This is a genomic window from Flavobacterium glycogeni, assembly GCF_048286775.1.
Taxonomy (GTDB): domain Bacteria; phylum Bacteroidota; class Bacteroidia; order Flavobacteriales; family Flavobacteriaceae; genus Flavobacterium.
Genome location: NZ_JBLVPV010000027.1, coordinates 1 through 41,500, shown reverse-complemented (window position 1 = coordinate 41,500; position 41,500 = coordinate 1). Strand labels below are relative to the sequence as shown.

The following is a 41,500-nucleotide window of genomic DNA, read 5'->3' as shown; positions in this document are numbered from 1 at the left end:
GATTTCATTACTAACCTCGTAAAAGCTACAAGCAAAAAAGAGGTAATGAGTATCTGTGGATATAGCTATGTGTTTTTAGATGAAATTTGGACTATATAATACATGTGTTTGGTATAAAACTTTTAATTGGAACAACCCCGTATTTACCATTGAAACCGTAGGCATATTTATACTCCAGAATACATTGCCTTGACTAAGGAGTTCTATTTGAAACTTTAGTTTGCTTTAAGAATGCTTTTAAACTGGTATAATATTCTTTCTAACAAACGTAAATCTTCAGTTACAATCTCAGCAGAGCCTGTCATTTCCTGTTGAAAAGGAATATTTTTTTTATAATTTGTTTCCAAATTTTCAGGAAGTGAAACATCTAACAATAAATTCCCTTCTTTATCCGGCACCAATGAAATATTTTTCACTTTACCTTTCAACACGCCAAACTCTCTATCAGGAAAATTTGCCAAACGAATATTAACGCGTTGACCCATCTTAATTTTTCCGGAATTTTGAGCCGGAGCTTTTACTTTGCCCACATATCCTTTTTCTAACGTGGGAATTATGGAGAATACATTATCCCCTGCAGTTATGGTCTGGTTCTCTGTCCAAATTTGTAAAAAAGAAACTCGTCCTTCAATAGATGATTTTAACACATACGCCAATTCCCAATCTTTTATGATTTTCTTCAATTGATAAAAAGATTGAATCTTGTTACTTTCCAAATTAACTTCTTCTTTGGTTCCGTTAATTCTTGTGCCCTCGCTATTTCTATTATTACTAATTAAGGATGATTTTAATTGCGAAATACTGCTCAACAGACTTTTATAATTTTTCTCGGCTTGAAGATATCCCAATTTCTTATTTTCAAAATCTTGCGCAGATACCACCCCTTTATTAAATAAAATTTCAAATCGATTCACATCATTCTTCTGAAGCAGCAATTCAGATTCATTTATGCTTTTTTGTTGTTGCAAAAGATCTAAACGCTCTCTAATCTGAATACTTTCTGAATTATTAGCCTTATTTTCGATTTGAAAAGGATGCAGATCTGAATTAAGCTCATCCGCTATATAAGCTGTATAAAAGGCAGAAAAGGCACTTTCAATATCACCCAATTGCACATTTTTCAATAACCCAAAAGGAAAATTATTTTTCTTTGAATTAATATTTATTGTATCAATGACGCTTTTCAATACATACACATCTTTATAATTAGCAGGATTCTCAATTATTGCTAAAGGTGTATTTGCTGCAACTTTATTCTTATCGGTTATTAAAATTGCTTCAATTCTCCCAGAAGTTTTTGCCACCAACTTTTCAGGCGGAATATTTGTCGTGATAGTAACTTGTGTTGTTATAACATCCGGATATTTAACAAACCAAGAAACAAAAAAAAGCATCAGGATAATTCCAAAAATCAAAACGGTACCCCAACGGATCATCCAATGTGGAACTCTTGTGAGAATATCTTGAACCTCTTCGCTTCTAAGCTGGAAGTCGGGAGTTGGGCGCTGGGAGTTAGGAGTTCTTCTTTCAGACATTTTACTGTTTTATTTTAGATTTGAAGGCAATTAACATATTCATTAAATTAAAAGCTTCATTATAATGTTTTTCAAATATTTCTTTGGTCATATAATTCCTTCTCTCTGCTTTATACAAACAGGTTACCGTTTCTGCCAATGAACGAACAGAGTATCCTAAAAACCGATTAAATTCGGCATTTGATTGTAAAATTGAACCCTCCGAGATATTTAAAGCTACAGAATCTGAAGCCCTAAGAATTTGCGAACAAAGATTATACATTTCATTTTTAGGGAATTCCAGCGAGAGCTTATAAATATCTTCTCCAAAATCCATGGCTCTTTGCCAAATTATTAATTTTTCAAATTTAAAACTCATGATTGTTGTTATTTAATTTGTTTGGAGCTGGAAGCTGGGAGTCAGAAAACCCTATTTTACTCTTCCCTCTTCCTACTTCCATCTTCCTACTCCTGCTTAATTTCCTAATTGCAATTGATTTCTAACCAATTCAAAATAATTTCCTTTTTGTTCCACTAAAGCAGAATGGCTTCCCATTTCAATAATTTTTCCTTTATCCAAAACAACAATTTGGTCTGCATTCATTACTGTGCTTAATCGGTGCGCAATCACTACCACGGTTTTATTTTTAAAGAAAACATCTAATTTTCCCATAATTTCTTTTTCATTATTGGCATCCAATGCGGAAGTAGCTTCATCAAAAAACAACATTTCAGGATTTTTATACACCGCCCTGGCAATCAACAATCTTTGTTTCTGCCCCGTACTCATCCCTACACCTTCGGAACCAATTTTGGTGTTATAGCCTAATGGCAAACCAGAAATATATTCTTTTATGTTAGCGACATCGGCAGCATAAACCAATCGTTCTTTATTGATACTATCAACTCCAACCGCAATATTATTAGCAATGGTGTCATTAAAAATAAAACCTTCTTGCATAACCGCGCCAATGTTAGCGCGCCAAGCTTTTTGGGCGATATTTTTAAGCTTGGTATTGCCAATATTAACTTCCCCTTTATCCGGTTCATAGAACTTAAGCAACAGTTTCATTAAGGTAGTTTTTCCGCTGCCGCTCACCCCAACAATTGCTGTTACTTTATGGGCAGGAATGGTCAAGTTCAAATGTTCCAGAACTGGGACATCTGACCCCAAATAACGATAGGAAAGATTCTTAATCTCAATAGCACTATCTTTTGGAATATCATGGGTTTGATACACTTCTTGTTGCGCTTCATCTTCTTTTTCGTGAATTTCCGATAGTCTAGCTAATGATATTTTAGCATCTTGCACCTCACGTACAAACTCGATAAGCTGTGTAATAGGACCGTTCAAGCTGCCAACTATGGAACTTATCGCCATCATCATCCCTAAGGTAATTGAACCATCGATAACCAATTTTGCCGAAAGGAAAATAATAAAAATGTTTTTCAACTCGTTAATTACGGACGAGCCAATAGTTTGTGTTTGTTCCAGAACCAGACCTTTTATAGAAACCCGAAACAATCTCGCTTGGACATATTCCCACCCCCATCGTTTTTGCTTCTCGGCATTATGCAGTTTTATTTCCTGCATCCCGTTGATAAGTTCCATGACTTTGCTTTGTTCTTGGGAAACTTCGGAAAATCGTTTATAATCCAACACTTCTCTTCGTTTTAAAAACAAGGTGATCCAACCGAAATACAACAAACTTCCGGCAAAAAAAACGAAGAATATCTGAAGGTTATAATAGGCTAAAACCCCTCCCATAATAAACATATTGATCACCGAGAATAACACGTTTAATGATGAAGTAGTAAGTATGCGTTCTATACGATGATGATCGTTGATTCGTTGCATAATATCACCCGTCATCCGAACATCAAAAAAAGAAATAGGCAGATTCATTAACTTAATAAAGAAATCTGAAATCAAGGATATATTTATTCGAGTGGAAAGATGTAATAATATCCAACTTCTTATAAGTTCCAATCCTGTTCTTCCCGCAAAAAGGAACAATTGTGCAAACAGAATCAGATAGATAAAATGAATATTCTGGTTTTGAATCCCAACATCAACAATACTTTGCGTAAGAAAAGGAAAAACAAGCTGTAACAAACTACTGGCAAGCAAGCCAACACTTAACTGCATTAGAAATGATTTGTATCGCAATACATATTGGGATAACAAACCAAAACCCAACCCTTTTTTGTCTGCTGCATCAAATTCAGATTGAAAGAATTTTGGTGTAGCTTCGAGTAATAAGGCAATGCCTTCTTCGGTGGTCTCATCTGCATTGTTGCCAATCCAAAATTTTATGAAATCTTTTTGGTTGTATTCTATTAAACCGAATCCAGGATCCGAAATAAAATAACTCCCTTTTTTTATTTTATACAGCACCACATAGTGCTCTTTGTTCCAGTGCAACACACAAGGTAATGGAGCTTCTTCCAATCTTTTTAGATTGAGTTTTATGCCTAATGTTCGAAAACCTATCTTTTCAGCAGCATCACTTAGAAATAAAAGATTACTTCCTTCACGAGTGGTCTCGCTATAATCACGTAACTCTTGAATGTTTATGGTTTTTCCGTAATGTTTGGCAATTATTTTTAAGCAAGTTGGGCCGCAATCTTTACTATCGGCTTGTATGTAGTTGGGGAATTTCTTCAATTTTAATTAATTATTTTAAAAGTAATATAATACAAATTATTTCAAATACTATATTTGAAATAATAGAGAGGAAAAACTTCCTCTCTATTTATAATTCAAATTATTTCAATAATATTGAATTGAATAAAAGACAAACTATAGTTGATCTGAATTCTTATGACATACTGGAAGATTATCTGGATTCGGACAATAGTAATATCCTGAAAAACAACCTTGAGAAAGGTCGCCACTTGGGTACGTTGGATCACCTCCTTTAATTGATTTTTGCTCATTTTTAGTTAATTCCTGACCACCTTCTAAATTCAAAATATTTTTTAACATGATTATAGTTTATAAATTTGGTTAATATTCCAATCGCTTTACTAACGCTTAGGCCATGTAATTACAAATCCTTAATTAATTCTTCTATAAAAAAAGTCTTCCCTACCTGGGTCTTCTCTCATTTTTTGGTCAACACACATTCCATTAACACAAATCATATCCATTTCATAGCAAATAGAATATTCACTACAACCTGTACCACCATTAATTTCCTTTTGCTCATTTTTAGTTAATTTCTGAGCACCCTCTAGATTTAAAATGTTTTTTAACATAATATAAAGTTTAAAATTTGGCTAATCCCTCGAATTATTTTAAGAAAATTAGTGGTTTATAACTATCTCTTTCAATGAAATATCTAATAACAAATACATCCTTTGTAACACTGTGAATCATTTGGATTGTTACACGGAACACCTCCCGCACTACCACATATATCAGGACTTGAACAAATAAGTTTTGGCACACCACCATTAATTGATTTTTGCTCATTTTTAGTTAATTTTTGAGCACCTTCTAAATTCAAAATGTTTTTTAACATAATTATAGTTTTATAAATTTGGTTAATATCCCAATCATTTTAAGACGCTTGGAATTTGTGTCTATCTTTCCTGTGTTTAAAAAATGAGGACGCTAATAACCTCATAATATTCAATTTCAGAAAAGGGGGTTTTTAATTCTAACTAATCAACACAAATCCAACAAGTTCCTTTGGTACAACATTGACCAGTTGGACATAAATGAGTTGCATCACAAGCGATTCTCCCACCATTAATTGACTTTTGCTCATTCTTGGTTAATTTCTGAGCACCCTCTAATTTTAAAATGTTTTTTAACATGATTATAGTTTTTATTAATTTAGTTAATACCCCAATCGTTTTAAGACACTTGAGGTCTGTGTCTTTGAAAGTTTATATTAAATAGCGTCGCAATAAGCTTTGCACTTCCTTAAAAAACTATCATTCAAATAATTGGGATCAGCACAAACAGTAGGATTACAATATGCTGGATACCACACTCCTCCTTTTATTACTTTCTGTTCATTTTTGGTCAATTTTTGAGCCCCTTCTAATTTTAAAATGTTTTTTAACATGATTATAGTTTTTATTAATTTAGTTAATACCCCAATCATTTTGAGACACTTGGGGTTTGTGTCCATAACTTATAAAAGAAAGAAATGGCAAATACCACTTCCTCCTTTTAAAAGCAAAAATATTTGTGATATCGAGAAAACAGATTACAGATACTCGCTATCTAAATATTAGTTTTTTATTGCCCCAAACAATTTTGATCCCATTGAGAACAATATCTAGCAATAGGATCCCAAGATAAACAACAGGCTGGTGCTTTACCACCTTTAATAGCTTTCTGCTCATTTTTGGTTAATTTCAGAGCTCCCTCTAACTTCAAAATATTTTTCAACATAATATATAGTTTTATAAATTTGGTTAATATCCCAATCGTTTTAAGACACTTGGGATTTGTGTCTATAAGCTCTTAATCTAGAGAATAAGCGACTTAATTTTCAAGAAATAATAGTGGCTTTTGAGTACCTTCTAGATTTTAAATCTGATTTTAGCAGAATAGCTTTAAATTTATTGCTGCTGTTTTAAACACAGCAATAATATCTATCATATAGTAAAACTATCTTACCAGATATACCTGTCCTATTAAAACAGTCATCTCCACCTTCCGAAGCTATATAAAGCGCGTCACATCCAGCTGGAACAGATGTATATACACCACCTTTAATTGACTTTTGCTCATTTTTAGTTAATTTTTGAGCACCTTCTAAGTTTAAAATATTTTTTAACATATCATTTAAATTTTAAAGAGAGTTACACCAAATTCTGCTTGAACCACCACAACCTGTAACCCAACCAGCACCAGGTGAAACTGTTTGCATTACGCACCCATCAGCTAAACATTGAGCCATAGCTTCAGTGATACCACCAGTAATAATTTTTTGCTCATTCTTAGTTAATTTCTGAGCTCCTTCTAAATTCAAAATGTTTTTTAACATAATATAAAGTTTAAAATTTGGTTAATATCCCAATCGTTTTAAGACACTTGGAATTTGTGTCTATCCTTGCAAGAATGTTTTTTATATTTCTTATACTTCCACTAAACTATTCATTTCTAAAAGCTCTTTTTCTTCTGTAAAATCATTTAGGAAATATTTCAATTCGTTTACATCATATTCAACAGGAAACAACTTGTCATTCACCATTTTTACTGGAGTATAATTGAATTCATTTTCTAAACACCAATTGTATTGTTGTTCTATCTGATGATTCACTCTCATAGGAATGTTATCAATCTTCCATTTATTATTCCATTTTTCTAATCCTATTTTTTGAATGTGCCAATCTGATATTGCTTCTTCCATCTTGCCTAGATTAGAATTATTAATTGCTAATAAACTCTCCACAACTACTTTATATGGATTATCATTATTCTCTGGATTAATATTAAACAAGACATTTAAAGAAATTTTTTGTGGAAACGTCGAAACCAACTCAAATGCCTCTTGAAATGCTTTATGACAATGACCACAACTTGGACTAAGTATTAAAGTAAGATTTACTTCGGAATTTCTATTCCCAAATCTCAACCCTTCCAATTGATCTAATCCTTTGACAACAGGAATTTTCTTTAACAAGAAATTAAAAACATCATAATTCCTTTTGAACTTTTTTAATTCATTTATCGATTTCTCCATTTTTATTTTATTCTCCAAGATTGGCTTTATAACTAGCCAAAATGAAGTAGTCACTATCAGAGAAATCAGATAAGAAAAAAGATTAGGAAGCGCAATCCCTAAAAATGGTTGTCCCATAAAAATCCAAATTACACTTTGAAGAACAATAATAAAGGAGATTACTAAGCATAGCAGACACCATTTTTTTAATTGTCGCTTTTGCACCCAAATAGAATAGAGAATTACCGGAAGAGACAGTAAACTAAGAAATCCTACCACATTGCTTGAACTGGCTGGTTGAAGTGCTATTGATAACACATTAACACTAAAAAAAAGTATTGGCAAATCTGAAAAACTAACCCATTTATTAATTTCTCCTTTGTCTGATTTAATAACTGAATCGCAGGATGCATTTGGGCTGATGTTACAGAATTTTGAGACTATTTGATTTTTTAAACCAAGCTTCTCTTGAACAATAAAAACACTGAAAAGTAAGCCGATTATTGACGTCAATAAAAGAACAAAATCATTTAATCCATAACTATTATAAATCGTCGATACTATTATTAGCGCTAAAACTGGCAAACTATATATTAACCATTTTGAATTACTTTTTAAACTCTCATTTTCAATAGTTTCATTTGGCTCGATGGCTATGACTATTCCATCCCAACCCGTAATAAATTCATTAAAAGACAAATCCTGTTTTTCTCCTTTTTCAGTAACAATATTGATTAAAGCACTTGTCTTAGAGACCAGAACTAAACCTTCATTATAAATGGCCAAGAAAGAATTGGGCAATTCAAGTAATTGTTCTTTTGGAACTTTTATAGCAATATTTTCTATGGATAACATATTTAATGTATCTGTTACTGCAAACACACTTGGATAATTTGGATGCGACTGAAACAAATCTTCAAAACCTTCTTTTTGGTTTGAAAAATGATTAATCTCTAAATACTTTTGAACTAAACTTATCATAAAATTTCTCTCTAAATCAATTAATAATTGATATTAATGTCCTTACAAATATTAAGTTTTTATTCAAACATAAATGCTTTGCTTTTACAATTTTCAAATTACAGTACAGATAATTTATAAATTGTAAAAGCAAAAAAATACAAACAACTAACTAAATATCAGAGCATTATGTCTTTATTTATAAAGCTTACATGATAAAAACAACAAAGGAAATTGCTGCTTCATAAATAGCATATTTTTGATTTGAGTAGAATAATCTATTTCATAACCGAACAATAATTATTATGAAAAGTAAAATAACAAGTTTTGAAAATTTTAAAAAAAACACGATTTTAAAGAGTCAGTTACTGACTATTTTTGGAGGGGATGCAGGTCCTGAAAAACCAGGAACAGGCACTTCCTCAAGTTCTGGTGCAGGTGCCACAATAGTAAAATTAATCTCAAATCCATTACCTGTTTTAGGTCAAAAAATATAATTGAGCTTACTTAACTATTTTTTTCTAACCCTTTAATAAATTGAACTGGGGTAACTCCAGTTCTTTTATTAAAGGATTTAGTAAATGAAACTGCGTTTTTAAAACCAGCACTTTCAGCAATGGCCTGAGTAGAATATTTCCTGTAGATTGAGTTGGAAATCATTTCTTTTATTACATAATTAATCCTAAGCTCGTTTAAGTACCCACTAAACGTTTTATTATAATGCTTGTTTACGATAATGGAAAGGTACGAAGTATTTGTTTTGATTTTTCTTGCTGCGTATTGTTGAGTAAAATCAGGTTTTAAATAATAAGATTTCTTTTCTAAAATTTTTAATTTCTCCAAAATTTCTTTTTCTTTTTCTAAACTTATTGTAACAATACTATTTTTTAAAGCTATCTCTTTTGAGTTATAATTTTCTGAAATAACGGATAAGTCATTAAACTCATTTAATTTATATTTCTCAGTTAACTCTGCTATTTTTCGTTCTGCAATCCTTTTCTTTTTAGTATTATTAATAACCAATAACAACAACAAACCCACTAAAATCAGAAAAAAGGAAATGGTTAATCTATTGAACATACTTTTATATCTATAGCCTTTTTGAATTTTATACATTTCACTTTTTAAACCTTCTTCACTCAGTTTAAAATTCACCTCTGTAATTTCTTTGTTTAGTTTAAATTCGCTTTTCTCATAATTACTTAAATATATTTCTGAATGTTTTGCGGCCTCTTCTAAATTATTGACAGAACTATAAATTTTAGCCTGATAATAATTAGACTTCAAAAACTCCATTTGGTTATTTTTTTTAGAATAATAAGCCGAGTCAACCTTTTTAAGAAAAATTAATGCTTTTTTATAATCTTTATTGAAATAATATAGATTCCCTAAATTGTAAATTGTTTTGAAGTATTCATTCTCAAAATCATTATCCTTTGCAATAATCAAAACACTTTGATAGTTTTTTTCTGCTTCAATAAAATTATTTTTCAAATAATATATATTAGCTAAATTCATAATGGCTCTAACTTTATTGTAAGACATCTCTTCAGAATAAATCACAGCCTTATTGTAAAAAAATTGAGCCGAATCTAATAACTCTGTTCTGCCGTTATTTTTCTTATAATAATCTTCGTAAAATTTACCTAAATTTAAATTTACATTGCTTTTATTGATACTAAATTGTTCTTTTGAAAACAAATATCCTATTTCATCTAAGATTTTATTTGTTTGCTTAGAGGTAGAAATTGCTGACTTATAATTCCCCACCTCGCCTTTTATCAAAGCAATATTATTTTTGAATTTAACAACTTGAATTTGATCTCCAATGCTTTCAGAGAGTTTTTCCCCTTCTTGATATTTATCTAAAGCCTTGCTAAAACTTCCTCTTTTCCAATCTGAAAGTCCACCATAATTAAGTAAATAAGCATTTAATTTTCTTTTTTCTTTAGAAGGGGAAATTTTATTTAGATGAATAAACGCTTCTTTATAAATCTGTCGAGACTTAATACTATCGCCTTTAATCTGAAATAAGTAAGATTCAGCTCCCGCAGCGAAACCCTTGTGAAAATTATTACTGGAGTTCCCTATTCTGTTGGTATAAATAAACGCACTATCAATATTGGAATTTGTTAGCATTCTTACTTTATCCTGTAAAATTAAATACTCTTTGTTAGACAAAATTTTGTTATTTTGTGATACACAAACACATGAGATAAAAAAAAGGATACTGCAAAGTATAAACTTCATTGATTTTTCATTTTGAATAGTAGTGGAAAGCAAACAAATGTATTCTATAAGAAATTATTATCAAAACTATAAATTTAATAAGAGTCCATCAATATTGTAATATTCTAGATTGGCATAAAAAAAAATATTTTTTAAAAATATAACATTTCATAATGGTTTTGTTATATTTCTTTGTGTAAATTTGTTCCATTAAAATTACCAAACCATGAAACCAGACTTATTTCAAGCTCCAGATTATTATAACTTAGACGATTTACTAACAGAAGAGCACAAACTAGTACGTGATTCTGCCCGTGCATGGGTAAAACGTGAAGTGTCTCCTATTATAGAAGAATATGCTCAAAAAGCTGAATTTCCAAAACAAATCATAAAAGGTTTGGGTGAAATTGGTGGTTTTGGCCCTTATATTCCAGAAGAATACGGTGGTGCCGGTTTAGACCAGATTTCATACGGTTTAATTATGCAAGAAATTGAACGTGGTGATTCTGGCGTTCGTTCTACCTCATCTGTACAATCATCTTTGGTGATGTATCCGATTTGGAAATATGGAAATGAAGAGCAACGCGTAAAATACTTACCAAAGTTAGCTACAGGAGAATTTATGGGATGTTTCGGATTAACTGAACCTAATTACGGTTCAGATCCTGGAAGCATGATTACCAACTTTAAAGACATGGGTGATCATTATTTATTGAATGGCGCCAAAATGTGGATTTCAAATGCACCGTTTGCAGATATTGCTATTGTTTGGGCAAAAAATGAAGAAGGAAGAATTCACGGTTTAATCGTAGAGCGTGGAATGGAAGGTTTTTCTACTCCTGAAACGCACAACAAATGGTCGCTTCGTGCGTCATCAACTGGGGAGTTAATTTTTGACAATGTAAAAGTGCCAAAAGAAAACTTATTGCCAAATAAATCTGGATTAGGAGCACCACTTGGCTGTCTTGATTCAGCACGTTACGGAATTGCCTGGGGCGCTATTGGTGCTGCCATGGACTGTTACGATACCGCTTTGCGTTATGCTAAAGAAAGAATCCAGTTTGACAAACCTATTGCAGGAACTCAATTGCAACAAAAGAAATTGGCCGAAATGATTACTGAAATCACTAAAGCACAATTATTAACTTGGAGATTAGGCGTTTTGAGAAATGAAGGCAAAGCAACAACAGCTCAAATCTCAATGGCTAAAAGAAATAATGTAGATATGGCAATCCATATTGCTCGTGAAGCCAGACAAATGCTAGGTGGAATGGGAATTACCGGAGAGTATTCTATCATGCGTCACATGATGAATCTTGAATCAGTAATTACTTATGAAGGAACCCATGACATTCACTTATTGATTACTGGAATGGATATTACTGGAATTCCAGCTTTTAAATAACATATTAAAAATGACATTCAAAAGAGCTTCTAAATTTTAGGAGCTCTTTTTTTTATTCTATAAATTGTAAAAGAATAAAACTATTTACTACTTTTAATTAAACATTAAATCAAAAAAATATGAATTTAAGTCAATTCCTAATGCCCGAATTTCAACATGAAATGGCAAATACCCGAAAAATGCTTGAAGCCATTCCCGAAGCAGATCTCGATTATCAATCGAATGAAAAAGCGATGAGTTTGGCACAATTGGCCAATCATATTGCTGAAATTCCAACTTGGGTTGGCTTCACGTTTTTATACCCTCAATTAGATTTCTCAACTTTCGAATACATTCCAAAAAAATTTAGAACCGTTAAAGAATTGGTTGCTTTCTTTGACAAAAACGTAGCCGATGCACAAAAGCTGTTAAGCGAAGTAAGCAACGAAACGCTAAATGAAAATTGGACGATGAAAAATGGAGAAGTTGTTTATTTCACGATGCCAAAACTTTCCGTATTCAGAATGTTTGTGATGAACCACACCATTCATCATAGAGGACAAATGTCTGCCTACATACGCGCGGTTGGAGCCGTTGTCCCTGCTATGTATGGCCCTACAGCCGATGAAGGAAATAATTAACAATACTATTTGCAAAATCAATGTTAAAAGCTTTTTAGAAACAAGAAGCTTTTTTATATTTACATAAAAATCCCACTTATGAATATTGAAACAATCAACAATAGCATTCAGCCCCAAAAAGAACTATTGTTACAACATTCTTTATATAAAAAAGTAAAAACTATTGAGGACTTACAGTGTTTTCAAGAAAACCATGTATATGCAGTTTGGGACTTCATGTCCTTATTAAAAGCATTACAATCCAAATTAACCTGCACAACAACTCCTTGGTTTGCAACAGAAAACCCTGAAACCAGGTATTTGATAAACGAAATAGTCCTTGCTGAAGAATCCGATTTGACAATTGATGGCCGTCGCCAAAGTCATTATGAAATGTACATTGAAGCGATGCAAGCCTGTGGAGCAAACACCGCTGGAATTGAGCATTTTTTATCCGAAGTAAATTCGCTTAAAAACATATTTGTTGCTATTACAAAAAGTAATTTACACCCAAATACCAAAGCTTTCTTAGACTTTACTTTCAGAGTTATTGACGAAGGAAAATCGCATGAAATTGCAGCTGCTTTCACTTTTGGAAGAGAAGATCTAATTCCAGGCATGTTTACCGCTATTTTGAAAAACTTTCAAGAAAATTTCCCAAAAACTGATTTGAGCAAGCTCATTTATTATTTCGAAAGACATATCGAATTGGATGCTGACGACCATGGTCCAATGGCAATGAAAATGATAACAGAACTTTGTGGAACTGATGCTCAAAAATGGTCTGATGTAGAAAAAATTTCAATTTTAGCCTTAGAGAAACGCATTGGCCTTTGGGATGCTATTGAAGAGAAAATACTTCATAAAGAAGTATATATTTAAAAACAGCTATGCAAACTGTTTTTATTTATCTTTATTTTTTTTAAAATAAATAAATGTCTTCCCAAGAACGATTAACAAGGGCCTACAAAGAAGCCAAAAGGATTCCTTTTGACGATCACTCAAAATTTATCCTTTTTAGTGACTGTCACAGAAGCGACAACAGTTTTGCTGATGATTTTGCAAGCAATCGAAACGTCTATTTTCATGCAATGACTCAATATTATAACGATGGCTTTGCGTATTGTGAGTTGGGTGACGGGGATGAATTATGGGAAAATATTTTTTTCAAAACTATTTTTGAAGCACACAAAAACGTGTATCTTTTACTAAAGAAATTCCACGATTCCAATAGATACCATAAAATTTGGGGCAATCATGAAATGACTTTTCGAGATAAAGATCATGTAGAAAAAACGCTTACTACGTATACAAACACCCAAAATGACAGAATTGAACCTTTATTTACTGGTATAAAATGTCATGAAGCCATCGTTTTAGTTCATCAGGAAACCAAGCAGGAACTGTTTTTAACCCACGGTCATCAAGCTGATTTCATGAATTACATTGGTTGGAAAATCAACAGGTTTATGGTGCGCGTCTTATGGAAACCGTTGCAAATTTGGGGAATATCAGATCCTACAAGTCCCGCCAAAAATTATTTGGAACGTATAAAAATAGAACTGCGCATAAAAAAATGGATTGAGAATAACAATCGTAAAATTACCATTGTAGGCCATACACATCGTCCTAGTTTTTCGTATCCAAATGAAAAATCAACACCTTATTTCAATGACGGAAGTTGCGTACATCCCAGAAGCATCACTGGAATTGAAATTGTAAACGGAACGATAACACTTACAAAATGGTTTATCGATACTAAAGAGAATGGCATTCTTCAGGTTGTGAGAGAAGTACTTGAAGGCCCGACGAATCTAAAAGATTACAAATAAAAAAAGCGTTAGCCGAGGCAAACGCTTTTTCATTAATTTTCCGGAGCCAACTCCAGTTCTAATCCTTCGAGGCTTTCCGTGATTGGGATTTGACAGCCCAAACGACTGTTTGATTTTACGTAAAATGCTTCTGACAACATCGCTTCTTCATCATCACCCATTTCCGGCAAAGGCACGTCATTAAGAACATAACATTGACAAGAAGCACACATGGCCATTCCGCCACAAGTTCCTTCTACAGGAAGTTCATAGGCTTTACATAATTCCATGATATTCATGGCCATATCTGTTGGAGCCTGTAATTCATGCACTACTCCTTCTCTATCTTTAATTTTTATTAATACATCCATGCTAATGGGTTATTCGTTTATGAGTTATTCGTTATGGGTTGAAAGTTATAGGTTGAGAGTTTAGGTGTTCAAAATTTAAATGTTTTTCAACTTCTAACTTTTTACTCTTAACATCTAACCTTTTAACTTTTTTTGTAAGGGATAGCAACCAGCTACCGAAGTAGCGCGGATAGCCCGACACTTTTAAGAAAAAAGGCCCATACCCGTTAAAACAAGTAGCCTTTTTTCTTAAAAGGGTCACGTCCTCCTTCTTCCGATAGCCATCGGAATGCGCTCAGGATGACAAATTTATAGAATATTTACAACAGTCTCTATTTGTGGTGCAAACTTTTTGATGGTGGTTTCCACGCCGGCTCTGAGTGTCATTTGGTTTACACTGCAACTGGTGCATGCTCCCTCGAGACGCACTTTTACGTGTTTGTCGTCCTCGATGGAAATCAGTGTGATGTCACCGCCGTCAGAATTCAAAAAAGGTCTGATTTCTTCGAGTGCTTTTTGAACTTCTACTAATAATTCTTCTGTTGTCATAATTAGATTATTGGATTTTTAGCCCTTTTAGATTTTTAGATTTCTTAGTTTGTCTAAGTAGTCTAAAAATCTAAGTAGTCTATTTTTTATTTACTGCTGAACAACCGGCCATAGTTGTGATTTTAACAGCCTCAGTCGCAGGTAAACTTTCGTTTCTACTTACTACTTCCCGTACTACATTTCTGGTGATTTCTTCAAAAACAGTTTCGATAACTGAACCGGTTTGCATCGCTGCCGGACGACCGTAATCTCCTGCTTCACGAATAGATTGTACGATTGGCACTTCGCCAAGGAATGGTACGCCTAAGTCTTCCGAAAGGTTTCTTGCTCCTTCTTTTCCAAAGATATAGTATTTATTTTCAGGTAATTCTTCTGGTGTGAAGTACGCCATGTTTTCAATAATTCCTAAAACAGGAACATTTATCGCATCTGACATGAACATCGAAACTCCTTTTTTAGCATCGGCCAAAGCTACTGCTTGTGGAGTACTTACTATTACAACACCCGTAATTGGTAATGATTGTACGATAGAAAGGTGAATATCGCCTGTTCCTGGTGGCAAATCGACTAACATAAAATCCAATTCTCCCCAGTCAGCATCAAAAATCATTTGGTTCAAGGCTTTAGAAGCCATTGGTCCTCTCCAAATTACCGCTTGACTTGGTGCTGTAAAAAATCCAATAGAAAGAATTTTTACTTCGTAACTTTCAACAGGTTTCATTTTTGATTTCCCATCGACTGTTACAGAAACTGGTTTTTCATTTTCTACGTCAAACATGATTGGCATAGAGGGCCCGTAAATATCGGCATCAAGGATTCCTACTGAAAAACCCATTTTAGCTAATGATACCGCTAAATTTGCAGTCACAGTAGATTTTCCCACTCCTCCTTTACCAGAGGCAACACCTATAATATTTTTGATTCCTGGTATTGATTTCCCTTTGATTTCCGGCCTGTCCGGAACCTCAACTTTACTATTGATTTTGATTTTAGCATCCGGAGATACTAATTCAAGAATTGTTTTTTTGATATCGTCTTCAGCACGTTTTTTAATGTGCATCGCCGGTGTGTGCAATACTAAATCTACTACAACCTCATCGCCAAAAGTAATCACATTTGCTATTGCTCCACTTTCAACCATATTTTTTCCTTCTCCAGCTATAGTAATCGTTTCTAAAGCTTTAAGAATGTCTTTTCTATCTAATTTCATTTTTAGTTTACTGTTTTCTATTGGCATTTCAGCGCCAGAATATTATCTTTATTTAAACTGATTTCAGATTACAAAGATAACAGATTAAGTTCTTATTATAAAGGATTTGTATTGCATTTATTGATGAAGAAATTGAGGGTGATTATTAGAGAATTTCAGCCTTATAATTCCCCAACACTAACCTATAGAGAGGAAGGTATTTATCTTTCTGATTTAATTAAAAAACAACATCATTAAGCCTAATAAAACAAAATTTATAATTTAAATTTATAAGAAAAAAACATGGGATTAAGTTTTCATTATAAGGGAGTACTGAAAAAACCTCAATCTTTAAAAAAAATGATTGAAGAAGTGGCTGACATTTCACAGGCAAGCCAATGGAAATTTCATGTTTTTGAAGAAGCGTTTCCAAACCATGCTTTTACTCTTGATTCCTATAATGATTCCATTTATGGCATTTGTTTCAGTCCACCCAATTGTGAAGTCGTTTGCTTGACTTTTCTATCCAATGGAAAAATGTGCGCTTTCTATAATTTAGAACCTTCGAAGGTTTCCATAAATGAGTTAGACGATAATTACTTGTCAGTAAAAACACAATTTGCCGGCCCAAAAATCCACAAACAACTGATTAACATCTTCGATTATATAAACAAAAAATATTTAGAAAATTTTGATCTTACCGATGAAGGGAATTATTGGGAAACAAAAAACGACCAACTACTCGAGGATACATTTGAGAAATACACCAATTTAATTAATGGATTTGATAGTTTATTGGAGAACATCCCAATTGGAGAGCGTGAAACTATCGAAGCATATTTAATCCGAATAGCCGAAATGGTTCATAAAAAGAACAATAGCAATGGCAATGACAATGGCAATAAAAAATAAAGACAATAACGAAGAGGAGCTTCCAAAATTGAAATACGGCTATTAATATGTAAAAAATGTGAAATTATCCGGAATTTCTCCTTTATGGAAATGACTAGCTTAGGGTGACTTCTTCGTTCCTTGCAATGATACTAAAAACTGCGACTGATCATTGCTGCCTAACTTCCGGTTGCCAGAAATGTTTTTCGAAATCCTTAATTTGGCTGTCAATAACCGTTATGCCTTCGTTTTCCAATAATTGCTGCATCAGATTGGTTCCGTCAAAATGAAGTTTTCCTGTGAGCAATCCTTTTCGATTCACCACACGATGCGCCGGAACATCTTCGAGATTATGCGAAGCATTCATTGCCCAACCCACCATTCGAGCAGAACGAGCTGTTCCCAAAGCCTTTGCAATAGCGCCATAAGAAGTGACTTTCCCGTAAGGGATTTGTCTGGCGATGGCGTACACGCGTTCAAAAAAGTTATCGTTTGACATATCTGTAAATCGGATAAAAACGGTATTTTTATTCTATCTTTTGTTTAAAAAAACTATCCCAAGTAATATCTAATAATGTTGATTAAAGTGATTACAGCTATTAATCCTGTTATACTTCCTATGATGGTATTCATGTTTTTCATCATATAATCCGTTTTATTTTCAATTTTCTGGAAGAAAGTGATGTATAAATAAAAAACTAAAAAAGAGCCCAATACCACACCGGTCACAAAAATAAAAACATAAGAAATATCAAAAACAAACAATTTATAAGAAGCCAAAGTGATACTTACAAAAACATAATATGGAATGGGGAAAAAATTAAGTGCAGAAAGCAGCATCCCAAGAAAAAAACGAGTGGATATACTCTTTTTTTTAATTTTCTCTTTCTTAGCTTTTGGTTTTTTGGCAATCAACAGGAAATAAATGGTTAATACCGAAAATATAACAAATCCCGCTTCTCGCAGTAAAACAATCACATCTGGCCGACCTTCAATGTACCGTGCAAATAGTATTGCCAGTGTCGCTTGGAAAAAAATTACAACTACCGCTCCTAAAACAAACCAATACGCACTTATCTTTCCTTCTTTCAGATTCACTTTGGCGGCTGTCATATTGATTAATCCCGGAGGCGTAATCCCTACAAAGGCAGTAATGAAACCCAAAAACAAGGAAGTAATTAAATTCATAGGCAAGGTACAAGAATCAAAAAAGTAAAACTATTCTTTAATTTTAAATCGAATATACGTAATTGCTTTGTTAACTTCCAAATATTGTTTTTCATAAAAAGTTTGAAATGCAGTCACTTCTTCCGGACTTCCCTCGTTTACGTATACATTATGATTTGCATATAAAACTTCATGTCCTTCGCCGTGTAACAATCCAAGGGTGTATCCATGCATGAATTCACTATCGGTTTTTAAGTTTACGACACCGTCTTTTTTAAGGATTTTTTTATACAATTGCAAAAACTCCGAATTCGTCATTCTGTGTTTCGTGCGTTTGTATTTAATTTGTGGATCCGGAAAAGTAATCCAAATTTCATCCACTTCATTTTCAGCAAAAATATGGTTGATTAATTCAATTTGGGTTCTGATAAAAGCCACGTTATGCAATCCGGTTTCAACAGCAGTTTTGGCACCACGCCAGAAACGCGCCCCTTTGATATCGATTCCCACAAAATTTTTGTTTGGATATCTTTCGGCAAGACCTACTGAATATTCCCCTTTTCCACAGCCTAATTCCAGCACTAATGGATTTTCGTTTTTGAAGAATTCCGAATTCCATTTGCCTCTAAGCGGAAATAAATCTCCTACTACTTCTTCTCTCGTTGGTTGAAAAACGTTATCGAATGTTTCGTTTTCCTTGAACCTTTTTAATTTATTTTTGCTTCCCACTTTTTCAGAATATTTCGGCAAAATTAAGGAAATATATAAGACCGAATGGTTTACCGGAGAAAAAATGAAGAAAATCATTTCGAAAACCTTTGCAATTGCAAAATTATTTTTTCGGTTGCATCGTATTTATTCGAAAGCCTTCCATAAGCGCAGCTGTTTTTCCGTCATTTCCTCAATTTATCTGAAACAAATAAAGTCAGAAAATTAACATAATGCACACCAAATAAGCATTTTAACAGCAAACGCATTGTTAATTCACTTTATACCACGAATATATTTCTTTACCTTTATATAAATAATTATGCCATGAGAAAATATGTTTTATCCATAGCAGTTATATTATTTGGCTTTTCGCTTGTCACTGTTTACCATAACAGAAATGAAAATCTGACGGCTAAGATGATTGCTTTTGCCCTGTATGTCTTTCAGGAATCTACCGCCGACAAATCCCTTGACAGCGTTGATGTTGTCCGTTTTTTCAAAAAATATCCCTATTTAAAAAAATACCAGTCGGACGTTACTGCTTTGTACAAAAAACGAAACTACAACGCTATCTGGCATGATGACAAAGGACTTATTGAGTCTGCCAATTTATTGTATGCTAAAATAAATCTATTGGAGGAAGAAGGACTAAAATCCACCTTAGCCTATAAAGATAAAATTGACGGAATTTTTAACGAGAAATCCGCAGATGATTTATCCAATACCGATACCGAACTCATGCTGTCCTCGATGTATGTTTTTTATGCTAAAAAAGTCTTTCAGGGAATCGACACAGAGAAAACCAAGGAAATGGGATGGCTTTTACCAAGAAAAAACCTCTCTTACCAAGACTTATTGGACTCTTTATTAGTTGATCCTGAATTATTAAGCAATAATAAAAACCTGTTATTTGAACAATATTACAAACTGCGTGATGTTTTAAAAAAATACCGTCAGATAGAGAAAAATGGCGATTGGAATCCCATAGCAATAGATTCTTTGGAAAAAATATACAAACCAAACGACAGCTCTACAACCATTCGCCAAATCAGACAACGTCTGGCCGTCACCGGAGATTTACAACAGGATTCCAAAAGTAATGTATACGATGAGGAATTAATGGCCGGCGTATTGAATTATAAAAAAAGACATGGTTATAAAGCGGATTATCTCATTGCATCAAAGCACATTGAACGCATGAACATCCCAATTGAAAAATACATCCAAAGCATCATAGTGAATATGGAACGTTGCCGGTGGATTGCCCCAGAGTTCGCAAAATCCGATGAACATATCATAATCAACATTCCATCCTATAAACTTTTTTATAAAAAAGATGGTATAAATATATTAGAATCGAAAGTGCTTGTGGGTAAAAACATGACCAAAACGGTTGTTCTCAGCAGCAATATAACCAAAATAGTGTTCAGCCCTTATTGGAACATTCCTAAAAGCATCATTGAAAATGAATTAAAGGACTTAATGACTTTGAACGAAGACTATATGACAACCCATAATATAGAATGGAACAATGGGAATCCCAGACAAAAACCCGGCCCCAGAAACTCCTTGGGACTCGTTAAGTTTGTCTTCCCAAACTCTGATGATATTTATTTACATGATACCCCGTCTAAAGATTTATTTCAATACGAGTACCGAGCCTATAGCCACGGTTGCATCAATATGGACAAGGCCAAAGAACTGGCGTTTTTGATTTTAAAAGACGATCCGGACTGGCCAGTAGAACGTATCAATGAGGCCATGAAAGGCGAGGTCGAAACGACTTGCATATTGAAAAAGAAAATTCCGATTCACATTGGGTATTTCACCACTTGGGTAAACGATTCCGGGGAAATCAGTTTTTATAACGATATTTACATCAGGGACGACCACCTAGCCGAACTTATTATTCTCTGATGATTCCAAATAAATTTATTGTTTGGACTGTAGCTTTTTTATCATCGCATCTTCCAGGGAAGCCTTCACTTTTATAACTTCATTCGAATTGTCATTTGGAATCGTCATGGACAAAACGTAGTGTTTTATTTTCCACTCCTTACCTATTTTGACCAAAACGCCTGAACCACGGCAAATCTTCATTTGAGTGTTCAACAACTCATCAAACCAAGCTGTTTTACCCGTTTTATCAAAATAAATATGGCGTTCCAAAGCGGTAAAACTCCATGCTCTTCCTTTATCGAAATGCGGTTTTGCATACGCTTGAAAAGCCGTTTTATTCCAATTTTCGGTCGCATCGGTACCAATGAAAACAGCGTCATCCGTCATCAAATTAAAATAAGAATTATAGTTTGCCTCCGAAGCGGCTTTATGCCAAGCATCAAGTACCGAATTGATTTTTATTTTTTCTTTAGTATTGTCTTGATCTGCTGAGATAAAGGATGAAAACAGTAAAATACTTAAAGAGAACAGCATTATTTTTTTCATAATTTTTGGATTTTCAGGAATTTATTGGATAAAAATATTCGATTTAAAAACAAAATAAAAAATTCAAACAGTTGATTTACAGAAGATTAATACTTGTTTAAATTTGAATTTTACACTAAAAGTAAAGATACGGTTTTAACTTTAAAAAACACAGCCAGACCAACTCTAGTATAATAGTACTCGATTTGGCGTATTTTTGTAATGCCTTAAATGAATTCTTTTACGCATTAAAATTTGACCTATGAAAAAGTTATGCTCCCCAATACTAATTATAGTTTTTACACTATTGCTCACCACCGTTTCCTGTAAAAAGAAAAATAATATCAATTCCACCAAGAACCAAACGAGTTTAAATACCGTTGAAGTTGCTTTTGACAGCACACAAATCAAAACTTTTTTTGAAAAATATCCAAAACTGAAAAGTTACCAAGGCGATGTAGAACAATTATACCGCAAACATCAATTTCATTACATCTGGTTTGACAAGGATGGACTCAATGAATTTGCAGGTGTATTGTACAACAAAGTGAATAATTTGAGTCAGGAAGGAATTGAAACCGTGATTCCGTACAAAGAAAAATTAGATGACATTTATGATAATCCGGAAGACAATCAAAAAGCAACTATTGACACGGAATTACTAAGCTCCGCATTATACTTCTTTTATGCGGATAAAGTATACGATGGCATCAGCACTCAAAAATCAAAAGATTTAGGGTGGTTTTTACCTCGAAAAAGACAATCGTATGTCAATTATTTAGATTCGTTGTTAATCAACCCATCGTTAATCAACAAAGAAGAAAAAGGCGTATTAAAGCAGTATTACCTGCTTAAAGATGTCTTGCAGGAATACCGTAAAATAGAAAAAAAAGGCGGTTGGAAAACCATTGCTATTGACACAACGGTCAAATGGTATAAACCCGGAGACAGTGCCGCTACAATTGCACAAATCAGAACCCGTCTGTTTATCACTGATGATCTTTCCCGGGATTCCAAAAGTGCCGTGTATGATGCCGAATTAGCGACCGGAATTTTGAAATTCAAAAAGAGAAGTGGCAATACCCTCAACAAAACGATTCTGCCGGAACACATCAACTACATGAATGTATCCGTTGCGGAACGCATCAAAACCATCATGCTCAATATGGAACGCTGCCGATGGATTTCGAATGACATTACTAAATCCAAAGAATTAATCGTGGTGAACATTCCAGCGTATGAGTTAACTTTTTTTAGAAATGGGAAACCTGAATTACGCTCTAAAGTAGTGGTAGGTAAGGCCATGAATAAAACAGTTATTTTTAGTGCGCCAATGAAATATATCGTTTTTAGACCCTATTGGAATGTGCCTGGAAATATCCTAAAGAAAGAGATTCTTCCTGCCATTGAAAAGAATCCAAATTACTTGGCCGAGCATGACATGGAATGGAAAGATGATTATGTAAGACAAAGACCCGGCCCTGAAAATTCATTGGGATTAGTGAAGTTTTTATTCCCCAATTCGAATGCGATTTATTTGCACGATACGCCATCCAAAAGTTTATTTGGTAAAGAAGACCGCGCTTTCAGCCACGGATGCATTCGTGTGGCCAAACCAAAAGAACTTGCTGCCATGATTATGAAGAACGATAAAAAATGGAATCCTGAAAAGATAGCAACCGCGATGAATAGCGGAGAGGAATATTGGTACACCCTTAAAAACAAAATCCCGGTGTATATTGGTTATTTCACCGCTTGGGTAGATGCTGAAGGCGTGATTCATTTCTATGAAGATGTGTATAAAAGGGATGAGGCATTAGCAACATTACTGTTTGACAAATAAGTTTTGTTCCGTTTTAAAGATCATAAAAAATCGCAAATTCGCAAATTAAGGAGTAACGAAGCAGATGTTTCCGCTAAACGATCGGGATGATTTTGTCATTCCGACGAAGGAGGAATCTCATTTTCCTTTACAAAATAATGGTTCAAAAACTCAAAATTTTGATTGAAGGACCGTATTAAATCTAATTTCTTATCTCTTCGCCAACCCTTAATTTCTTTTTCTCTAGTAATAGCGAGTTGAACCCAAGTAAACTTTTCATAATAAACTAAAAACTCAACATTGTATTTTGATGCAAAAGTTTTGTTCCCATCTATACTATTCTGCTGGTGTTGTTGTAATCTCACTTTAAGATTATTTGTCATGCCAGTATAAAACGTTGTCCGATACTTATTGGTAATAATATAAACATAATACGTGTGATAGCCTTCTGTAAATTCAATCATAAAGTTCTCTGTTGATGTGATTCCTCCTACGTCGGACCCGAGGTCTATGCCCGAACTGGCGAAGCAATGACAAGATTACGCTTAGACTATTTTTATAATTATTACTATCCATTTTCGAGACCAATAAGTGTCCTTATATTATGTGATTCCTCCTGCGTCGGAATGACAAATCGCACGTGTTAAGTATCTTTCATCAAGCAAGTTTGTCATCTCGACGAAGGAGAGATCACACGAGTAGCTCAACAATCGTAGTCAAATTAATGTATTCTTACTTAACTCTGGATTTCTTGATTTTTTCACGAAATAATTTCAGATTGGATTGTAGCCACGCAATCCTCGAGATTTTTCTCTATTTCCACATCAGTTCTTATTTTGTCATCAATGACAAGATTACGCTTAGAATATTTATCTTAACAAACAACCAAATAATTTTCCATAGCACGGTCAATCGCCTTTTCAGGATCTTGACTTTCTTCTATTCTTTCATGGCCTATTTTGGCTAACCATTGTTTGAAAGGCTCTGCTTTTGGCGACGGAATGGATTGAATCAAACGGAATAGTTGCTCCGTATCTGCAACATCGGTTTGTCTCATTTTGCCATCATCAGCCATCATTTTCAACTGTCCCAAATTATGGGACAGTTCACTTCCTTCATTTTTAAGTTTTGTTTTCAGCGCACTCCAATATTTCCTTGGTCTAGGACTATCCGTCAAAACTTGTATAATATCTACAATCGAAAAAAACCACTTCTCTTGTTCGTTATCCCAAGAGGAACGTATTTTTTGGCTTTCAAATAATTTTATGTTTTCCATTATTTTGTTCTATAAATTTCATTCTCTCGAATTGCTATTCTTCAATGCTTTTCGGTATTAAATTGAAAGTCCTAATTTACTGCTAAAATAATAAAAACCACTATCGCAATTCTAAAGAATCTTAACCAAAAAAAATGACACTATCCTACTTTAAAGACAGTGTCATTTTTTTTTCAATTGATGTTTGCCAAAAGGCAACTATTTAATACGCTTTCTGTTTTTCGAAAGCGGTGTCCAACACTTTTTTAATTTTGTCCAAGGCACCGTGAAATGCTTTCTCTGTAGTATCGGCATGGTTGGTAACCGCAACGGGTTGCATATTTACCGGTCGGGCTTCGATAAGGCATCGTTTGTCATTGACTCCTGATTTATCACTGTTTTCGTCTCCAAGATGCACTTCTAAACGGGTTACTTTATCTTCAAAACGCGCCAAAGCCGTTCCTATTTCCTCCGCTATATACGCTTTCAAACGTGCGTGTCCTTCTACATTGTTGTCTGTGTTGATCTGTACTGTCATGTTTTTATTTATTTAATGTTGTCTTTCAAATTTACCGATTGCAATATGAAAAAACGAGCCAATTAATAAAACATTGTGAGAAAAAAAGAGAGAAAAAATGGATTTAAAGGAAGGGATTGGATTATCCATTTTCTAAATAATCATAAATAAAATCAGTTTCAGTTTCAAATCCAGAATCAAATTTTATTACAAACCGAGAAGTTAGTTTTTCTATCCAATTTTCAATTTCTTGTTTTGAACTTAAATTATCTAAAAACTGTAGTTGCGAATTTTCTTCAGAAAAATCATCATCAAAGAACATAGTAATATCTGCTTTGAAAGTGTCAGCATAATTCTCTTCTGTTTGATTGAGAAGTTGCTCTAAGTATTCGATTTTTTCAAGTAATGTCATTATTTAAAAAGAAATGGATTTTAAGGATACTTAATTTCAAAATAATTTTTTAGTGCTTTTGAAAATATATTTTTATCGAGTTCTAACAATTGTTTTTTAACATCCCAATCTTGAATCATTTCCTCATCCTCGTTACAAATTTCTTGACTCTCTAGTTTTCTAAGAAGAATATTACTTAACAAAATATCATCACAGGAATAATAATTAGGGTAATATTTTTCAATAAATGTCCAATAACAAAAATCATCTCTTTCTGGAGCTTCCATAATAATTGGTTTATTTCAAAGGTAGAAAAAACCGGACTATACTCCGTTGCAATATAGACCACATTTTGCAATATTTGTTAACATGAATATTAAGCAAAAACTCGGTTTAAAAATAAAAGAGCTAAGAAAAGCAAAAGGTCTTTCACAAGAAAAACTTGCAAATCTTGCTGAAATTGACAGAACCTATTTACCAACTATTGAAAAAGGAGAAAGAAATGTTTCAATTGAAGTAGTTGAAAAATTAGCAAAAGCTCTTGATGTAAAAATTAAAGACTTGTTTGATGAATAGAGCTTACTATTCCAATTTCATTAATGATTTTATTAATGAAGACTCCCAAACTATTTACGGCAAGATTTCAGGTCAATACGATTTGAATAAATTAAATATTCAACAGTCTAATGCGTGGAAAAGTCAAATAGAAATTCTAAAAGAAACTATCTCTGTTTTTAGCGGTAAATTATATTTTGAATTTACTATTCCTAGAATGGGGAAACGAGTTGATAATATATTAATTATTGACAACTGCATTTTTGTTTTAGAATTTAAAATTGGTTCTAAAGTTTATGATAAATATGCAAGAGAGCAAGCTTTTGATTATGGTTTGGATTTGAATAATTTTCACGAAGGAAGTCACAATAAAATAATTATCCCAATTTTAATTGCAGATAAAGCTCCAAATTTTAAAAACGTCTATAGTAATGGTTTTGATAATCTCTATGAAACGATTTATGCAAATTCAACTAATTTAACTGATTTAATAAAAGAAACATTATTCCATTTTAAAGAAACACAAAATATCAATATTGAATATTGGGAAAGTTCTATTTATAAACCAACGCCAACCATTATTGAAGCAGCAACTGCTTTATATAAAAAACACAATGTAAAAGAAATTTCACGGAGTGATTCAGGAGCTAAAAACCTATCAGTAACGTCTGATTGTATTTCTCATATCATTGACTTTTCAAAAGAAAACAATAAGAAATCAATTTGTTTTATAACGGGTGTTCCTGGAGCAGGAAAGACTTTAGCGGGCTTAAATATCGCAAATTTACGTTCGAATTACGAAGAAGATGAACACGCGGTATTTCTTTCTGGGAATGGCCCATTGGTTTATGTTTTACGTGAAGCATTGGCTAGAGATAAAGTAAAAACAGCTAAAGAGCAAGGTAAAACGATAACGAAAAAATTTGCTTCAACTCATGTAGAATCATTTATTCAAAACATTCACCATTTCAGAGATGATTCCATTAAAAATGACAAACCTCCTATTGAAAAAGTGACCATTTTTGATGAAGCACAAAGAGCTTGGACGAAAGAAAAAGCTTCAAGTTTTATGAAAAAAAACAAAGGAATTCCTGATTTTGATAAATCAGAACCTGAATTTCTTATTGAAGTAATGAATAGACATCGAGATTGGTGTACAATAGTTTGCTTAATTTGAGGTGGACAAGAAATAAATACTGGCGAAGCTGGATTGGAGGAATGGATTAGACCATTTTCAGGTAAATTCAACGATTGGGACATTTATTATTCTTCAAAAATTATTGAAGATAGAAACTATATTAAAGATGAAAATGCTCTAGCTATTCTAAAAGACAGAAAAGCAATAAAAAAAGATGAATTGCATTTATCCGTTTCTTTAAGATCTTTTAGAAGTGCACAATTATCAAGTTTTATTCAAGAGATTATAAATAATGATCTAAAAAAAGCAAAGAACATTTATCTTGATTACATTCAAAAAAATTATCCAATTAAAATTACTCGTGATTTAGATACAGCCAGAGAATGGTTAAAAAAATCCGCCAAGGGCTCAGAAAGAATGGGAGTTGTAGCTTCATCTGGCGGAATTCGCTTGAGACCTTTTGGATTAAATGTAAAAGCTAAAATTGATGCGCCAATTTGGTTTTTGAATGATAAAGATGATATTCGTTCATCCTATTTTTTAGAAGAAGTTGCTACAGAATTTGATATTCAAGGCTTAGAATTAGATTGGACTTGTGTCGCTTGGGATGGCGATTTATTCTACGATAATAATCAATGGAACTATAGAAAATTCAAAGGCACAAAGTGGCAAAATATAAATAGTAATGACATTACTAACTATTTAATTAACTCCTACAGAGTTTTACTTACAAGAGCAAGACAAGGAATGGTAATCTATATTCCATTCGGTAATAATGAAGATACTACAAGACCAACTTTCATGTATGACGGTACTTTTGATTTTTTCAAATCATTAGGAATCGAAGAAATTTAGCTCGAAATACATTGTAAAAAAAACGCCGTTAGGTGTTTAATATTGGTAGCAACCCAAAACCCACCACCAAGAACAAGTCCCGTAGGGACGAAACCTATAATCCCTACGGGATATTATTGTGTGTATGAAACAAAATTCTACCACTATTAAATCCCATACGGGATAAAAATGTTCCCGAATTGAATTGGGTTTTCAATTTATTCCACAAAAAAACGCTACTCTTTCGAATAGCGTTCCTTGAATTTGTTATTGGTATCTGTTATGATGTGATTGCTTCGTTCCTCGCAATGACAATCGTCTGGAGAATCGAATGCCCTAGCCCTGATTACTTCACTATACTTTTATTTTCATAGGAGTTCAGTGAATTTCATTTGCAACGGAAATCCTTTATTTCCGCCTTTTCGGCGGATATAAAGATTGTAGTGAAAAGCAGGTCCCGATAGCTATCGGGATAGCTTCTGAAATATCCCGAAGCGTCGGGACAGAATAAATCCTAAAATAAATCCTGTTAGTCCAACTATGGCAATAACACGACTCCCATATTGAATAAGGTAAAGGCCTGAATATCGACATTTTCCTGAATGGTTGCCGCCACTGATTTTCCGGCGCCGTGTCCTGCATTGATGTCAATACGGATCAGCGTTGGGTTTGTGCCGGTTTGTTTTTCCTGTAATTCGGCAGCAAATTTAAAACTGTGCGCCGGCACTACTCTGTCATCATGATCGCCCGTAGTGACCATGGTTGCCGGATATTGAATCCCTTTTTTTATGTTGTGCACCGGAGAATACCCTTTGATGTAGTTGAACATTTCCTTGCTGTCCTGCGCCGTTCCGTAATCATACGCCCAACCTGCTCCTGAGGTAAAAGTATGGTAGCGCAACATGTCCATCACGCCCACCGCCGGCAAAGCGACTTTCATCAACTCCGGACGTTGCGTCATGGTAGCGCCCACAAGCAATCCTCCGTTTGACCCACCACGAATGGCTAGGTATTGTGAAGACGTATATTTCTGAGCAATCAGGTATTCTGCGGCAGCGATGAAATCATCAAATACATTTTGTTTTTGCATTTTGGTTCCCGCATCGTGCCATTTTTTCCCGTATTCGCCACCGCCACGCAAATTTGGTACGGCATAAACGCCTCCGTTTTCCATCCAAACGGCATTGGCAATACTGAAACTTGGTGTCAAACTCACGTTAAATCCTCCGTAACCGTATAGCATGGTTGGATTTGTCCCGTCGAGTTTCAATCCTTTTTTGTGGGTGATAATCATTGGGATTTTGGTTCCGTCTTTGGAAGTATAAAATACTTGTTTGGATTCGTATTGCTCGCTGTTGAAATCTACTTTTGGTTTTTGATACACAGTAGATTTACCGGTTTGTGGTTCGAATGAAAAAGTAGAACCCGGAGTAATGTAATTCGTGAAGGAATAATACAAGGTTTTCTCTTTTTTCTTTCGGCCAAAACCACCAGCAGTTCCTACGCCTGGCAACAGAATGCCACGAACCAGTTTTCCGGAATAATCATACTGTTTCACCACCGAAACGGCATCTTTCATATAATTCGCAAAGATATAACCGCCACCTGTTGATGGAGACAACACATTCTCAGTTTCTGGAATAAAGTCTTTCCAGTTTTCCGGTTTCGGATTGTTGACATCCACTGTAACGATGCGTTTGTTGGGCGCATTCAAGTCGGTTTCTATGAATAATTTCCCGCCTTCGTTTTCAATGATGCTGTTGTCGCTCTTGAAATTATCCACAATAGTCACAATAGGACTGTTCGGTTTTGTCAAATCTTTGATGTACAATTCGTTTCCGTACGTAGAATTAGACGCTGTGATAACCAAATAACGGTCATCCTCCGTCACGCCACCGCCTACATAACGGCGTTTTTGGTCGGCACCAAAAATCACTTGGTCTTGTTTTTGTGCGGTTCCTAACGTGTGGAAATACAATTTATGTTGGTCGGTTTTCGCCGATAATTCGCTTCCTTTCGGTTTGTCATAACTGGAATAGTAGAATCCTTCGTTTCCTCTCCAAGACACACCGCTGAATTTGACATCGACAATGGTATCTTCAATTATTTTTTGGGTAATGGCATCCATGATAATGACTTTTCTCCAGTCGCTTCCGCCTTCTGAAATGGCATAGGCTACTTTAGAACCGTCTTTGGAGAAATCCAATCCGCCAAGCGAAGTAGTTCCGTCTTTAGAAAACGTATTGGGATCCAAGAACACCGTTTCGGTTCCTTTGGCGTCTTTTCTGTACAACACTGACTGGTTTTGTAAACCGTTATTTTTATAGTAATACGTGAAATTTCCTTCTTTGAAAGGCGCTCCTATTTTCTCATAATTCCACAGTTTTTCCATTCTTGCTTTTAACGCATCACGAAACGGAATTTGAGCCAGATAACCATACGTCACTTCGTTTTCGGCTTTTACCCAAGCACCGGTTTCAGCCGATTTGTCGTCTTCGAGCCAGCGGTACGGATCCGGAAGTTTAGTATCGAAATATACATCAACGGTTTCCCCTTTACTTGTTGTGGGATAGGTTACAGGTTTTGGTTTTTGGTTTTTGGTTTTGTCCAAAAGTCGCCATTGCAGAAGATACAGCCATTATTAAAAAAGTTTTTTTCATTAGATTCTGTTTTAGGTTGTTACAAAAATAGGGAAATAGTTAGTGTTGTAAAGGTGGGAAAGTCTTAAATAAAACCAAAAAAGCGCTACTCTTTCGAATAGGATTTGGTTTAAATAAGATTGCAACTATTTTTTTTCGCCTCGAATTGCTCGAATTTGTCACGAATTATCGTTTAGGTTAAAAATTTAATGAATTTCAGAATCTACTCAATTGTGTCCGCACTGCGGACGCAATTCAAACAAAAACACAGATGACACCGATAATACGGATTTACACTGATTTTATAGATTAATTTGTCTAAATATTCTGTTCAATATTTGTGTCCAGACGGTAGGTTATTCACTTTCTTTTCCTTGCTCAAAATTCTGTAATTCAATATTTACAGCTTCCAACAACTGTTGTTCCGTGGGCAGGTATAATTTATATTGACTGGCTACAATATTTTTCTCGTTTTCCGGCAGCGTGAATTTTACGACACCGTCATTCTTATTGGCACAAAGCAAAATACCAATAGTTGGATTTTCACGAGGCAGTTTTTCTACTCGATCGTAATAATTGACATACATCTGTAGTTGACCAATATCCTGATGCGTGAGTTTATCTGTCTTGATTTCGATAATAACGAAACATTGTAATATTCGATTATAAAACACCAAGTCTGTAAAAAATTCATCGCCGTCAATGTGTATTCTTTTTTGTCTCGCGACAAATGAAAAACCATTCCCCAGTTCCAATAAAAAATCTTGCAAATGGGTATATAGCGCTTTCTAAATCTCTTTCGTAATAAGCCGCTTCCCGTTTTAGTCCCAAAAATTCCAGATACATCGGGTCTTTTATAATCTCTTTGGCATCCGAAGGCAGTTTTTCATTTTTGGCAACGGCGAGTACGCTTTCTTTATCATTACTCATTAGAAGACGTTCCCAAAGATTGCTATAAATTTGACGCTCTAATTGTCTGGTATTCCAATTGTTTTTTACTGTTTCGGCTATATAAAAATCAGTCTTATCTTGACTATCAAGACGAATAATTAGTTTGTAATGCGTCCAACTCAATTGCGAACGCAGTGCGTTCGCAATTGGAAAAGAGCGATAAAATTGCCTAAATAATTCTATTTGGCGTTTTGAAAAACCACTTCCAAACTCGGGTTCTAACTGTTGTGAAATGTATTTTGTTAAATACTCTCCATAATCCGCACGATCCTTTCCTTCTTGTTCTTCCTCGAAGATACGTTGCCCAATATACCAATACATCAAAGTTCTTTCATTGTCTACCGCTCTAATGGCTTTGTCTTTGGAAGCTGCTATAATGGCTTTAATATCAGGAATTACAGATTGGTTTTGTAGCATCATTCTTTTGGGTTATAAAAATTCATTCGATTCTATATACAATAATACGAAAAAAGCACTGAAACAGTAATCAATACTTTTGTCCTTAAAACCAAAAAAACGCTACTCTTTCGAATAGCGTTTTTTGTTTTTTTGCTCAAGCAAATGAATTACAAATTAAAATTCACGCCCAAAACGATGTTTCTTCCAATGTTTGAAATGCCATCCGTTTTCAGACGGGAAAGGTGTGCGATATATCTTTTATCAAATAAATTATTCCCGTTGATGTTGACATCAAAAGCGGTTTTACCCAGTTTTACAGTTCCGCCAAAACCTAAATTAACCAAGTTATACCCATTCGATTCTGTCTCAAATCCGCTTACATTTTTTTGGTTGAACGTACTGGAAACATTCAAAGTTGCAAAACCATCTTCCAACCAGTTTTTGATTTTAAATTCGGTTCTAATGGTGTTATTCCAATTGTTAGCCGGGATTAACGGTAAATAATCTCTCCCGACACTTCGGGATTGTTTTTCGCCGGTTACGGTTTCAAAACTGGTTTCAAAGTGCAACCAATCCAACGGATGCGGGTGAAAATGCAGTCCGATTTCGCCTCCATATAATTTAGCGTTATTCTGAATATAATCAAAAACGGCATTTTCGTCAATCACTTCTCCTGTTGGCGAAGTGTAGATATAATTGTTGATGTGATTGTAAAATCCGTTTACAAAAAACTCAAAATGATCCGTTTTGTACTCTAAGTTTAAATCCGTTTGTACGTTTTGCTCAGTTTCTAAATCGCTGTTTCCTACTTCATAGCGATTCGTTCCTTCATGCACTCCATTGGAAGTTAATTCGGCAAGGTTTGGCGCTCTAAATCCCGAAGCCACGTTCAAACGTAACGTCAAATCATCGGCCAGATTGGTTTTGTAACCCAAAGATGCATTAAAACTGTCGTATGATTTATCGATGGCTTCAAAGGAACCTTCTTCCCCTGTAATTCCTTGCGCATCCGTGGTAACATTTCTATTGTCGAAACGCAATCCGGCTTGCAACACATTCGAATTCCACTCATAATTAGCCGTTCCAAAAACACCAAAATCATTCGTAACAGCATCCGGAATTAAATATTCTTCTCCTGAATTTGTATTGGTTTGGTGCATTCCCTGAACCCCAACAATGGTTTCTATTTTCCCCATTTTTGGTAAATGGTATTTTGCATTGTAATTGAATGTCTTTAGTTTCATATGTAAAACGGCCACATTGCTGTCTTCAAACTCACTTCGATCATTGGCAACATACCCTAAATCAAGATCCAGTTTTGATTTTTCGAAAAAGAAAACAGAATTCAAACTCAATAAATGATTGAAAACGCCTTGTTTTGGGAATCCGGTTTTCTTGCTCGTCGTTTGGTCTGCTATGCCATCTTCCGGAATTCCTAAATCCAATTCATTGTAATTGTATCGCAATACACTTGAGAATTTGGCATTGCTGTAGCCAATTCCTGTTTTGAAATCGGTTTCATTGTAACGGGTATTCGTCACTCGGTCGCCATCGGCACCCGAGGTCGAAGACCGAACTGGCGAAGCAATTTTATAATCAGAATGGGTGTTGTAACTTCCACGAGCCATAAATTTCCAGTTGTCTGTAGATGTTTTCAAACCCAAAGAAGAACTGCTTCCGGCGGTATTCGAGAAGTATTTTTGACTGAAGTTCGCTTTAAAGGTATTTGCATCGGCAAATTTTTCCGGGTTAAAATACAAAACACCACCCAACGCATCGGAACCGTACAACAAAGAAGCTGGTCCTTTAATTACCTCAACGCTTTCTATTCCTGAATCGTTCAATCCCAAACCGTGTTCGTCACCAAACTGTTGATTTTCTATTCGAACGCCTTGAGAATACACCAAAACACGATTGCCGCTCAAACCACGAATCACCGGTTTCCCGATAGATGTTCCGGTAGAAACCTGAGAAACTCCGGGAATAGTCGCCAATCCTTCGATTAAAGTGGCCGTTCCTTTTCGTTGCAAATTTTTGATGCTTTCGTGCTCCACTTTCATCACATTTTGCGATTGAATTTTATTGAAGGCTGTTGAAACAATGACTTCATCCATTTCGAAAATTGCTTCTTCTAGTATAATATCAAGTGTGTTTTCTATTTGAAGACTGCTTATGGTTTTATTTTGGGTAGCAAATCCTACGAACGTAAAGCTGATTTTTAGGTTTCTATTTGGCAGATTGGAAAGTATGTATTTTCCGTTTTCATCTGTAGTGGTTCCTTTATGCGATTCTGACGCATATACTGAAACGCCTTTTATGGGTTGGTTTCTTAAATTGGTTACGGTTCCCGAAAGGGTATTTTGTGCCTGAAGCATCGCCGAAAACCCCAAGAATAGGGCTATGATAAATTTTTTCATTGAAAATGATTGTAGTATTCCTACTGTCGGCTTTCTCCAAAAGAGTTGTTGACGAGAATGGAATTATTTAGTAAATAAAAAAGCATCCAACAAAATCAAATTAATGAAGTTGCATGGAAAATGAATTCAGCTTAAACTATTTACTGGAGGACCTCGAAGGGAATACAAACTGCCGGAAAACGAAATAACCGTTTCCGCTGCAGTAAAGAAATAAGGGATTTCTTCACTACTGGAGTACAATTGATAGGAGAAATCTTTTGGAGTAATGTAACTGCCAAAAGCAAATTCACAAACATAACAATGGTCTAATTTGTGGTGCTGGTGCGTTATCTCGGTACCGGTAACATTATATTTATGGTGGCACTGCTTTTGGGAAAGCTGTTTTTCCAAATGCTCATAGGTATGAAATGACTGAAACAGCATTGAGAACAATACTATAACAACCAGAGAAAGACTTACTATGAGTTTATTCTTTTTCATTCGAGCCAAAGGTAACAAAAACAAGAAAAAAGAAAACCATTTGTCTCACAAAATATATTTTTGCGAAACAAATGGTTTCATTTTAAAATAAAAATTGATTTACACCAATTTGGCTGCAATCAAATATTCTGCAATTTGTATCGTGTTTGTCGCCGCTCCTTTTCTCAAGTTGTCCGCAACAATCCACATATTCAAGGTGTTCTCCTGGCTTTCGTCACGACGAATTCTACCTACAAAAACGTCATCTTTTCCTTGTGCATACATTGGCATTGGGTACGTATAGGTGTCATTATTATCCTGAACCACTACGCCATCGGTATGATGCAAAATGCTTCTCACTTCATTTACGTCAAAATCATTCGAGAATTCTACATTTACCGCTTCACTGTGTCCGCCTACTATTGGCACACGAACGGCAGTAGCCGTAACGGCAATTGTATTATCGCTTAAGATTTTTTTGGTTTCACGAACCAGTTTCATTTCTTCTTTAGTGTATCCATTTTCTTCAAAAGAATCACATTGTGGAATCGCATTTCTGTGAATTGGATATTTATAAGCCATCTCACCTTGAACACCTGCATATTCATTTTCCAATTGTTCCACTGCTTTTACGCCTGTTCCAGTGATGGATTGGTACGTAGAAACAATCACACGTTTGATGTTGTATTTTTTGTGCAAAGGAGCCAAAACCAATACCATTTGAATGGTAGAACAGTTAGGATTCGCAATGATTTTATCTGCTGCAGTCAATTCAGCTGCATTGATTTCAGGAACGATTAATTTTTTGGTTGGATCCATTCTCCAAGCCGATGAATTATCGATAACGGTTGTTCCTGCTGCCGCAAATTTTGGAGCCCACTCCAATGACGTATCGCCACCTGCAGAGAACAAAGCAATATCCGCTTTCATATCAACTGCCGTTTGCATACCCACTACTTTATATTTTTTACCCTTGTATTCAATTTCTTTACCCACTGATCGCTCAGAAGCAACCGGAATTAATTCTGTTACAGGGAAATTTCTTTCTGCCAAAACTTTCAACATTACTTCGCCAACCATTCCGGTAGCGCCTACAACTGCTATTCTCATCTTATATTTTTATTATTGAATATTAAATTTGAAGTACAAAAGTAAGTAATATTGAAATCAAAACAAGGGTGTTGACAAAAAATAACAAAATGTTATATTTACAACAAATAGTTATTGGATAAAATTAGTTGCTTTTAAATTCTTTTGTTAATTCCCGAATCTGCGGTATAATTTCCTTTACTAAAAGCGCAAAGAAAAACCGCTTCGATTACGAAGCGGTTTAGTCCTGAAATAAATTCAGGATAAATTAGAATATATAATGCAGCGGAAATTATTTTTTCAATAAATCTCTAATCTGAGTCAATAATTCTTCTTGAGTTGGTCCAGCTGGAGGAGCAGGAGCAACTTCTTCTTTCTTTCTGGCTTTTTCAGCAGCTCTTAAAACAATGAAAATAAAGAAAGCAATAATCACGAAATTAATAATTGCCTGAACCAAGTTTCCGTATGTAATCACAGCGGCACCGGCAGTTTTAGCAGCAGGCAGCGTTTCGTAACTGTTCCCGTCCAGCGTGATGAATTTTTGGGTAAAATCAATTCCACCAGTTATCAACCCTACGATTGGCATAATAACATCATCCACAGCAGATCCAACAATTTTGCCAAATGCAGCACCAATAACTACAGCAGTTGCTAAACTTAGAACGTCTCCTTTCATTAAAGAAGCTTTAAAATCACTGAAAAATCCCATAATTTATTTATTTTTTTTAGGTTACAATTTATCTTTGCAAAAACGAATTTAATAAAATTTTTAACACAATTAATAGCCTTTCACCCAATATTTAATTACTCTCTGTAGAATACCCGTTTCACTCGTTGGGAAATACTGGTCAGAATTTCATAGGGAATTGTGTTTAGTTTTTGCGCCATATACGTTACCGTCGGGCTTTCGCCAAAAATAATCACCTGATCTCCTTCTGCACATTCTATGTCAGTAACATCAACCATCAGCATGTCCATACAGATACTGCCAACAATAGATGCTTTTGATTTTTTAATCGTTACAAAACCTATACTATTTCCCCAACTTCTGGAAATACCATCCGCATAACCAATAGGAATGGTAGCAATTTTCGTGGGTTTCTCGGCAATGAATCGTCTGCCATACCCTACGCTTTCGCCGGCAGCAATACTTCTGATTTGCGAAATTACCGATTTTAGCGTACCCACATTTTCCAGCTGTTTTTGTTCTTCGGCATCATTTGAAACACCGTAAAGACCAATACCCAAACGCGCCATGTCGTATTGAGAATCCGGATAATTACTAATTCCGGAAGTATTTAAAATATGTCGAAGCGGTTTTATTTGTAATTCTGCCATCAATTTAGACGATAATTTTTCGAATAAATCAATTTGTGAATGTGCAAAATCCGTGTATTCTAAATCATCACTTGTGGCCATGTGTGATAAAATACTTTTTACTTTAACGGTTTGATTTCCTTTTAAAGTCGCAATCAAATCATCAATCGTATTGTCTTCAAAACCCAAACGATGCATTCCTGTATCGAGTTTGATATGTATCGGAAATTGGTTTAAATTCTTTTGTTGTGCAATTTTAAGGAACGCATGAAGTCCTTTTAAACTGTAGATTTCAGGTTCTAATTGATGTTGAATGATCGCAGGAAAACTGGTCGTTTCAGGATTTAAAACCATAATAGGCAAATGAATTCCTGCGCTTTTCAGCGAAATTCCTTCATCGGCAAAAGCCACTCCCAGATAATCCACTTTGTGATGTTCCAATAATTTAGCGATTTCAAAACCGCCATTTCCATATCCAAAAGCCTTCACCATCACCATAATCTTGACATTCGGCTTCAATTTTGATTTAAAGAAATTCAAATTATAACTAATCGCATTCAGGTTGATTTCAAGAACGGTTTCATGTGTTTTTTCTTCTAATAAAGAAACAATTTCTTCAAATTGAAACGTTCTCGCTCCTTTAATCAGAATGGTTTCATTGGCAAAATTCAAATCATCAAAATTTGATATAAACTCGGCTGTATTTTTATACGTTATGCAATTGGCAAACTTTTTTTCGAATGCCGAAATGGTTTCTCCAATGCCTATGACGCGGTCAATTTTATTCGAAACAATCAACTGGGAAACTTTAGCATACAATTCGTCATTAGACAAACCACTTTGAAAAATATCCGAAAGTATCACCGTTTTCTTCTTGTATTGCTTTTGACTTTCGAGAAAATCCAACGCTATTTTCAACGACTGAAAATCGGAACTGTAACTGTCATCAATGATACTGCAGTTATTGATTCCATTCTTGACTTTTAAACGCATTTCTACCGGATACAATAGTTCCATTCGATTTTGAATGGTTTTTTCATCGTATTTAAAATACAACAAAACCATCAAACACGAGATTGCATTTTCAACAGATGCCTTATCCTGAAAAGGAATTACCAATTCAAATGAATCTCCTTTGTATTTGTATTGAATTGTGGTGGTGTCGCTTTTTATTGTTGCATTAAATACAAAAACATCAGCTTCTTGTGAGTCAAAACTCCAGGTAAACGTTTTTGCTTTTGAAAAAATAATGGAATCAACCATTTCGTTCTTTTGGTAAATAACCACTTCAGAATTTTCAAAAAGGGTAATTTTCTCTCTTATTTTATTTTCTAAACTCGTAAAACCTTCATCATGTGCAGAACCAATATTGGTAAGAATCCCAATCGTTGGCTTGATTATTTTCTCCAGTTTTTCCATTTCAGAATGGGTAGAAATTCCGGCTTCAAAAATCCCCAGATTGTGTTGCTCGTTGATTGCAATTACTGACAACGGAACACCAATTTGTGAGTTATAACTTTTTGGACTTCGAATAATGTTATAATCAGGGCTCAATAAAAAATTAAGCCATTCCTTAACTATCGTTTTTCCATTACTTCCGGTCAATCCGATAATAGGAAAATCAAAAAGACTGCGATAGTTTGCCGCAAATTGCTGCAAAGCGGTCAACGTATTTTCAACAACAAAGAAATTGGCCTTACCCTCACACTCTTCCGGAATATGGGTAACCACAAAATTCTGAACACCAGTTGCAATTAAATCCTTGATGTACCGATGCGCGTCATTATTGGCTCCGACCAATGCAAAAAACAAAGTCTGCGGTCCGTTTTGCAACGAACGACTGTCTATAGCAATAGTATCTATTGCCAAATTAGTGCTGTTACCACTAAATTCAGCGGGGATATTTTGAATACTTTTTAGGATTTTCTGGCTCATGGAATTAGAAAGAGGTTGAAGTAGATTTCTTGTATAGAAATTACTCTTTTAATAGTTCGTCTATTTGTAAAACTTCCTCAAAAATAACACTTCTTTTCAAAACGATGACTTAGATATACTATAATTATAAGCAATTCCGTTTATTTAAGAAAAAGAAACAATAGCATTGGCTTTACTAATTTTGGCAGATTACTTATATTTGTTTTTAGATAAAAATCAGAAGTTTTGAAAAAAATCCTCCCATTGTTTTCCCATGTTTTCCATCCGATATTCATACCGGCAATGGCCACGTTGTTTTACCTTTCATTTAACGGCGCTGACTTTGTAAATCAAGAAAAACTATTTGTTTTTTTTCAAGTTCTGGTGGTAACGGTAATTTTACCTGCTTTGGTATTTTTATTATTACGTACCGCAGGAAACGTAGATTCCATCATGCTTGCCGAAGTATCCCAACGCAAAATCCCATTAATCCTTCACTGCTTTTTACTAATTCTGTTGGTGCGAAAAAGCATTACAATAGACCGATATCCTGAGTTGCACTTTTTTCTGCTGGGTGCACTTTTGAGTACTATATTGGCGCTTATTCTTTTGTTTCTCCATATAAAAGCGAGCCTTCATATGATAGCAATCAGCTCCTTGACGGTATTTATAATTGGATTGAGCTTACACCTTCAGATTCAGATTACATTTACTATTGCAACACTGATTCTCCTGAATGGTTTTGTGGCTTCCTCACGATTAGAAATGAAAGCACACACGAACAAAGAATTGATTATAGGTTTTATTCTGGGAGCAGTGCCTCAGTTGCTTTTGTTATTTCTGTGGCTATAAAATGTAGAATATAATTCCAATATTCAGTGATTTCATATTAACCGATTCGTCATTGACTTTAGCCGATTTAAACAGCGAATTCAAGCCGTAATAGGCATATAAATTAATCGTATTATAGCCTGATGAAATGTAAGCTCCATATTGAACTTTATTGAAATCTTTATTTCCTGTCACCACCACTTTGCCATCAGCACTATTAAAAACAGACCTATCATAGAGTACATAACTCAACTTTAGTCCTCCGTAAATCCTCCAAAATTTATGACTTTCGTATGTAGATGTTCTCCATCTGAACTCAAGAGGAACATCAACAGAAAGTAGCGAGAACTTGTTTTTATCATATGGAATATCCGAATCAATAATAGTATATACCGGTGTTCCTGCGGGTGAAGAAATAGCAAGATTCTGATTGTAATTATTATAAGAAAAACCAATACCGGAAGCAATAGCAACCGTTCTTTTTTTATTAATGGGCATATCTCTCAGAAAACCTGCCGAAAGACCCGAAGAAAATTTACTTTGTGACAACCCAGACGGTTTGTTCATCAAGGTATTGTACGTTATTGCAAAATAAAACTGATCTTCTCGATACAAGGAATCGACTTTCACAATGACAGTATCTTGAGTTGCTGTATTTTCTTGGGAAAAAACATTCAAAACCGATAAAAGAAGAAAACAACTAAGAAAAATTCGCATATTGTTATTTTTGTTTAATGATTGCTTCATAGCTAGTTTAAATACATTCTTCGATTCAGTTATATAGCTATACAAATATAGGATTTTTGGAAGGTTCCTGACACGTATTACTTTCAAAAACAAACTTCAATTCACAAACAGGACAAAAAACCCCCACTAAAAAAAATTTAGCGGGGGTTTTATTTCATATTCAAAAAGTAGATATATCTATAATCCCGATTGATATAGTTTATTAGTTTCTATTTTTATTATTTTTCACGACTTATACGCCAAATAATAAAATTTCGCGAAAAAATATCAATATTAAAATACCAATCAATAAACTCGCAATAGTAACAAAAAATCCACCTATGAACAAAAACACTTCGTTTTGTTTATTGTCTATTTTCATCTGTTAATTGTTTTTTTATTAGTACACTTTTTAAACTGTTTCTTTTAACGATGCATTAAATACCTTAAATATTCCTTGTGTCCTCAACTTTTTCAACCAAGCGTTTAAAGTAGTTTCTGGAAAATTAATTTAGGAACATTCTGATTTCTAATTCGTTAACCTAAATTACAATTTATCAGTTAGAACTACAAATATTATCGACTAAATACACTCAAAGATTATTTAAATAATCCTTTTCTTATTTTTATAATTAAAATTTAAGTTATACCAAACGAAAATATAATATAGACCAATTTTGATAATTGGTTTTTTTATGGTAAATTTGGACTATATTATAACAGTAATTATGGCACATGCAAAAATTTTGGTGATTAAGGA

Annotated in this window: 43 protein-coding genes and 1 pseudogene; 11 read left to right on the top strand and 33 right to left on the bottom strand. The window is 34.3% G+C overall.

Translation table 11 applies throughout. From position 1 onward, the window contains the following. Positions 1 to 215: 215 nt before the first annotated feature. The 11 genes from ACNQGX_RS16195 to ACNQGX_RS16145 all read right to left on the bottom strand — a co-directional run bounded on the left by ACNQGX_RS16195 (position 216) and on the right by ACNQGX_RS16145 (position 8,182). Complete coding sequence (locus ACNQGX_RS16195) at positions 216 to 1,535, bottom strand: HlyD family secretion protein (RefSeq protein WP_417977973.1); 1,320 nt, start codon at positions 1,533 to 1,535, stop codon at positions 216 to 218. Between the two features lies 1 nt (position 1,536). Further along, on the bottom strand, positions 1,537 to 1,893 hold the full coding sequence (locus ACNQGX_RS16190) for a four helix bundle protein (protein WP_417977971.1): 357 nt from the start codon (positions 1,891 to 1,893) through the stop codon (positions 1,537 to 1,539). 96 nt (positions 1,894 to 1,989) lie between these two features. Next, positions 1,990 to 4,182 carry a peptidase domain-containing ABC transporter gene (locus ACNQGX_RS16185; protein ID WP_417977969.1) on the bottom strand — a complete coding sequence of 731 codons (2,193 nt, stop codon included), beginning with the start codon at positions 4,180 to 4,182 and terminating at the stop codon, positions 1,990 to 1,992. A gap of 135 nt (positions 4,183 to 4,317) precedes the next feature. After that, positions 4,318 to 4,488: a hypothetical protein gene (locus ACNQGX_RS16180; protein ID WP_417977968.1), complete on the bottom strand. Its 171-nt coding sequence runs from the start codon at positions 4,486 to 4,488 to the stop codon at positions 4,318 to 4,320. An 86-nt stretch (positions 4,489 to 4,574) separates the two neighbouring features. Beyond that, on the bottom strand, positions 4,575 to 4,775 hold the full coding sequence (locus ACNQGX_RS16175) for a hypothetical protein (protein ID WP_417977966.1): 201 nt from the start codon (positions 4,773 to 4,775) through the stop codon (positions 4,575 to 4,577). Positions 4,776 to 4,858: 83 nt separating this feature from the next. Beyond that, positions 4,859 to 5,041: a hypothetical protein gene (locus ACNQGX_RS16170; RefSeq protein ID WP_417977964.1), complete on the bottom strand. Its 183-nt coding sequence runs from the start codon at positions 5,039 to 5,041 to the stop codon at positions 4,859 to 4,861. Between the two features lie 375 nt (positions 5,042 to 5,416). Continuing rightward, positions 5,417 to 5,593, bottom strand: coding sequence for a hypothetical protein (locus ACNQGX_RS16165; RefSeq protein ID WP_417977963.1), 177 nt, complete (start codon positions 5,591 to 5,593; stop codon positions 5,417 to 5,419). 176 nt (positions 5,594 to 5,769) lie between these two features. Next, entirely contained in the window at positions 5,770 to 5,925 is a 156-nt protein-coding gene (locus tag ACNQGX_RS16160; RefSeq protein WP_417977961.1) for a hypothetical protein, read from the bottom strand. A 184-nt stretch (positions 5,926 to 6,109) separates the two neighbouring features. Then, positions 6,110 to 6,316: a hypothetical protein gene (locus ACNQGX_RS16155; RefSeq protein ID WP_417977959.1), complete on the bottom strand. Its 207-nt coding sequence runs from the start codon at positions 6,314 to 6,316 to the stop codon at positions 6,110 to 6,112. A gap of 12 nt (positions 6,317 to 6,328) precedes the next feature. Continuing rightward, positions 6,329 to 6,523 carry a hypothetical protein gene (locus ACNQGX_RS16150; RefSeq protein ID WP_417977957.1) on the bottom strand — a complete coding sequence of 65 codons (195 nt, stop codon included), beginning with the start codon at positions 6,521 to 6,523 and terminating at the stop codon, positions 6,329 to 6,331. Positions 6,524 to 6,613: 90 nt separating this feature from the next. After that, on the bottom strand, positions 6,614 to 8,182 hold the full coding sequence (locus tag ACNQGX_RS16145; RefSeq protein WP_417977956.1) for a vitamin K epoxide reductase family protein: 1,569 nt from the start codon (positions 8,180 to 8,182) through the stop codon (positions 6,614 to 6,616). Between the two features lie 284 nt (positions 8,183 to 8,466). Here ACNQGX_RS16145 and ACNQGX_RS16140 point away from each other — a divergent pair, with 284 nt between their 5' ends. After that, on the top strand, positions 8,467 to 8,658 hold the full coding sequence (locus ACNQGX_RS16140; protein ID WP_417977954.1) for a hypothetical protein: 192 nt from the start codon (positions 8,467 to 8,469) through the stop codon (positions 8,656 to 8,658). Between the two features lie 10 nt (positions 8,659 to 8,668). Here ACNQGX_RS16140 and ACNQGX_RS16135 read toward each other — a convergent pair whose 3' ends face one another. Then, the gene (locus ACNQGX_RS16135; protein ID WP_417977952.1) at positions 8,669 to 10,342 is read right to left on the bottom strand and encodes a helix-turn-helix domain-containing protein; all 1,674 of its coding nucleotides are present in this window, start codon (positions 10,340 to 10,342) and stop codon (positions 8,669 to 8,671) included. 274 nt (positions 10,343 to 10,616) lie between these two features. On the opposite strand from ACNQGX_RS16135, the gene ACNQGX_RS16130 reads away from it, so the two are divergent. From ACNQGX_RS16130 to ACNQGX_RS16115, 4 genes are all read left to right on the top strand, one after another. Next, positions 10,617 to 11,795, top strand: coding sequence for an acyl-CoA dehydrogenase family protein (locus ACNQGX_RS16130; RefSeq protein ID WP_131915590.1), 1,179 nt, complete (start codon positions 10,617 to 10,619; stop codon positions 11,793 to 11,795). Between the two features lie 119 nt (positions 11,796 to 11,914). Continuing rightward, positions 11,915 to 12,415, top strand: coding sequence for a DinB family protein (locus ACNQGX_RS16125; RefSeq protein WP_417977950.1), 501 nt, complete (start codon positions 11,915 to 11,917; stop codon positions 12,413 to 12,415). A gap of 78 nt (positions 12,416 to 12,493) precedes the next feature. After that, positions 12,494 to 13,276 carry a DUF3050 domain-containing protein gene (locus tag ACNQGX_RS16120; RefSeq protein ID WP_417977948.1) on the top strand — a complete coding sequence of 261 codons (783 nt, stop codon included), beginning with the start codon at positions 12,494 to 12,496 and terminating at the stop codon, positions 13,274 to 13,276. A 53-nt stretch (positions 13,277 to 13,329) separates the two neighbouring features. Then, positions 13,330 to 14,226: a serine/threonine protein phosphatase gene (locus ACNQGX_RS16115; protein WP_417977946.1), complete on the top strand. Its 897-nt coding sequence runs from the start codon at positions 13,330 to 13,332 to the stop codon at positions 14,224 to 14,226. 32 nt (positions 14,227 to 14,258) lie between these two features. On the opposite strand, the gene ACNQGX_RS16110 is transcribed toward ACNQGX_RS16115, so the two are convergent. From ACNQGX_RS16110 to ACNQGX_RS16100, 3 genes are all read right to left on the bottom strand, one after another. Next, positions 14,259 to 14,576, bottom strand: a complete 318-nt coding sequence (locus ACNQGX_RS16110) for a 2Fe-2S iron-sulfur cluster-binding family protein (RefSeq protein WP_073205174.1) — start codon at positions 14,574 to 14,576, stop codon at positions 14,259 to 14,261. 288 nt (positions 14,577 to 14,864) lie between these two features. Beyond that, positions 14,865 to 15,104: a NifU family protein gene (locus tag ACNQGX_RS16105; RefSeq protein WP_091172742.1), complete on the bottom strand. Its 240-nt coding sequence runs from the start codon at positions 15,102 to 15,104 to the stop codon at positions 14,865 to 14,867. 79 nt (positions 15,105 to 15,183) lie between these two features. Further along, positions 15,184 to 16,314 carry an Mrp/NBP35 family ATP-binding protein gene (locus ACNQGX_RS16100; protein ID WP_417977944.1) on the bottom strand — a complete coding sequence of 377 codons (1,131 nt, stop codon included), beginning with the start codon at positions 16,312 to 16,314 and terminating at the stop codon, positions 15,184 to 15,186. 339 nt (positions 16,315 to 16,653) lie between these two features. On the opposite strand from ACNQGX_RS16100, the gene ACNQGX_RS16095 reads away from it, so the two are divergent. Next, entirely contained in the window at positions 16,654 to 17,205 is a 552-nt protein-coding gene (locus ACNQGX_RS16095; RefSeq protein ID WP_417977942.1) for a hypothetical protein, read from the top strand. A gap of 148 nt (positions 17,206 to 17,353) precedes the next feature. Here ACNQGX_RS16095 and ACNQGX_RS16090 read toward each other — a convergent pair whose 3' ends face one another. The 3 genes from ACNQGX_RS16090 to trmB are packed head-to-tail and all read right to left on the bottom strand — an operon-like array spanning position 17,354 to position 19,080. Further along, positions 17,354 to 17,683 (bottom strand): MGMT family protein, encoded by a 330-nt coding sequence (locus ACNQGX_RS16090; protein WP_417977940.1) that lies wholly within the window; start codon positions 17,681 to 17,683, stop codon positions 17,354 to 17,356. Between the two features lie 53 nt (positions 17,684 to 17,736). After that, positions 17,737 to 18,372, bottom strand: coding sequence for a LysE family transporter (locus ACNQGX_RS16085; RefSeq protein WP_417977938.1), 636 nt, complete (start codon positions 18,370 to 18,372; stop codon positions 17,737 to 17,739). A gap of 30 nt (positions 18,373 to 18,402) precedes the next feature. Then, positions 18,403 to 19,080: a tRNA (guanosine(46)-N7)-methyltransferase TrmB gene (gene trmB, locus ACNQGX_RS16080; protein WP_417977975.1), complete on the bottom strand. Its 678-nt coding sequence runs from the start codon at positions 19,078 to 19,080 to the stop codon at positions 18,403 to 18,405. A 306-nt stretch (positions 19,081 to 19,386) separates the two neighbouring features. On the opposite strand from trmB, the gene ACNQGX_RS16075 reads away from it, so the two are divergent. Next, a complete protein-coding gene (locus ACNQGX_RS16075) occupies positions 19,387 to 20,979 on the top strand; it encodes a L,D-transpeptidase family protein (protein WP_417977937.1) in 1,593 nt (530 codons plus the stop codon). 15 nt (positions 20,980 to 20,994) lie between these two features. On the opposite strand, the gene ACNQGX_RS16070 is transcribed toward ACNQGX_RS16075, so the two are convergent. Then, positions 20,995 to 21,507: a nuclear transport factor 2 family protein gene (locus ACNQGX_RS16070; protein WP_417977935.1), complete on the bottom strand. Its 513-nt coding sequence runs from the start codon at positions 21,505 to 21,507 to the stop codon at positions 20,995 to 20,997. Between the two features lie 241 nt (positions 21,508 to 21,748). Here ACNQGX_RS16070 and ACNQGX_RS16065 point away from each other — a divergent pair, with 241 nt between their 5' ends. Next, entirely contained in the window at positions 21,749 to 23,329 is a 1,581-nt protein-coding gene (locus tag ACNQGX_RS16065) for a L,D-transpeptidase family protein (protein ID WP_417977933.1), read from the top strand. Between the two features lie 95 nt (positions 23,330 to 23,424). Here the strand turns inward: ACNQGX_RS16065 and ACNQGX_RS16060 are convergent, their stop codons facing one another. The 5 genes from ACNQGX_RS16060 to ACNQGX_RS16040 form a co-directional block, all read right to left on the bottom strand. Further along, the gene (locus tag ACNQGX_RS16060; protein ID WP_417977931.1) at positions 23,425 to 23,772 is read right to left on the bottom strand and encodes a GIY-YIG nuclease family protein; all 348 of its coding nucleotides are present in this window, start codon (positions 23,770 to 23,772) and stop codon (positions 23,425 to 23,427) included. Between the two features lie 410 nt (positions 23,773 to 24,182). Continuing rightward, positions 24,183 to 24,584 carry a BRO-N domain-containing protein gene (locus ACNQGX_RS16055; RefSeq protein WP_417977929.1) on the bottom strand — a complete coding sequence of 134 codons (402 nt, stop codon included), beginning with the start codon at positions 24,582 to 24,584 and terminating at the stop codon, positions 24,183 to 24,185. Positions 24,585 to 24,786: 202 nt separating this feature from the next. Beyond that, on the bottom strand, positions 24,787 to 25,101 hold the full coding sequence (locus ACNQGX_RS16050; protein WP_417977927.1) for an HPF/RaiA family ribosome-associated protein: 315 nt from the start codon (positions 25,099 to 25,101) through the stop codon (positions 24,787 to 24,789). A 121-nt stretch (positions 25,102 to 25,222) separates the two neighbouring features. Then, positions 25,223 to 25,492 carry a hypothetical protein gene (locus ACNQGX_RS16045; protein ID WP_417977925.1) on the bottom strand — a complete coding sequence of 90 codons (270 nt, stop codon included), beginning with the start codon at positions 25,490 to 25,492 and terminating at the stop codon, positions 25,223 to 25,225. Positions 25,493 to 25,512: 20 nt separating this feature from the next. Then, positions 25,513 to 25,758: a hypothetical protein gene (locus tag ACNQGX_RS16040; protein ID WP_417977923.1), complete on the bottom strand. Its 246-nt coding sequence runs from the start codon at positions 25,756 to 25,758 to the stop codon at positions 25,513 to 25,515. An 82-nt stretch (positions 25,759 to 25,840) separates the two neighbouring features. Between ACNQGX_RS16040 and ACNQGX_RS16035 the strand changes: the two genes are divergently transcribed. Both ACNQGX_RS16035 and ACNQGX_RS16030 read left to right on the top strand, forming a co-directional pair. Further along, positions 25,841 to 26,047, top strand: a complete 207-nt coding sequence (locus tag ACNQGX_RS16035; RefSeq protein WP_282717628.1) for a helix-turn-helix domain-containing protein — start codon at positions 25,841 to 25,843, stop codon at positions 26,045 to 26,047. Continuing rightward, positions 26,040 to 28,019: pseudogene (locus tag ACNQGX_RS16030) on the top strand (DUF2075 domain-containing protein). The gene ACNQGX_RS16035 and the pseudogene ACNQGX_RS16030 overlap by 8 nt, the downstream one beginning before the upstream one ends. 517 nt (positions 28,020 to 28,536) lie before the next feature. Here the strand turns inward: ACNQGX_RS16030 and ACNQGX_RS16025 are convergent. From ACNQGX_RS16025 to ACNQGX_RS15990, 8 genes are all read right to left on the bottom strand, one after another. After that, positions 28,537 to 30,609 carry a prolyl oligopeptidase family serine peptidase gene (locus ACNQGX_RS16025; RefSeq protein WP_417977921.1) on the bottom strand — a complete coding sequence of 691 codons (2,073 nt, stop codon included), beginning with the start codon at positions 30,607 to 30,609 and terminating at the stop codon, positions 28,537 to 28,539. A 384-nt stretch (positions 30,610 to 30,993) separates the two neighbouring features. Next, positions 30,994 to 31,392, bottom strand: coding sequence for a PDDEXK nuclease domain-containing protein (locus ACNQGX_RS16020; RefSeq protein WP_417977919.1), 399 nt, complete (start codon positions 31,390 to 31,392; stop codon positions 30,994 to 30,996). Then, on the bottom strand, positions 31,337 to 32,008 hold the full coding sequence (locus ACNQGX_RS16015) for a DUF1016 N-terminal domain-containing protein (protein ID WP_417977917.1): 672 nt from the start codon (positions 32,006 to 32,008) through the stop codon (positions 31,337 to 31,339). The genes ACNQGX_RS16020 and ACNQGX_RS16015 overlap by 56 nt, the downstream gene beginning before the upstream one ends. Positions 32,009 to 32,154: 146 nt before the next feature. Continuing rightward, a complete protein-coding gene (locus ACNQGX_RS16010; RefSeq protein ID WP_417977915.1) occupies positions 32,155 to 34,404 on the bottom strand; it encodes a TonB-dependent receptor in 2,250 nt (749 codons plus the stop codon). Between the two features lie 126 nt (positions 34,405 to 34,530). Beyond that, positions 34,531 to 34,884, bottom strand: a complete 354-nt coding sequence (locus ACNQGX_RS16005; protein WP_417977914.1) for a hypothetical protein — start codon at positions 34,882 to 34,884, stop codon at positions 34,531 to 34,533. Positions 34,885 to 34,983: 99 nt separating this feature from the next. After that, complete coding sequence (locus tag ACNQGX_RS16000; protein ID WP_417977912.1) at positions 34,984 to 35,973, bottom strand: aspartate-semialdehyde dehydrogenase; 990 nt, start codon at positions 35,971 to 35,973, stop codon at positions 34,984 to 34,986. A 271-nt stretch (positions 35,974 to 36,244) separates the two neighbouring features. Further along, positions 36,245 to 36,661, bottom strand: coding sequence for a large conductance mechanosensitive channel protein MscL (mscL, locus tag ACNQGX_RS15995; RefSeq protein WP_417977910.1), 417 nt, complete (start codon positions 36,659 to 36,661; stop codon positions 36,245 to 36,247). A gap of 95 nt (positions 36,662 to 36,756) precedes the next feature. Next, on the bottom strand, positions 36,757 to 39,204 hold the full coding sequence (locus ACNQGX_RS15990; RefSeq protein ID WP_417977909.1) for a bifunctional UDP-N-acetylmuramoyl-tripeptide:D-alanyl-D-alanine ligase/alanine racemase: 2,448 nt from the start codon (positions 39,202 to 39,204) through the stop codon (positions 36,757 to 36,759). 225 nt (positions 39,205 to 39,429) lie between these two features. Between ACNQGX_RS15990 and ACNQGX_RS15985 the strand changes: the two genes are divergently transcribed. After that, on the top strand, positions 39,430 to 40,035 hold the full coding sequence (locus ACNQGX_RS15985) for a hypothetical protein (RefSeq protein WP_417977907.1): 606 nt from the start codon (positions 39,430 to 39,432) through the stop codon (positions 40,033 to 40,035). On the opposite strand, the gene ACNQGX_RS15980 is transcribed toward ACNQGX_RS15985, so the two are convergent. After that, positions 40,030 to 40,731 carry a porin family protein gene (locus tag ACNQGX_RS15980; protein WP_417977905.1) on the bottom strand — a complete coding sequence of 234 codons (702 nt, stop codon included), beginning with the start codon at positions 40,729 to 40,731 and terminating at the stop codon, positions 40,030 to 40,032. The two genes, ACNQGX_RS15985 and ACNQGX_RS15980, sit on opposite strands and share 6 nt — an antisense overlap. Positions 40,732 to 41,500 lie beyond the last annotated feature (769 nt).

Bases quoted from the DNA above. Each gene is read 5' to 3' on its own strand.
- ACNQGX_RS16195 (WP_417977973.1), bottom strand. From the start codon at position 1,535: ATGTCTGAAAGAAGAACTCCTAACTCCCAGCGCCCAACTCCCGACTTC.
- ACNQGX_RS16190 (WP_417977971.1), bottom strand. From the start codon at position 1,893: ATGAGTTTTAAATTTGAAAAATTAATAATTTGGCAAAGAGCCATGGAT.
- ACNQGX_RS16175 (WP_417977966.1), bottom strand. From the start codon at position 4,775: ATGTTAAAAAACATTTTAAATCTAGAGGGTGCTCAGAAATTAACTAAA.
- ACNQGX_RS16170 (WP_417977964.1), bottom strand. From the start codon at position 5,041: ATGTTAAAAAACATTTTGAATTTAGAAGGTGCTCAAAAATTAACTAAA.
- ACNQGX_RS16165 (WP_417977963.1), bottom strand. From the start codon at position 5,593: ATGTTAAAAAACATTTTAAAATTAGAAGGGGCTCAAAAATTGACCAAA.
- ACNQGX_RS16160 (WP_417977961.1), bottom strand. From the start codon at position 5,925: ATGTTGAAAAATATTTTGAAGTTAGAGGGAGCTCTGAAATTAACCAAA.
- ACNQGX_RS16155 (WP_417977959.1), bottom strand. From the start codon at position 6,316: ATGTTAAAAAATATTTTAAACTTAGAAGGTGCTCAAAAATTAACTAAA.
- ACNQGX_RS16150 (WP_417977957.1), bottom strand. From the start codon at position 6,523: ATGTTAAAAAACATTTTGAATTTAGAAGGAGCTCAGAAATTAACTAAG.
- ACNQGX_RS16145 (WP_417977956.1), bottom strand. From the start codon at position 8,182: ATGATAAGTTTAGTTCAAAAGTATTTAGAGATTAATCATTTTTCAAAC.
- ACNQGX_RS16140 (WP_417977954.1), top strand. From the start codon at position 8,467: ATGAAAAGTAAAATAACAAGTTTTGAAAATTTTAAAAAAAACACGATT.
- ACNQGX_RS16130 (WP_131915590.1), top strand. From the start codon at position 10,617: ATGAAACCAGACTTATTTCAAGCTCCAGATTATTATAACTTAGACGAT.
- ACNQGX_RS16125 (WP_417977950.1), top strand. From the start codon at position 11,915: ATGAATTTAAGTCAATTCCTAATGCCCGAATTTCAACATGAAATGGCA.
- ACNQGX_RS16120 (WP_417977948.1), top strand. From the start codon at position 12,494: ATGAATATTGAAACAATCAACAATAGCATTCAGCCCCAAAAAGAACTA.
- ACNQGX_RS16115 (WP_417977946.1), top strand. From the start codon at position 13,330: ATGTCTTCCCAAGAACGATTAACAAGGGCCTACAAAGAAGCCAAAAGG.
- ACNQGX_RS16110 (WP_073205174.1), bottom strand. From the start codon at position 14,576: ATGGATGTATTAATAAAAATTAAAGATAGAGAAGGAGTAGTGCATGAA.
- ACNQGX_RS16105 (WP_091172742.1), bottom strand. From the start codon at position 15,104: ATGACAACAGAAGAATTATTAGTAGAAGTTCAAAAAGCACTCGAAGAA.
- ACNQGX_RS16100 (WP_417977944.1), bottom strand. From the start codon at position 16,314: ATGAAATTAGATAGAAAAGACATTCTTAAAGCTTTAGAAACGATTACT.
- ACNQGX_RS16095 (WP_417977942.1), top strand. From the start codon at position 16,654: ATGATTGAAGAAGTGGCTGACATTTCACAGGCAAGCCAATGGAAATTT.
- ACNQGX_RS16090 (WP_417977940.1), bottom strand. From the start codon at position 17,683: ATGTCAAACGATAACTTTTTTGAACGCGTGTACGCCATCGCCAGACAA.
- ACNQGX_RS16085 (WP_417977938.1), bottom strand. From the start codon at position 18,372: ATGAATTTAATTACTTCCTTGTTTTTGGGTTTCATTACTGCCTTTGTA.
- ACNQGX_RS16075 (WP_417977937.1), top strand. From the start codon at position 19,387: ATGAGAAAATATGTTTTATCCATAGCAGTTATATTATTTGGCTTTTCG.
- ACNQGX_RS16070 (WP_417977935.1), bottom strand. From the start codon at position 21,507: ATGAAAAAAATAATGCTGTTCTCTTTAAGTATTTTACTGTTTTCATCC.
- ACNQGX_RS16065 (WP_417977933.1), top strand. From the start codon at position 21,749: ATGAAAAAGTTATGCTCCCCAATACTAATTATAGTTTTTACACTATTG.
- ACNQGX_RS16060 (WP_417977931.1), bottom strand. From the start codon at position 23,772: ATGATTGAATTTACAGAAGGCTATCACACGTATTATGTTTATATTATT.
- ACNQGX_RS16055 (WP_417977929.1), bottom strand. From the start codon at position 24,584: ATGGAAAACATAAAATTATTTGAAAGCCAAAAAATACGTTCCTCTTGG.
- ACNQGX_RS16050 (WP_417977927.1), bottom strand. From the start codon at position 25,101: ATGACAGTACAGATCAACACAGACAACAATGTAGAAGGACACGCACGT.
- ACNQGX_RS16045 (WP_417977925.1), bottom strand. From the start codon at position 25,492: ATGACATTACTTGAAAAAATCGAATACTTAGAGCAACTTCTCAATCAA.
- ACNQGX_RS16040 (WP_417977923.1), bottom strand. From the start codon at position 25,758: ATGGAAGCTCCAGAAAGAGATGATTTTTGTTATTGGACATTTATTGAA.
- ACNQGX_RS16035 (WP_282717628.1), top strand. From the start codon at position 25,841: ATGAATATTAAGCAAAAACTCGGTTTAAAAATAAAAGAGCTAAGAAAA.
- ACNQGX_RS16015 (WP_417977917.1), bottom strand. From the start codon at position 32,008: ATGATGCTACAAAACCAATCTGTAATTCCTGATATTAAAGCCATTATA.
- ACNQGX_RS16010 (WP_417977915.1), bottom strand. From the start codon at position 34,404: ATGAAAAAATTTATCATAGCCCTATTCTTGGGGTTTTCGGCGATGCTT.
- ACNQGX_RS16005 (WP_417977914.1), bottom strand. From the start codon at position 34,884: ATGAAAAAGAATAAACTCATAGTAAGTCTTTCTCTGGTTGTTATAGTA.
- ACNQGX_RS16000 (WP_417977912.1), bottom strand. From the start codon at position 35,973: ATGAGAATAGCAGTTGTAGGCGCTACCGGAATGGTTGGCGAAGTAATG.
- mscL (WP_417977910.1), bottom strand. From the start codon at position 36,661: ATGGGATTTTTCAGTGATTTTAAAGCTTCTTTAATGAAAGGAGACGTT.
- ACNQGX_RS15990 (WP_417977909.1), bottom strand. From the start codon at position 39,204: ATGAGCCAGAAAATCCTAAAAAGTATTCAAAATATCCCCGCTGAATTT.
- ACNQGX_RS15980 (WP_417977905.1), bottom strand. From the start codon at position 40,731: ATGCGAATTTTTCTTAGTTGTTTTCTTCTTTTATCGGTTTTGAATGTT.